50 protein-coding genes (1 of these 50 only partly in view) are annotated in these 57,285 nt (G+C 61.4%); 13 read left to right on the top strand and 37 right to left on the bottom strand.

Going from position 1 to position 57,285, the window contains the following annotated elements; genetic code table 11:
• Both HAV22_RS05505 and HAV22_RS05500 read left to right on the top strand, forming a co-directional pair.
• Positions 1 to 1,303, top strand: the 3' portion of a protein-coding gene (locus tag HAV22_RS05505; RefSeq protein WP_166857408.1) for a T6SS phospholipase effector Tle1-like catalytic domain-containing protein. Its footprint begins 377 nt before the window's first position; 1,303 of the gene's 1,680 nt are visible here — the last part of the coding sequence; its start codon lies beyond the left edge, outside the window; the stop codon is at positions 1,301 to 1,303.
• A 21-nt stretch (positions 1,304 to 1,324) separates the two neighbouring features.
• On the top strand, positions 1,325 to 1,582 hold the full coding sequence (locus HAV22_RS05500; RefSeq protein WP_166857406.1) for a PAAR domain-containing protein: 258 nt from the start codon (positions 1,325 to 1,327) through the stop codon (positions 1,580 to 1,582).
• A gap of 66 nt (positions 1,583 to 1,648) precedes the next feature.
• Here the strand turns inward: HAV22_RS05500 and HAV22_RS05495 are convergent, their stop codons facing one another.
• From HAV22_RS05495 to mnmG, 13 genes are all read right to left on the bottom strand, one after another.
• A complete protein-coding gene (locus tag HAV22_RS05495; RefSeq protein WP_166857405.1) occupies positions 1,649 to 2,074 on the bottom strand; it encodes a F0F1 ATP synthase subunit epsilon in 426 nt (141 codons plus the stop codon).
• 25 nt (positions 2,075 to 2,099) lie between these two features.
• Positions 2,100 to 3,503, bottom strand: coding sequence for a F0F1 ATP synthase subunit beta (gene atpD / locus HAV22_RS05490; protein ID WP_075793967.1), 1,404 nt, complete (start codon positions 3,501 to 3,503; stop codon positions 2,100 to 2,102).
• Between the two features lie 54 nt (positions 3,504 to 3,557).
• Positions 3,558 to 4,439: a F0F1 ATP synthase subunit gamma gene (gene atpG / locus HAV22_RS05485; protein ID WP_166857403.1), complete on the bottom strand. Its 882-nt coding sequence runs from the start codon at positions 4,437 to 4,439 to the stop codon at positions 3,558 to 3,560.
• A gap of 63 nt (positions 4,440 to 4,502) precedes the next feature.
• Positions 4,503 to 6,038 (bottom strand): F0F1 ATP synthase subunit alpha, encoded by a 1,536-nt coding sequence (atpA, locus tag HAV22_RS05480; RefSeq protein WP_166857400.1) that lies wholly within the window; start codon positions 6,036 to 6,038, stop codon positions 4,503 to 4,505.
• A 65-nt stretch (positions 6,039 to 6,103) separates the two neighbouring features.
• Positions 6,104 to 6,637, bottom strand: coding sequence for a F0F1 ATP synthase subunit delta (locus HAV22_RS05475; protein ID WP_166857398.1), 534 nt, complete (start codon positions 6,635 to 6,637; stop codon positions 6,104 to 6,106).
• Between the two features lie 2 nt (positions 6,638 to 6,639).
• Positions 6,640 to 7,110 carry a F0F1 ATP synthase subunit B gene (locus HAV22_RS05470; protein WP_166857395.1) on the bottom strand — a complete coding sequence of 157 codons (471 nt, stop codon included), beginning with the start codon at positions 7,108 to 7,110 and terminating at the stop codon, positions 6,640 to 6,642.
• 73 nt (positions 7,111 to 7,183) lie between these two features.
• Entirely contained in the window at positions 7,184 to 7,426 is a 243-nt protein-coding gene (atpE, locus tag HAV22_RS05465) for a F0F1 ATP synthase subunit C (RefSeq protein WP_056133842.1), read from the bottom strand.
• Positions 7,427 to 7,511: 85 nt separating this feature from the next.
• Positions 7,512 to 8,342, bottom strand: a complete 831-nt coding sequence (gene atpB / locus HAV22_RS05460; RefSeq protein ID WP_166857393.1) for a F0F1 ATP synthase subunit A — start codon at positions 8,340 to 8,342, stop codon at positions 7,512 to 7,514.
• Positions 8,339 to 8,683, bottom strand: a complete 345-nt coding sequence (locus HAV22_RS05455; RefSeq protein WP_166857391.1) for an ATP synthase subunit I — start codon at positions 8,681 to 8,683, stop codon at positions 8,339 to 8,341. Before HAV22_RS05455 ends, atpB begins: the two co-directional genes overlap by 4 nt.
• A gap of 693 nt (positions 8,684 to 9,376) precedes the next feature.
• The gene (locus HAV22_RS05450) at positions 9,377 to 10,261 is read right to left on the bottom strand and encodes a ParB/RepB/Spo0J family partition protein (RefSeq protein ID WP_166857389.1); all 885 of its coding nucleotides are present in this window, start codon (positions 10,259 to 10,261) and stop codon (positions 9,377 to 9,379) included.
• A gap of 15 nt (positions 10,262 to 10,276) precedes the next feature.
• Complete coding sequence (locus tag HAV22_RS05445; protein WP_166857387.1) at positions 10,277 to 11,047, bottom strand: ParA family protein; 771 nt, start codon at positions 11,045 to 11,047, stop codon at positions 10,277 to 10,279.
• A 125-nt stretch (positions 11,048 to 11,172) separates the two neighbouring features.
• Complete coding sequence (gene rsmG, locus HAV22_RS05440) at positions 11,173 to 11,820, bottom strand: 16S rRNA (guanine(527)-N(7))-methyltransferase RsmG (RefSeq protein ID WP_166857385.1); 648 nt, start codon at positions 11,818 to 11,820, stop codon at positions 11,173 to 11,175.
• The gene (mnmG, locus tag HAV22_RS05435) at positions 11,817 to 13,751 is read right to left on the bottom strand and encodes a tRNA uridine-5-carboxymethylaminomethyl(34) synthesis enzyme MnmG (RefSeq protein ID WP_166857368.1); all 1,935 of its coding nucleotides are present in this window, start codon (positions 13,749 to 13,751) and stop codon (positions 11,817 to 11,819) included. Before mnmG ends, rsmG begins: the two co-directional genes overlap by 4 nt.
• Positions 13,752 to 13,929: 178 nt before the next feature.
• Between mnmG and HAV22_RS05430 the strand changes: the two genes are divergently transcribed.
• Positions 13,930 to 14,967 carry a DUF1176 domain-containing protein gene (locus tag HAV22_RS05430; RefSeq protein ID WP_166857365.1) on the top strand — a complete coding sequence of 346 codons (1,038 nt, stop codon included), beginning with the start codon at positions 13,930 to 13,932 and terminating at the stop codon, positions 14,965 to 14,967.
• Positions 14,968 to 14,985: 18 nt separating this feature from the next.
• Here HAV22_RS05430 and HAV22_RS05425 read toward each other — a convergent pair whose 3' ends face one another.
• From HAV22_RS05425 to HAV22_RS05390, 8 genes are all read right to left on the bottom strand, one after another.
• Complete coding sequence (locus tag HAV22_RS05425) at positions 14,986 to 15,756, bottom strand: TSUP family transporter (protein ID WP_166857363.1); 771 nt, start codon at positions 15,754 to 15,756, stop codon at positions 14,986 to 14,988.
• A gap of 104 nt (positions 15,757 to 15,860) precedes the next feature.
• Positions 15,861 to 16,697, bottom strand: a complete 837-nt coding sequence (locus HAV22_RS05420) for an alpha/beta fold hydrolase (protein WP_166857361.1) — start codon at positions 16,695 to 16,697, stop codon at positions 15,861 to 15,863.
• A gap of 32 nt (positions 16,698 to 16,729) precedes the next feature.
• Complete coding sequence (locus HAV22_RS05415; RefSeq protein ID WP_166857359.1) at positions 16,730 to 17,713, bottom strand: branched-chain amino acid ABC transporter permease; 984 nt, start codon at positions 17,711 to 17,713, stop codon at positions 16,730 to 16,732.
• Positions 17,714 to 17,725: 12 nt separating this feature from the next.
• Complete coding sequence (locus tag HAV22_RS05410; RefSeq protein WP_166857357.1) at positions 17,726 to 18,610, bottom strand: branched-chain amino acid ABC transporter permease; 885 nt, start codon at positions 18,608 to 18,610, stop codon at positions 17,726 to 17,728.
• Positions 18,611 to 18,754: 144 nt separating this feature from the next.
• The gene (locus HAV22_RS05405) at positions 18,755 to 19,969 is read right to left on the bottom strand and encodes an ABC transporter substrate-binding protein (RefSeq protein WP_166857354.1); all 1,215 of its coding nucleotides are present in this window, start codon (positions 19,967 to 19,969) and stop codon (positions 18,755 to 18,757) included.
• A 20-nt stretch (positions 19,970 to 19,989) separates the two neighbouring features.
• Complete coding sequence (locus HAV22_RS05400; protein ID WP_166857352.1) at positions 19,990 to 20,697, bottom strand: ABC transporter ATP-binding protein; 708 nt, start codon at positions 20,695 to 20,697, stop codon at positions 19,990 to 19,992.
• Positions 20,694 to 21,470, bottom strand: a complete 777-nt coding sequence (locus HAV22_RS05395) for an ABC transporter ATP-binding protein (RefSeq protein WP_166857350.1) — start codon at positions 21,468 to 21,470, stop codon at positions 20,694 to 20,696. Before HAV22_RS05395 ends, HAV22_RS05400 begins: the two co-directional genes overlap by 4 nt.
• Before the next feature lie 139 nt (positions 21,471 to 21,609).
• Positions 21,610 to 23,235, bottom strand: coding sequence for a GMC family oxidoreductase (locus tag HAV22_RS05390; RefSeq protein ID WP_166857347.1), 1,626 nt, complete (start codon positions 23,233 to 23,235; stop codon positions 21,610 to 21,612).
• A gap of 738 nt (positions 23,236 to 23,973) precedes the next feature.
• Here HAV22_RS05390 and HAV22_RS05385 point away from each other — a divergent pair.
• On the top strand, positions 23,974 to 24,402 hold the full coding sequence (locus tag HAV22_RS05385) for a hypothetical protein (protein WP_166857345.1): 429 nt from the start codon (positions 23,974 to 23,976) through the stop codon (positions 24,400 to 24,402).
• Between the two features lie 165 nt (positions 24,403 to 24,567).
• On the top strand, positions 24,568 to 25,365 hold the full coding sequence (locus HAV22_RS05380; protein ID WP_166857343.1) for a 5'-methylthioadenosine/adenosylhomocysteine nucleosidase: 798 nt from the start codon (positions 24,568 to 24,570) through the stop codon (positions 25,363 to 25,365).
• On the opposite strand, the gene ald is transcribed toward HAV22_RS05380, so the two are convergent.
• On the bottom strand, positions 25,335 to 26,450 hold the full coding sequence (ald, locus tag HAV22_RS05375; RefSeq protein ID WP_166857341.1) for an alanine dehydrogenase: 1,116 nt from the start codon (positions 26,448 to 26,450) through the stop codon (positions 25,335 to 25,337). The genes HAV22_RS05380 and ald overlap by 31 nt on opposite strands.
• Positions 26,451 to 26,552: 102 nt before the next feature.
• On the bottom strand, positions 26,553 to 30,182 hold the full coding sequence (gene putA, locus HAV22_RS05370) for a trifunctional transcriptional regulator/proline dehydrogenase/L-glutamate gamma-semialdehyde dehydrogenase (protein WP_166857339.1): 3,630 nt from the start codon (positions 30,180 to 30,182) through the stop codon (positions 26,553 to 26,555).
• 207 nt (positions 30,183 to 30,389) lie between these two features.
• Between putA and HAV22_RS05365 the strand changes: the two genes are divergently transcribed.
• Complete coding sequence (locus tag HAV22_RS05365) at positions 30,390 to 30,845, top strand: Lrp/AsnC ligand binding domain-containing protein (protein WP_036171419.1); 456 nt, start codon at positions 30,390 to 30,392, stop codon at positions 30,843 to 30,845.
• Between the two features lie 31 nt (positions 30,846 to 30,876).
• On the opposite strand, the gene HAV22_RS05360 is transcribed toward HAV22_RS05365, so the two are convergent.
• Entirely contained in the window at positions 30,877 to 31,857 is a 981-nt protein-coding gene (locus HAV22_RS05360; protein ID WP_166857337.1) for a LysR family transcriptional regulator, read from the bottom strand.
• A gap of 160 nt (positions 31,858 to 32,017) precedes the next feature.
• Between HAV22_RS05360 and HAV22_RS05355 the strand changes: the two genes are divergently transcribed.
• Positions 32,018 to 32,254: a hypothetical protein gene (locus HAV22_RS05355; protein ID WP_166857335.1), complete on the top strand. Its 237-nt coding sequence runs from the start codon at positions 32,018 to 32,020 to the stop codon at positions 32,252 to 32,254.
• 594 nt (positions 32,255 to 32,848) lie between these two features.
• Here HAV22_RS05355 and HAV22_RS05350 read toward each other — a convergent pair.
• From HAV22_RS05350 to HAV22_RS05320, 7 genes are all read right to left on the bottom strand, one after another.
• Positions 32,849 to 33,448, bottom strand: a complete 600-nt coding sequence (locus HAV22_RS05350) for a chalcone isomerase family protein (RefSeq protein ID WP_166857333.1) — start codon at positions 33,446 to 33,448, stop codon at positions 32,849 to 32,851.
• A gap of 50 nt (positions 33,449 to 33,498) precedes the next feature.
• Positions 33,499 to 35,094, bottom strand: a complete 1,596-nt coding sequence (locus HAV22_RS31630; protein WP_166857331.1) for a methyl-accepting chemotaxis protein — start codon at positions 35,092 to 35,094, stop codon at positions 33,499 to 33,501.
• Positions 35,095 to 35,334: 240 nt separating this feature from the next.
• Positions 35,335 to 35,904, bottom strand: a complete 570-nt coding sequence (locus tag HAV22_RS05340) for a DUF1003 domain-containing protein (RefSeq protein WP_166857329.1) — start codon at positions 35,902 to 35,904, stop codon at positions 35,335 to 35,337.
• A gap of 107 nt (positions 35,905 to 36,011) precedes the next feature.
• Complete coding sequence (locus tag HAV22_RS05335; protein WP_166857327.1) at positions 36,012 to 36,275, bottom strand: YfhL family 4Fe-4S dicluster ferredoxin; 264 nt, start codon at positions 36,273 to 36,275, stop codon at positions 36,012 to 36,014.
• Between the two features lie 19 nt (positions 36,276 to 36,294).
• Complete coding sequence (gene coaD / locus HAV22_RS05330; protein WP_166857324.1) at positions 36,295 to 36,795, bottom strand: pantetheine-phosphate adenylyltransferase; 501 nt, start codon at positions 36,793 to 36,795, stop codon at positions 36,295 to 36,297.
• Positions 36,796 to 36,916: 121 nt separating this feature from the next.
• The gene (gene rsmD / locus HAV22_RS05325; protein WP_166857322.1) at positions 36,917 to 37,546 is read right to left on the bottom strand and encodes a 16S rRNA (guanine(966)-N(2))-methyltransferase RsmD; all 630 of its coding nucleotides are present in this window, start codon (positions 37,544 to 37,546) and stop codon (positions 36,917 to 36,919) included.
• A 60-nt stretch (positions 37,547 to 37,606) separates the two neighbouring features.
• Positions 37,607 to 38,437 (bottom strand): DUF6279 family lipoprotein, encoded by an 831-nt coding sequence (locus tag HAV22_RS05320; protein WP_229421102.1) that lies wholly within the window; start codon positions 38,435 to 38,437, stop codon positions 37,607 to 37,609.
• A 95-nt stretch (positions 38,438 to 38,532) separates the two neighbouring features.
• On the opposite strand from HAV22_RS05320, the gene glmU reads away from it, so the two are divergent.
• On the top strand, positions 38,533 to 39,909 hold the full coding sequence (gene glmU, locus HAV22_RS05315; RefSeq protein ID WP_166857319.1) for a bifunctional UDP-N-acetylglucosamine diphosphorylase/glucosamine-1-phosphate N-acetyltransferase GlmU: 1,377 nt from the start codon (positions 38,533 to 38,535) through the stop codon (positions 39,907 to 39,909).
• Positions 39,910 to 40,162: 253 nt separating this feature from the next.
• Here the strand turns inward: glmU and HAV22_RS05310 are convergent, their stop codons facing one another.
• Entirely contained in the window at positions 40,163 to 40,636 is a 474-nt protein-coding gene (locus HAV22_RS05310; protein ID WP_166857317.1) for an Lrp/AsnC family transcriptional regulator, read from the bottom strand.
• Between the two features lie 147 nt (positions 40,637 to 40,783).
• Here HAV22_RS05310 and glmS point away from each other — a divergent pair, with 147 nt between their 5' ends.
• The gene (gene glmS, locus HAV22_RS05305; protein WP_166857315.1) at positions 40,784 to 42,613 is read left to right on the top strand and encodes a glutamine--fructose-6-phosphate transaminase (isomerizing); all 1,830 of its coding nucleotides are present in this window, start codon (positions 40,784 to 40,786) and stop codon (positions 42,611 to 42,613) included.
• 202 nt (positions 42,614 to 42,815) lie between these two features.
• Here the strand turns inward: glmS and HAV22_RS31935 are convergent, their stop codons facing one another.
• From HAV22_RS31935 to HAV22_RS05285, 5 genes are all read right to left on the bottom strand, one after another.
• Positions 42,816 to 43,148 (bottom strand): ubiquitination-like system serine protease family protein, encoded by a 333-nt coding sequence (locus HAV22_RS31935; RefSeq protein ID WP_267874755.1) that lies wholly within the window; start codon positions 43,146 to 43,148, stop codon positions 42,816 to 42,818.
• Positions 43,145 to 44,533, bottom strand: coding sequence for a ThiF family adenylyltransferase (locus HAV22_RS05300; RefSeq protein ID WP_166857313.1), 1,389 nt, complete (start codon positions 44,531 to 44,533; stop codon positions 43,145 to 43,147). The genes HAV22_RS31935 and HAV22_RS05300 overlap by 4 nt, the downstream gene beginning before the upstream one ends.
• Positions 44,530 to 45,696: a multiubiquitin domain-containing protein gene (locus HAV22_RS05295; protein ID WP_166857311.1), complete on the bottom strand. Its 1,167-nt coding sequence runs from the start codon at positions 45,694 to 45,696 to the stop codon at positions 44,530 to 44,532. Before HAV22_RS05295 ends, HAV22_RS05300 begins: the two co-directional genes overlap by 4 nt.
• Before the next feature lie 119 nt (positions 45,697 to 45,815).
• Complete coding sequence (locus tag HAV22_RS05290; RefSeq protein ID WP_229421101.1) at positions 45,816 to 46,352, bottom strand: winged helix-turn-helix transcriptional regulator; 537 nt, start codon at positions 46,350 to 46,352, stop codon at positions 45,816 to 45,818.
• Positions 46,353 to 46,376: 24 nt separating this feature from the next.
• Positions 46,377 to 47,474: an ATP-binding protein gene (locus HAV22_RS05285; protein WP_166857306.1), complete on the bottom strand. Its 1,098-nt coding sequence runs from the start codon at positions 47,472 to 47,474 to the stop codon at positions 46,377 to 46,379.
• Between the two features lie 328 nt (positions 47,475 to 47,802).
• Here HAV22_RS05285 and HAV22_RS05280 point away from each other — a divergent pair, with 328 nt between their 5' ends.
• The 4 genes from HAV22_RS05280 to HAV22_RS05265 all read left to right on the top strand — a co-directional run bounded on the left by HAV22_RS05280 (position 47,803) and on the right by HAV22_RS05265 (position 56,886).
• Positions 47,803 to 50,067, top strand: coding sequence for a P-loop NTPase family protein (locus tag HAV22_RS05280; protein WP_166857304.1), 2,265 nt, complete (start codon positions 47,803 to 47,805; stop codon positions 50,065 to 50,067).
• Positions 50,068 to 50,157: 90 nt separating this feature from the next.
• Positions 50,158 to 52,545: a type I restriction-modification system subunit M gene (locus HAV22_RS05275; RefSeq protein ID WP_166857302.1), complete on the top strand. Its 2,388-nt coding sequence runs from the start codon at positions 50,158 to 50,160 to the stop codon at positions 52,543 to 52,545.
• Positions 52,542 to 53,864 (top strand): restriction endonuclease subunit S, encoded by a 1,323-nt coding sequence (locus HAV22_RS30790; protein ID WP_208296075.1) that lies wholly within the window; start codon positions 52,542 to 52,544, stop codon positions 53,862 to 53,864. The genes HAV22_RS05275 and HAV22_RS30790 overlap by 4 nt, the downstream gene beginning before the upstream one ends.
• On the top strand, positions 53,842 to 56,886 hold the full coding sequence (locus tag HAV22_RS05265) for a type I restriction endonuclease subunit R (protein WP_166857300.1): 3,045 nt from the start codon (positions 53,842 to 53,844) through the stop codon (positions 56,884 to 56,886). Before HAV22_RS30790 ends, HAV22_RS05265 begins: the two co-directional genes overlap by 23 nt.
• Positions 56,887 to 57,285 lie beyond the last annotated feature (399 nt).

The raw sequence follows: 57,285 nt of genomic DNA, 5'->3' as shown, positions 1-57,285 counted from the left end.
TTGCTTTAACGCAGAGTTATTCGATCGAGCCACCATACTCGCATTATGCCGCAACAGCCTGAGTGTAGGCGACAGCACCGATCGCGAAAACCTCGCACGGATCGGGGTCCACAGCGGGTTGTTACAGACGAAAATAGGCAGTAACAACGTCCGGCGCGAATTCCTTACGCAGCAAGCTAGCTATCTAAGAGCAAAACTCAAGGAAGGGAAGCCCCATGTCGTCGAGTGTTTCGTGGACGTGTTCGGCTTTTCCAGGGGCGCCGCTGAAGCGCGGGTATTCTGCAACTGGCTGAATGAATTGCTCGTTGGCGGCAAACTGGCCGGTGTGCCGTTGCGCTTTCGTTTTCTCGGGATTTTCGACACGGTCGCATCCGCGGGCTTTTGGTCCGGCGTGTCGGCATTGGTCACCAATTCGACCGGCGGCCATGGCGCGTGGGCAAGCAACGATGCACTGCGCGTACCGGCCTCTGTCCAGAACTGCGTCCATATGGTCGCGATGCACGAGCTTAGGCGAAACTTCCCTCTGGATGAGATCGGGGTCGGCGGCAAACTGCAGCCCGGATGGGTCCAGCACGCGTATCCCGGTGCGCACAGCGATGTTGGAGGCGGCTATAAGCCTGGCGAACTCGGCATCTCGGTAGGGCACGATTCCATGAAGCTCTCTCAAATACCGCTGAACCACATGCTGGATTGCGCGGTCGCGGCCGGCGTTCCGCTAAAAAAGCCCTCACCCCAGCCCGGCAGCCACGATCCATTCGCCGTTCATCCCGACGTTGCGAAAGCGTTCGCCGATTTCGTTTCGCATGCCACGCTGGCGCCCCGGCCCATCTACGAATGGCTGCAGCCGTATCTCGATTGGCGATGGCAGATACGCGACCGCTTCAACACGAGCAATCAGGTCAAACGCGCGGAACGGACCGACAGAGAGATTCTCCTCGAGTGGAACAACCGCCTGATTAACGACGCCGCCGCAATGATGCGTTCCGCCTCGATGAGCTTGACCCAGCGGACGTTCGCTGCAGTCAAAGACGTCATTTATACCCGCGCAAGGAAAGATGTGCTGACGACCTCCCTGCTGGAACCCGAGGCCCGCGCCGTGTTAGCGCTTGCCCAGCGTTCCAGGCCGACTCCCGCCCCCACTGCCGCGCTATTCGACAGCTATGTCCATGATTCGCTCGCCGGCTTCGATTTGCCGGAATGCGAACTGACCGGCTACTGGAGGTACCGGCGAGTCTTCTTGGGCAACGACGACCACACGATCGCCGCGAACGAGGACAGCGATACGGCACGCAACATCGCGTGACGTATTCGAACGAGGGACGACATGAAAGATCAGCAAGGACGTGGTGTTGTCCGTCTTGGCGACAAAACCACCCATGGTGGAGAGGTCATTTCGGCGGCACAGGATTTCACTGTGCTCGGCAAACGGGTCGCAGTCGAAGGCGACTCGACATACTGCCCTAAATGCAAGGGGAAATACCCGATCCTGCCTGGCAGCGACACGCACAAGCATCATGGGAAACGGGTCGCATATGACCGGGATCCCACGGCCTGCGGCGCCAAGCTGATCTCGTCCATATAGCTGAGATTTTATAAAAAAAGGCAGCCCGCAGGCTGCCTTCTTCGTGGACCGCAAGAACAACCGCGATCAGCGCCCTTTCTGACGCAGCTTGGCGATGGCCGCCAACTGAGCAATCGCCGCCGCCAGTTCGGCTTGCGCCTTGGCATAGTCGATTGCCGATTCCTTGTTGACCATCAGCTCTTCGGCCTTGCGCTTGGCGTCCTGGGCTTTCGCTTCGTCCAGGTCGGCACCGCGGATTGCGGTGTCGGCCAGGACCGTCACGCCTTTCGGCTGGACTTCCAGGATGCCGCCGGCGACGAACACGAACTCTTCGTCGTTGCGGCCTGCCACTTTGATGCGCACGGCACCCGGGCGGATGCGCGTGATCAAGGGGGTGTGCATCGGGTAGATACCCAGCTCACCCGATTCACCCGGCAACGCGACGAATTCCGCTTCGCCCGAAAAGATCTGCTCTTCGGCCGAGACGACGTCAACGTGAATGGTATTTGCCATAAGTGTCCTTTGAAGAGGCTAGCGATCAAGCAGCCAGCTTCTTGGCCTTCTCGATCGCTTCTTCGATGGTGCCGACCATGTAGAACGCCTGCTCCGGCAGGTGGTCCAGCTCGCCCGACGCGATCATCTTGAAGCCCTTGATCGTGTCTTTCAGCGAGACGTACTTGCCCGGTGCGCCCGTGAACACTTCAGCGACGTGGAACGGCTGCGACAGGAAACGCTGCATCTTACGAGCACGTGCGACGACCAGCTTGTCTTCCGGTGCCAGTTCGTCCATGCCCAGAATCGCGATGATGTCGCGCAGTTCCTTGTAGCGCTGCAGCGTGCCCTGCACGGCGCGTGCGGTGCTGTAGTGCTCTTCGCCGACGACCAGCGGGTCCAGCTGGCGCGAGGTCGAGTCGAGCGGGTCGACTGCCGGGTAGATACCCAGCGAGGCGATGTCACGCGACAGAACGACAGTCGAGTCCAGGTGGGCGAACGTGGTGGCAGGCGACGGGTCGGTCAAGTCGTCCGCAGGGACGTACACGGCCTGGATCGACGTGATCGAGCCGGTCTTGGTCGACGTGATGCGCTCTTGCAGGCGGCCCATTTCTTCGGCCAGCGTCGGCTGGTAGCCCACGGCGGACGGCATACGGCCCAGCAGTGCCGACACTTCGGTACCGGCCAGCGTGTAACGGTAGATGTTGTCGACGAAGAACAGGACGTCCTTGCCTTCGTCACGGAACGCTTCGGCCATCGTCAGGCCGGTCAGCGCGACGCGCAGACGGTTGCCCGGCGGTTCGTTCATCTGGCCGTAGACCATCGCGACCTTCGAGTTGCCCAGGTTGTCCAGGTCGACGACCTTCGCATCGGCCATCTCGTGGTAGAAGTCGTTACCTTCACGGGTACGCTCACCCACGCCGGCGAACACGGACAGACCCGAGTGCGCCTTGGCGATGTTGTTGATCAGTTCCATCATGTTCACGGTCTTGCCGACGCCGGCGCCGCCGAACAGGCCGACCTTACCGCCTTTGGCGAACGGGCAGACCAGGTCGATCACCTTGATGCCGGTTTCCAGCAGGTCTTGCGACGGCGACAGCTCGTCGTACTGCGGGGCGGTGCGGTGGATCGATGCGGTGCGCTCCTGGCTCACCGGACCGCGCTCGTCGATCGGGTTGCCCAGCACGTCCATGATACGGCCCAGGGTGGCCGGACCGACCGGCACCATGATCGGGTTGCCGGTGTTCTGGATGGTCATGCCGCGACGCAGGCCTTCCGAGCTGCCCAGCGCGATGGTGCGGACGATGCCGTCACCCAGCTGCTGCTGCACTTCCAGCGTCAGTTCGGAGCCTTCCATTTTCAGTGCGTCATACACCTTCGGCATGGCGTCGCGCGGGAATTCCACGTCAACCACCGCGCCGATACACTGAACGATTTTGCCATCAGCCATGTTCGTTCCTTCAGATATAGTTTTAATGTCGTTTCGTGAGGTCGTTCGCGTCGCTTAGCCGCTGATCGCAGCTGCGCCCGACACGATCTCGGAGAGTTCTTTCGTAATCGCCGCCTGGCGGGTCTTGTTGTAGACCAGCTTCAGCTCGCCGATGACGTTGCCCGCGTTGTCGGTTGCAGCCTTCATTGCCACCATGCGTGCCGATTGCTCGGACGCCAGGTTCTCGGCCACCGCCTGGTAGATCAGCGCTTCCACGTACCGGATCAGCAACTCGTCGATCACCACCTGCGCTTCCGGCTCGTAGATGTAGTCCCACGAGTGGGCGCCGCTTTCCGCCTCCAGGTGACCGGCCGGCAGCGGGAGCAGCTGCTCGATGACCGGTTCCTGGCGCATGGTGTTGATGAACTTGGTGTAGCACAGGTACACCGCGTCCAACTGGCCATCCTGGTAAGCGTCGAGCATGACCTTGATCGGCCCGATCAGCTTTTCCAGGTGCGGCGTGTCGCCGATCTGGGTGACGCTCGACACGACTTTCACGCCGATGCGGTTCAGGAACCCCAGACCTTTATTGCCGATTGCAACGGCTTCAATGCGATTGCCCGCGGCTTCCAGCTCGCGGGACTTCTGCGTCACCTGGCGCAGCACGTTGGTGTTCATGCCGCCGCACAGACCCTTGTCGGTCGTGACGACGATGAAGCCGACGGCTTTCGCCTCGACATCCTTGGCTTGCGCCATGAACGCGTGCGTGTACTCCGGGTTCGCAGTGGCGAGGTTGGCCGTGATGCTGCGGACCTTCTCGCTGTAGGGACGGGCGGCGCGCATCCGGTCCTGCGCCTTGCGCATCTTGGACGCGGCGACCATTTCCATCGCCTTGGTGATCTTCTTCGTATTTTCTACGCTCTTGATCTTGCCACGTATCTCTTTGCCTGCTGCCATGAGCCCTTACTCCTAGTGGGGACGGGGTCCAACCCCGTCCCGAGATCCATCAATAAGCCGGTCTTAGAACGACTTCTTGAAATCGGCGACGGCGGCGGCCAGCGCTGCTTCGCTGTCCTTGTCCAGTGCCTTGGTCTCTTCGATCTTGGCCAGCAGCGCGCCGTGGCTCGACTTCAGGAAGCCGTGCAGGCCCGCTTCGAAGTCCAGCACGCGCTTGACGTCGATGCTGTCGAAGTAACCCTTGTTCACTGCGAACAGCGAGGCGGCCATCAGCGAGATCGGCAGCGGCGAGTACTGCTTCTGCTTCAGCAGTTCCGTCACGCGCGCACCGCGGTCCAGCTGTTTGCGGGTCGACTCGTCCAGGTCCGATGCGAACTGCGCGAACGCGGCCAGTTCACGGTACTGTGCCAGGTCGGTACGGATACCGCCGGACAGGCCCTTGATGACCTTGGTCTGGGCTGCGCCACCGACGCGCGACACCGAGATACCGGCGTTGATCGCAGGACGGATACCGGCGTTGAACAGCGAGGTCTCCAGGAAGATCTGGCCGTCGGTAATCGAGATCACGTTGGTCGGCACGAATGCCGAGACGTCGCCCGCTTGCGTTTCGATGATCGGCAGTGCGGTCAGCGAACCGGTCTTGCCGGTGACGGCACCGTTCGTGAACTTCTCGACGTAGTCGGCGTTGACGCGTGCGGCACGCTCCAGCAGACGCGAGTGCAGGTAGAACACGTCGCCAGGATATGCTTCGCGGCCCGGCGGGCGACGCAGCAGCAGCGAAATTTGACGATAAGCGACGGCCTGCTTCGACAGGTCATCATAGACGATCAGCGCGTCTTCGCCGCGGTCGCGGAAGTATTCGCCCATCGCGCAGCCCGAGTAGGCCGAGATGTATTGCATTGCAGCCGATTCCGAAGCGGACGCGGCGACGACGATCGTGTACTCCATCGCGCCGTGCTCTTCCAGCGAGCGGACGATGTTCTTGATGGTCGAGGCCTTCTGGCCGATCGCCACGTACACGCAGGTCACGTTCTGACCCTTCTGGTTGATGATCGCGTCGACTGCGACAGCCGATTTACCGGTCTGGCGGTCGCCGATGATCAGCTCGCGCTGGCCACGGCCGATCGGCACCATCGCGTCGATCGACTTGATACCGGTCTGCAGCGGCTGCGACACGGATTCACGCGCGATCACGCCCGGGGCGATCTTTTCGATCGGGGCGGTCAGCTTGGCGTCGACCGGACCCTTGCCGTCGATCGGCTGGCCCAGTGCGTTGACGACGCGGCCGCGCAGTTCCGGACCGATCGGCACTTCCAGGATGCGGCCGGTGGTCTTGACGATGTTGCCTTCCGAGATGCCTTCGTAGGCGCCCAGGATCACGGCGCCGACGGAGTCGCGCTCGAGGTTCATGGCGAGGCCGAAGGTGTTGCCCGGGAATTCCAGCATCTCGCCCTGCATCACGTCCGACAGACCATGGATGCGGCAGATACCGTCGGCGACGGAGATCACCGTGCCTTGGTTACGAACATCAGCGGAACCTTCGAGGCCCTGAATGCGGCTCTTGATCAGTTCGCTGATTTCAGACGAATTAAGTTGCATGAGTGCTAACTCCTAATAGTTTCTTGATGCGTAGGGCAAGTCTGGACGCGGAGACGGTGCGATTCTCAGGCAACCAGCGCGTTGTGCATCTGTTGCAGCTTCGCGCGGACGGAGGTATCGAGCACTTCATCGCCGACGACCACGCGCACGCCACCGATCAGCGACGGGTCCACAGTGACCGTGGGGTTCAGCTTGCGGCCAAATTTCTTTTCCAGCGTGGCGACCAGCGGGTTGAGCTGGTCGGCCGAAAGATCGAACGCGCTGTAGATCGACGCGTCGGCGGCACCTTCCTGCGCATTCTTGAGCACAGCAAACTGGGCACCGATTTCCGGCAGCAGGGCGACGCGGCCGTTCTCGGCGAGCATCGCAATAAAGTTCTTCGCTTCGGCGCTCAGAGGCGACTTGACCATCGACGCGATCGCATCGGCAAGCTGTGCGTGCGTGACGAGCGGATTGGCAGCAAAAGCCTGCACATCCGCATTGGCACCGATCTGCGCCAGTTCCGCGACGGCGGCCGACCAGGCGGCCAGGTCGCCCTGTTGGGCGACGCGGAACAGGGCTTCGGCGTAAGGGCGGGCGACGGTTGCGAGTTCAGCCATGATCAGAGCTCGGTCGCCAGGCGGTTCAGCAGGTCGGCGTGAGCCGCTGCGTTGACTTCGCGCTTCAGGATCTGCTCGGCACCGGCGACGGCCAGGGCAGCCACCTGGGCACGCAGTTCTTCGCGCGCGCGGGTGATCTGCTGCTCGGCATCGGCCTTCGCACCTTCGATGATGCGGGCAGCTTCGACGTTTGCCTGCTGCTTGGCGTCTTCCACGATCGCTGCGGCACGCTTTTCGGCGTCGGCGATGCGCTTGGCGCTTTCGTCGCGCGTCGCGGCCAGTTCGGCGGCGATACGCTTTTCGGCGGCGGCCAGTTCCACCTTACCGCGGTCTGCTGCGGCCAAACCGTTCGCGATCCTCTCGGCGCGCTCGTCGAGCGCTTTCATCACTGGTGGCCACACGAATTTCATCGTGACGAACACCAGGATGAAGAAGACCACGAACTGAACAAATAAAGTTGCGTTCAAGTTCACGGTAAATTCCTTCTCACAAAAACGGATGCCGAACCTGGGGGGTTCGGCTGTTCAGAACCGAATATTGATTCGATTAGGCGTGGAACGGATTTGCGAAGGCGAACAGCATGGCGATACCAACACCGATCAGGAATGCCGCGTCGATCAGGCCGGCCAGCAGGAACATCTTGGTCTGCAGGGTGTTCATCAGTTCAGGCTGACGTGCCGAAGCTTCCAGGTATTTGCCGCCCATCAGAGCGATACCGATACAGGCACCGATTGCACCCAGGCCGATGATCAGACCGCAAGCCAGCGCAACGTAAGAATAGTCAGTCATTAGATTTACTCCAAAAGTTATTTAAAAATTAAAAATTTACAACTCTTTACTACCACTATCTTGTTCGTTCTTGCGATCGCGTCGGTCAGTGGCTCTCGTGGGCCTGACCGATATACACCAGCGTCAGCATCATGAAGATGAATGCCTGGAGAAGCACGATCAGGATGTGGAAGATTGCCCAGATCGAGCCAGCGATGATGTGGCCGACGATGCCGAACACGGTCAGCGTGGAACCGAGCAGAGCAATCAACAGGAACAGCAGCTCACCGGCATACATGTTGCCGAACAGTCGCATGCCGAGCGACACGGTGCGTGCTGCGTATTCAATGATGTTCAGGAGCAGGTTGGCCGGCGCCAGGTAGATGCCGAACGGCGCGGCGAACAGTTCGTGGATCCAGCCGCCGATGCCTTTGATCTTGACGTTGTAGTACAGGACCACGGCCAGCACGCCCAGCGAAATGCCCATGGTGCCGTTCAGGTCGGCGGTCGGGACGATACGGAAATGCGGCTCGCCCATGCCCAGCAGGCGGAACAGGCCGGAGAACAGGTCGACCGGCAGGAAGTCCATCGAGTTCATCAGGAACACCCAGACGAACACGGTCAATGCCAGCGGGGCGATGAAGCTGCGGTCGCCGTGGACGATCGATTTCGACTGGTCTTCCACCATTTCGACGATGGCTTCGAACATGCCCTGGAAACGGCCCGGCACGCCCGACGTCGCGCGACGTGCGGCGAAAATCATGATCGTCAGTGCGAGGACGCCCATCGCGATCGACCAGAAGACCGTGTCGAGGTTAATCACGTGGAAATTAACCACGAAGCCTTGCTTGGCCGAGGTCAGGTGGCCAAGGTGATGCTGGATATATTCGCCTGCGGTTGGCGCATGCTCGGCCGCGGTTTCTACCGTGTTCGTCATTGTTTATGCCCAAATAATAAAATGATGTAACTTTTCAGCGCCACGATGAACCCGCCCAGCAGGGCCAGCCAGTTCAGGCCGTGGTACAGCCGCGCCGTTGCGTACAGCAGCGCGAGCGTTAAAGCAATCTTTACAAATTCCCAGATGAAAAATGTGGCAGGACTTGCACCGCCCATTTTTTGTGAACTGGCGAACAGGCGAAACGCCATGATGCCATTGGGCACGACACAACACATCCCGCCGAGTACCGCCGAAAACATCGCAGCCCACCCTCCCAGCAGTCCGGCGATCACGCCGGCCACGAGTGTTGCCGTGATTTGCAGGGAGACCAAGCGCAGCATTTTTCTGTTCTTTTCGCGCCAGCCGTGGTGGAACCGAGTAACGGTGTGGTAATTACATGAATCAGCGGGATTATAAGGTGTTATCGAAGCCATAGTCAAACTCTTCCGTCCTTGCGCTCGCTTATATCGGCTGTAAAAACGACAAACTATTTCGGCGGTAAACTGTGAATTTTCCTACAGAATATTGTGTCTTTACGTCTGATGAGCGCGGTAAACCGATAGTTTCTGCCATGCATATACCGATCGGAAAAGGTTGGCGAGTCGGCCACGGCGGCTCACGCCGCGGACATAATCTTGCACCGAGGCAGTGAACGTTGTGAGCAGTGGGAGTGCGCGCTGCGTCGTCCTGGTGCACCCGGGATGGGTAGCGACGCGACGCGGGTTGTGGATAACGGCCGGCTTATCGACAGGCGGCGACGAGTGCCGCGGACAAAAAAGTGCCGGGCACACGCCCCGGCGGCGGCATCAAATTCGGGGTCAGCAAATTCGGGGTCAGAGCATTTTTTTGCGTGATTCGGGGTCAGAGCACTTGTCGGGGAAATTGCTCAAGGGAGCGTGGGGTGCCCAAAAGGGGGCGGCTTTGGCGCGAGAACGACCCGGCAGCGGAGGTTGCGCCATCCTTCGCTGCGGTGCGGGAAATTGTTCAGGACAGTGCTCTGACCCCGGGTTTGTGCTCTGACCCCGAACGTGGCGTCACGCGCGCAGGCGCGCGAGCACGGTGTCGAGGATGTCGAGGTCGGCGAAGTCGATGATCAGCTGTCCCCTGCCCTTCGGGCCCATCTTGAACGCGACGGGGGTCGCGAGACGGTCCGACAATTCTTCCTCCAGGCGCACGATGTCGCCCGGCTTGTCCTTCTGGCGCGGCGCGGCGGGCGGCGCGTTGTGCTCTTCCAAAGTACGCGCCACCATCTTTTCCGTCTCGCGCACCGACAGGCGCTTGGCGATCACCTGGTTCGCCAGCGCGATCTGGCTCGCCGCATCGACGGCCAGCAGCGCGCGCGCATGGCCCATGTCGATGTCGCCCGCCATCAGCATCGTCTGCACGGGCTGCGCGAGGTTCACGAGGCGCAGCAGGTTCGACACGGCGCTGCGCGAGCGGCCGACGGCCTGTGCCGCCTGTTCGTGCGTGAAACTGAATTCCGAGATCAGGCGTGCGATGCCCTGCGCTTCTTCCAGCGGATTCAAGTCTTCGCGCTGGATGTTCTCGATCAGCGCCATCGCAGCGGCGTTCTGGTCGTCGACCTCGCGCACGAGCACGGGGATCTCGTCCAGGCCGGCCAGTTGCGCCGCGCGGAAGCGCCGCTCGCCGGCGATGATCTCGTAGCGCACGCCGTTCGATGCGCCGTCGATCGGGCGCACGAGCACGGGCTGCATGATGCCCTGCGATTTGATGGATGAGGCCAGCTCGGCCAGCGAGCCGTCGTCCATGCGCGTGCGCGGCTGGTATTTGCCGGCCTGGATCTGCGTGACGGGCAGTTGGGACGGCGCGCCGGACGGTGCGGCGGGCGTATTGGAAGCGTCTCCGCCCAGCAGCGCGTCGAGACCGCGGCCGAGGCCTTTGAGTTTTTTGGTTGCCATAGCTGTTTGAACTGATTACATGGATTTGATGCGCTCGACCATCTCGGCGCCGAACGCGATGTACGCCTGCGCGCCTTTCGAGGCCGGATCGAATGTGACACCCGGGATGCCGTACGACGGCGCTTCCGCCAGGCGCACGTTGCGCGGGATGATCGTCTTGAACACCTTGTCGCCGAAATGCTGTTCGAGCTGGCTCGACACCTGCTGCGACAGCGTCATGCGCGGATCGAACATCACACGCAACAGGCCGATGATGCGCAGATCCTGGTTCAGATTCGCATGCACCTTCTTGATCGTGTTCACGAGGTCGGACAGGCCTTCCAGCGCGTAGTACTCGCACTGCATCGGGATGATGACGCCATGGGCGGACACGAGGCCGTTCAACGTGAGCATCGACAGCGCCGGCGGGCAGTCGATGAGGATGAAATCGTAGTCGGCGTCGACCTTGGCCAGCGCTTCCTTGAGGCGGCGCTCGCGGTTTTCCAGCTCGACCATCTCCACTTCGGCGCCGGCCAGTTCGCGGTTGGCGGGCAGCACGTCGAAGCGCCCCGCTTCGCTGCGCAGCCGTGCCGAGGCGACGTCGGCCTCGCCCAGCAGCACTTCGTAGATCGACGATGTCAGCCCCGCCTTGTTGATGCCAGCGCCCATCGTGGCGTTGCCCTGCGGGTCGAGGTCGACCAGCAGCACGCGCTGGTCGAGCTTCGCGAGGCCGGCGGACAGGTTCACGCTGGTGGTCGTCTTGCCGACCCCGCCCTTCTGGTTTGCTACGCAAAAAATTTTCGCCATGTATTCCTTTTCCAGACATACGGTTAATACCATTAAAACGGTTTATACGATTTACATGGTAATAACCGTAATAACTGTTTATACGGTTTATTTGTTTGTGCGTTGCTATGGATGGTTTGGATGTTTCACGTGGAACGTTCGATGAATACGAGGTGACGTTCCGCGCCCAGCCTGGGAACCTGCAGCGGCTCCAGCCCCGTGACCGTCCAGTCTGCCGGAAGCCTCTCCTGCTCGTCTTTCGGTGCCACGCCCTTTAGAGCGATGTAGCGGCCGCCGTCGGCCAGCAAATGACAGGACCAGTTGACGAAATCCGAGAGGTCCGCAAAAGCGCGCGAGGTAATGACGTCAAATTTGCCGCTCACCTGCAGTTGCTCGACGCGGGCCGTGTACACCGTGACGTTGGTCAGCTCGAGCTCAGCCTTCACTTGCGTCAAAAAGGCCGTCTTCTTATGCACCGTGTCGATCATCGACACTTTCATGTCCGGGCGCACGATCGCGAGCACAATGCCCGGCAGCCCACCGCCCGAACCCACGTCAAGCACGTTGCGCGCGTGCGCGAACGCGGGCACGGCAGCCAGCGAATCCAGCAAGTGGTGTGTGACCATTTGCATGGGGTCGCGCAGCGATGTAAGGTTGTAGACAGCGTTCCACTTGAACATCAACGCCAGATAATCCATCAGCTTCTGTTGCTGCGCCGGGTTCACGTCCAGTTGCATCGCGGCGATTCCCTCGGCCAGCACGGCCGACAAGGCGGGTCGGTCGAAATGCTTCATGCGGCCGATTCCTCATTCGGCACGCTCGTAAAACCCTTCGCGCCGCGCTTTTTCAGGTGCACGAGCAGCAGAGAAATTGCCGCCGGCGTCACGCCGGAAATGCGCGATGCCTGGCCCAGTGTCTCGGGACGCTGCTTGTCGAGCTTCTGGCGCACCTCGATCGACAGCGCCGTGATCTCCAGATAATTCAGGTTTTCCGGCAGTTTGAGGTTTTCGTAGTAATCGTGGCGCTCGACTTCGCGCGCCTGACGATCGATATAGCCCGAATACTTCAGCTGGATTTCGACCTGCTCCTTCACGGCCGAATCTTCCACGCCGGGGCCGCCCAGCGATTGCCCATCGACGCCCTGCAAGCTCACCAGCTTGTCGTACTCGACGCCCGGGCGGCGCAGCAGGTCCGCCAGGTTGTACTCGCGCTCGATGGCCTGGCCGATCACACGCTCCGATTCCGCAGCCGCAAGGATGCGCGGATTCACCCACGTGGCACGCAGCCGTTCCAGCTCGCGCGCGACGGCTTCCCGCTTGCGTTCGAACGCTTCCCACTGCGCATCGCCGACGACGCCCAGCTTGCGGCCGATTTCCGTCAGGCGCATGTCGGCATTGTCTTCGCGCAGCGACAGGCGATATTCCGCCCGGCTCGTGAACATGCGGTACGGCTCCGCGACGCCCTGCGTCGTGAGGTCGTCGACGAGCACGCCGAGGTAAGCTTCCGAGCGGGACGGCGTCCACGCCTCCTTGCCCTGGGTCTGCAGCGCCGCGTTGATGCCCGCAAGCATGCCCTGCGCCGCCGCTTCCTCGTAACCCGTCGTGCCGTTGATCTGGCCGGCGAAGAACAGGCCCTGGATCGCCTTCGTTTCCAGCGACGCCTTCAGCCCGCGCGGGTCGAAATAATCGTATTCGATCGCATAGCCAGGACGCAGGATGAACGCGTTTTCCAGGCCGCGCATCGAGCGCACCAGGGCCAGCTGGACGTCGAACGGCAGGCTCGTCGAGATACCGTTCGGGTAGAACTCGTTCGTGGTAAGACCTTCCGGCTCGAGGAAGATCTGGTGCGATTCCTTCGCGGCGAAGCGGTGGATCTTGTCTTCGATCGACGGGCAGTAACGCGGGCCGACGCCTTCGATCACGCCCGTGTACATCGGGCTGCGGTCGAGGCCGTTACGGATGATGTCGTGCGTCTGCGCATTCGTATGCGTGACCCAGCACGGCAGCTGTTTCGGGTGCATGGCGACGTTGCCCATGTACGAAAACACGGGCACCGGGTCCAGGTCGCCCGGCTGTTCCGTCATGACGGAGAAGTCGATGCTGCGGCCGTCGATGCGGGGCGGCGTGCCCGTTTTCAGGCGGCCTTGCGGCAGTTTCAGCTCTTTCAAACGCGCCGACAGCGACACGGCCGGCGGGTCACCCGCGCGACCGGCCGAATAATTCTGCAGGCCCACGTGGATCTTCCCGTCGAGGAAAGTACCGGCCGTCAGCACGACGGCGCGTGCACGGAAGCGCAAGCCGATCTGCGTGACGGCCCCGACGACGCGGTCGCCTTCAACCATCAAGTCATCGACGGCTTGCTGGAACAGCCACAGATTCGGTTGATTTTCCAGGCGCGAACGGATCGCCTGTTTGTACAGCATGCGGTCGGCCTGGGCGCGCGTCGCACGCACGGCCGGGCCTTTCGACGAGTTCAGGATGCGGAACTGGATGCCGGCTTCGTCGGTGGCGATCGCCATCGCGCCGCCCATGGCGTCGACTTCCTTCACGAGGTGGCCCTTGCCGATGCCGCCGATGGACGGGTTGCACGACATGGCGCCGAGGGTTTCGATATTGTGAGTGAGCAACAGGGTCTTCTGCCCCGTGCGTGCAGACGCGAGTGCTGCTTCGGTACCGGCATGGCCGCCGCCGACGACGATCACGTCGAATTCTGTCGGAAATAACATGATGGAATGTGTTGCGAGGAGGATTAAGAAAGGATTATAGATTCTTTTTTCCGTCAGGCTTCTGCGCAGGCCCTAAAACGACAGATTTTGTTTCACGTGAAACACTGGTTGACCAAGCTGCGAGCCACATCGACGGGCACGTGTTACGCTTTTACCACGAAAACAAGACCGGACCGCCATGCCTACATCACGCCAGCTGATCTACCTTGCTCTCGCTGCGAGCACAACCGCGGCAGCCGCTGACTTGCCGTCGATATCGTTCAGTCACAAGGACTGGGAACTTGCATGCGACAACACCCGAACCTGTCGGGCCGCCGGATACCACGCGGAAGACGACGCCCCGAACGCCACCATCCTGCTGACGCGCGCCGCCGGGCCGAACCAGCCCACCACCGTCCAACTCCAACTCGCCGACGACGAGCAACGTCCAGCGCCCCGCCAACTGGCAATGACGGTCGACGGTCGCCAGACAGGTGTCGTGGGTATCGACGCGAAGTCGAATATCGGCAACCTGTCGCCTGCGCAAGTCCAGGCACTGCTTCCCGCCCTGCTCAAGGACGGCCGCATCGCGTGGCAAGCGAAGGGCACCACCTGGACGATCTCGACGGCAGGCGCCAATGCCGTGCTGCTGAAAATGGACGAGTTCCAGGGCCGGCTCGACACGCCAGGCGCCCTCGTACGCAAGGGCACTAAACCAGAGTCAAGTGTCCTGCCGCCACTTCCCGCGCCCGAGATCAAGGCGGCACCCGTCATCCAACACAGCAAGCCCGTCACACTGACGGCGGCACAGATGCGCGACCTGTTCGCCGCGTTGCGCAAGACCGTCAAGGATGGCAGTTGCGAATTGGTCGACAACAAATCCGACGGGTCCGATCCACTCAACGTCCGCCGGCTCACGAAGGACACGCTGCTCGTCTCGCACGCCTGCTGGATGGCCGCGTACAACTCGGGCGATGGCTACTGGGTCGTCAACGCCCAGCCTCCCTACTCGGCCGTGCTCGTCACGACTTCCGCCACCGAGTACGAGGATGGCGTCATTTCGTCGACGCAGAAAGGCCGCGGCATTGGCGATTGCATGGGCACGGCTACCTGGACGTGGGACGGCAAGTCATTCGTCCAGACATCGGCCGCTACGACTGGGATGTGTCGCGAGATCTCGGCAGGTGGAACGTGGGACCTGCCGACGCTCGTCACCCGCCTACGCAAGGCGTACTGACTGTTCCACGTGAAACAATCACCAACCCAGGCGCTTGAACGTATCGAACGCTGTCTTTACAATCAACAACCCCACGACCACCAGGAACAGCTTGCGCACGAACCCGCTGCCATGCTTCAGCGCCAGCCGCGTCCCGACAAGCGACCCTGCGATCTGGCACGCGGCCATCAGCAAGCCGAGCTGCCAGATCAGGTGGCCGCTGTAGCCGAACCAGATCAGCGCCGAGATATTGCACGCAACGTTGACGATCTTCGCCGCCGCCGACGCGCCGAGGAAATCGAAGCCGAAGAAGCGAACGAACAGGAAGATCAGGAAGCTGCCGGTGCCCGGACCGAAGAAGCCGTCATAGAAACCGATCGCCGCACCGGCCCCCGTCGCCAGCAACCGTTCAGTCGTCCCGCTGTGCAAAGGAGCGTGCACGGCGCCGAGATTCTTTTCCTTGAACGTGTACACGGCCACCGCCAGCAGGATTAGCGGCAACAGGCTGCGCACGAAGTCGCCCGGCACACGGGTCACGGTCCAGGCACCGACGAAGGACAGGGCGAACGCGGCGACTGCCGCCGGCGCCGCCGTGCTCCACGCGACCGTCACCCGGCGCGTGTAGCGCACGGCCGCCACCGCCGTGCCGAACATCGCCGCAAGCTTGTTCGTACCCAGCAAGGTCGCCGGCACCTCTTTCGGGAACATCGCGAACATCGCGGGAATCTGGATCAATCCTCCCCCGCCGACGACGGCATCCACAAGACCGGCAACGAAGGCCGCAACGGCCAGCAGGGCAAAATCGAACATGGTGACCAAGAGCGTAAAGGCCCTATTGTACGGCAGAGCATGACTCGTCCCGGGCGGACGCGTCGGTCGCCCAAGCTTGTTGCGATGCAACAAACTCGTGAAAATCAGACGGCGGCCGCGCGGCCTTCTTCGAGGAACTGCAGCAGCAGGCGATTGACTTCGTCCGCCGCCGTCAGCTGCAGCCAGTGATCGGCGCCGCGGATGCGCTCGAAGCGGAATTCGCCGTCGACGTAGTGGGCCGAATCGCGCATCTGCTTTTCGCCCAGTGCCGGGTCGCGGTCGCTCCACAACCCCATCACCGGCACTCTGACGCGCCGGTGCGTGTGCGGCAGCGCGAGGTTCAGGTTGGCGCGGTAATAGTTCAGCGCGGCCGTCAGGCGGCCCGGTGGCGACAGGTCGCGCTTCCAGTGGTCCGCCTGGCCGGGCTCGTCGGTGAATTGGCGCATGAGGAACCAGTCGGCCGCGCGCAGCGTGTGCTCGGCGACGACCGGAAGGATGAAGCCGAGGATATAGGTCATACGCAGGCGCTGTTCGATGCCGGCGCGCGCGATGGCGTCCGGGTGGCCCGTCGACAGCGCCACGTAGCGGTGCACGCGTTCCGGCGCCAGCGCCGCGATCTGCCAGCCGATGATGCCGCCCCAATCATGGCCGACGAGGAAGACCTTGTCGATGTGCAGCGCGTCCAGCAAGCCGAGCACGTCGCCGCGAAGCTTGTCCATCGTGTAGTCGAACACGCCGCCCGGCGCATCCGTGCGGCCGTAGCCGCGCAGATCGGGCGCCAGCACGCGAAAGCCCGCTGCGGCCAGGACGGGAACCTGCTTGCGCCAGACGATGTGCGTGTCCGGAAAGCCGTGCAACAGGAGCACGGCCGGTCCCTGCCCTGTCATCGTCGTATGGATGTGGATGCCGTTCACGTCCAGCATGAGGGATTCGTCGATCACGTGCGCCTCCTTGATGACTCGGCCGGCAACCGCTACGCGGCCTCGCGCCGGCGGCCTCCACGGTCCAGTGCCGCCGCGATCTCGCCCACGATGCCCCGCCGGAACAGCAGCACGCAGGTGATGAAGATGAGGCCGGTGACGATGCCGACGGATTCTCCGAGTGATGCGAACCATTCTACATGCGTCGTCTCGGCGAGGAAGTTCCCCAGGTCGCCCAGCTTGTTTTCCAGCGCGACGATGAGGAAGGCGCCCAGGATCGGCCCCGCCAGCGTGCCCATGCCGCCCACGAGGGTCATCAGGATGACGAGGCCGGACATGGTCCAGTGCACGTCCGTCAGCGTCTCAAAGCCCAGTACGACGGTCTTGGTCGCGCCCGCGAGGCCCGCCAGCGCGGCCGACAGCACGAACGCGACGAGCTTGTACTGGTCCACGTCGTAGCCGAGAGAGACGGCGCGCGCCTCGTTTTCCTTGATCGCCTTCAGCACCTGGCCGAACGGCGAGTGTACCGTGCGCACGATCAGGGCGAACCCGGCGGCGCAGATTGCCAGCACGACGTAGTACAGCGTCAGGTCGTTGCCGAGGTCCAGCACGCCGAGCAGCTTGCCGCGCGGGACGCCCTGCAAACCGTCCTCGCCGTGCGTGAACGGCGCGCGCAGGGCCGCGAAATACACCATCTGCGCGAGGGCCAGCGTGATCATCGCAAAATAAATGCCCTGGCGGCGGATGGCCAGCAGGCCCATCACGAGGCCCAGCGCCGCGGCCGCCAGCACGCCCAGCACGATCCCGGCCTCGAACGGCAGCCCCAGCACCGTCAGCACGTGTCCGGCGACATAGCCCGCGCCGCCGAAGAACGCCGCGTGCCCGAACGACAGCAGGCCCGCGTAGCCGATCAGGAGGTTGAATGCGCAGGCGAACAGGCCGAAGCACAGCAGCTTCATCAGGAAAACGGGATAGCCGACAAACGGCGCGGCCAGCGCCACCAGCAATGCGAGGCCATAGCCGAGCTTTCGGTTCATGGTCACGGGTCCTTATTTTTCTTTGCCGAACAGGCCGGCGGGACGCAGCAGCAGCACGATCACCATCACGACGAACACGACGACTTCCGACGCCTCCGGGTAATAGACCCGCGTCAAGCCTTCGATCACACCAAGCGCCAGCCCCGTGACGATGGAGCCGAGGATGGAACCCATGCCGCCGATGACGACGACGGCGAACACGACGATGATGAGGTTCGAGCCCATCAGCGGCGTGACGTTGATGACGGGCGCCGCCAGCACGCCCGCGAAACCAGCCAGCGCGACGCCGAAGCCATAGGTCAGCGTGACCATCAGGGGCACGTTGACGCCGAACGCTTCGACGAGCTTCGGGTTTTCCGTGCCCGCGCGCAAATAGGCGCCCAGGCGCGTCTTTTCGATCGTGAACCACGTCGCCAGGCACACGACGAGCGACGCCAGCACGACCCAGGCCCGGTAGTTCGGCAGCATCATGAAACCGAGGTCGGTGGCGCCGGACAGCGCTTCCGGCACGTCCAGGGTCTGGCCGGACACGCCGAAGAATGAGCGGAACACGCCTTCCAGCAGCAAGGTGATGCCGAAGGTCAGCAGCAGGCCGTACAAATGATCGAACCGGTAGAGCCAGCGCAACATCGTCTTTTCGATCAGGATGCCGAACGCCCCGACGATCAAGGGCGCCAGCACGAGCATCGTCCAGTAGTTCATGCCGAACGACGTGACGCCGATGTAGGCCGCGAACGCGCCCATCATGTACAGCGCGCCGTGCGAGAAATTGATCACGTTGAGCAGGCCGAAGATCACGGCCAGGCCAAGCGACAGCATCGCGTAGAACGAACCGTTGACGAGGCCCAGCAGCAACTGGCTCATCATCGCCTGCAGGGGGACGCCGAATATTTCCATGAGATTCAGTCAGCAACTACGATTAACGACGGCGCTCGATTGCAGCAGGGTGGGCATTTGAGGCCGGGGGCCTCAAATGAGAGCCCACGCGGACGCCGACAGAACGCAAACGCACGCGTGGGCACGGGGTGCCCACCCTACTTCCTACTTCCACGCCGCGCACTTGGTCTCGGCCTTGGTCGTGTACGCCTGGGCGCCGGGAATCGTGGCGACGACCTTGTAGTAGTCCCAAGGCGCCTTCGACTCGGCCGGTGTCTTGACCTGCATCAGATACATATCGTGCACCATGCGGCCATCCGGACGGATCTCGCCATCCTTCGTGAACATGTCGTTGATCTTGGTCTTTTTCAGCTGAGCCATGACCTTGTCGCCGTCATCCGTGCCGATCGCCTTGACGGCGTTCAAATAGGTCATCGCGGCGGAATAATCGGCCGCCTGCAGCGACGACGGCTCCTTCTTCATCTTGGCAAAGTATTTCTTGGCCCACGCGCGCGTGTCGTTGTTCAGGTCCCAGTACCAGGAATCCGTCAGGTACAAACCCTGCGTCGTCGGCAGGCCCAACGTGTGGATATCGTTGATGAAGACGAGCAGGCCCGCTATCTTCATCTTGCTCGTCAGGCCGAATTCCTTGGCGGCCTTCACGGAGTTGATGAAGTCGCCGCCGGCATTCGCCAGCCCCAGCACCTGGGCTTTCGAGCTTTGCGCCTGCAGCAGGAACGACGAAAAGTCGGACGCGCCCAGCGGGTGCTTCACGCTGCCCAGCACGCTGCCGCCGTTCGCCTTGATGACGTCGGTCGTGTCCTTTTCCAGCGACTGGCCGAACGCGTAGTCGGCCGTCAGGAAATACCACGTCTTGCCGCCCTGCTTCACCATCGTGCCGCCCGTCCCGCGCGCGAGCGCGACCGTGTCGTAGGCGTAGTGCACGGTGTACGGCGTGCACTGTTCATTGGTCAATTGCGCACTACCGGAACCGATGGCGATGAACACTTTTTTCTTTTCCGCCGCCACCTTGGCCATTGCCAGCGCCGCGCCGGAGTTCGTGCCGCCGATCAGCATGTCGACACCTTCCCGGTCGAACCATTCGCGCGCCTTGCTGGCGGCGATGTCCGGCTTGTTCTGGTGGTCAGCGACGACGAACTGGATTTTCTTGCCATTGATCGCGCCGCCCATGTCCGCGATCGCCATGCGCACCGCTTCGGCGCCGCCGTTGCCGTCGATGTCGGAATACACGCCGGACAGGTCGGTGAGGAAGCCGATCTTGATGGTGTCGCCCGAGATCTGCGCGTGGGCGGACGTGGACAAACCGGCGGCGAAAGTGGCGGCCGTCAAGGCAATCGCTGTGCGTGTCGTGCGTTTCATGTGGTCTCCGTTGTCGTTGATCAAACGCCCAGCAGCTCGGTCAATGCCGGCATGCTGGCCTGCAGTTCCGCAGCCGCGATCGTCTTGACGATACGGCCGTGTTCCATGACGTAAAACCGGTCCGCCAGCGGCGCCGCGAACCGGAAATTCTGTTCCACCATCACGATCGTGTAATCCTTCGCCCGCAAGGTCGTGATCATCTTCGCCAGCGCCTGCACGATGACGGGCGCCAGGCCTTCCGAGATCTCGTCCAGCAGCAACAGGCGCGCGCCCGTGCGCAGGATGCGCGCGACGGCCAGCATCTGCTGTTCGCCGCCGGACAGGCGCGTGCCCTGGCTGTGGCGCCGTTCGTACAGGTTCGGAAACATCTCGTAGATCTCATCGACGGACATGCCGACGTCCCGCCCGACCAGCCGCGGCGGCAACATGAGGTTTTCCTCCGTCGACAGCGACGCGAAAATGCCCCGCTCTTCCGGGCAATAGCCGATGCCGAGGTGGGCGATACGGTGCGTGGGCAGGCGGATCGCCTCGACGCCCTTGACCTTGATCGACCCCGTGCGTGCGCCCGTCAAGCCCATGATCGCGCGCAAGGTGGTCGTGCGGCCGGCACCGTTGCGGCCCAGCAGGGTCACGACCTCGCCCGGCTGCACGGCCAGGCTGACGCCGTGCAGGATGTGCGATTCGCCGTACCACGCTTGCAGGTTCTCGATCTCCAGTGCGGGCGTCATCCGTGCGCCCCCGCCAGGTTGCCGTCCGTGCTGCTACCCATGTACGCCTCCACGACCTGCGGATTGCGCGACACGTCCGCATAACTGCCTTCCGCCAGCACGGCGCCCCGCTGCAGCACGGAAATGCGGTCGCAGATGCCGGCAACGACGTTCATGTTGTGCTCGACCATCAGGATCGTGCGGCCGGCGGAGACTTTCTTGATCAATGCCGTCACGCGGTGCACGTCTTCGTGGCCCATGCCCTGCGTCGGCTCGTCCAGCAGCATGAGTTCCGGTTCCATGGCCAACGTGGTGGCAATCTCGAGCGCGCGCTTGCGGCCGTACGGCAAGTCGGCCGTGACGGTGTCGGCAAAGCCTTCCAGGTCGACTTCGGCCAGCAGCTGCATGGCCCGGTCGTTGAGTTGCGTCAAGGTGCGTTCGCTGCGCCAGAAGTGGAAACTGGTGCCGAGGGTGCGCTGCAGGCCGATGCGCACGTTTTCCAGCACGGTCAGGTGCGGAAACACGGCCGATATCTGGAACGAGCGGATGATGCCCATGCGGGCGATCTGGGCCGGCTTCAGCGCCGAGATATCCTTGCCGTTGAACAGGATGCGCCCGGCGGACGGTGCGAGGAATTTCGTCAGCAGGTTGAAACACGTCGTCTTGCCGGCGCCATTGGGTCCGATCAGCGCGTGGATGTGGCCGCGCTGCACCCGCAGATTCACCTGATTGACCGCCGTAAAGCCCTTGAATTCCTTCGTCAGCTCACGTGTTTCCAGAATGACGTCCGACATTGCGTCTCCCTCACTGTCGTGATGCAAGCTTTACAAATCATACACACTTTTGGAACTCGTCAAGATACAGCACGCTACCGGTAAATCGTCCTGCGTTATGTCATAACGGCACGCAAACCCGTTGTGCAAATCTGCGCAGCTAGCGCCAGTCGCGGGCAATCAACTGGGCCGTCTTCTCGGCAATCATCAAGGTGGGCGAATTCGTGTTGCCCGACGTGATCGTGGGCATGATCGATGCGTCGACGACGCGTAACCCCGCCACGCCTTTCACGCGCAACGCGCTGTCGACGACGGCAAGCAGGTCGTCCATCTTGCCCATGCGGCACGTGCCGACGGGATGGAAGATCGTCGTGCCGATGAGGCCGGCCGCTTCCGCCAGCTCGTCTTCCGTCCGGTAGTGCTGGCCCGGCTTGAATTCCTCCGGCCGGTACTTCGCCAGCGCGGGCGCGGCCACGATGCGCCGGGTCAGCGTCAATGCGTCGGCCGCGACCTTGCGGTCTTCCGGTGTGCTGAGGTAGTTCGGCACGATCTTCGGAGGCGCGTAGCTGTCGTTCGCGGCAAGCCGGACGTGGCCGCGCGCCGTCGGCCGCAGATTGCACACGCTGGCCGTGAACGCTGGAAAACCGTGCAGCGGATCGCCGAATTTTTCCAGCGACAGCGGCTGCACGTGGTATTCCAGGTTCGGCGTCGCCTGGCCGGGATCGGAACGGGCGAACGCGCCCAGCTGCGACGGCGCCATCGACATCGGCCCGCTCTGGAACAGCGCATATTGCAGCGCGATCTTCGTCTTGCCGTACCACGATGCGGCGCTCGTGTTGAGCGACGGCGCACCCGTAATGCGATACACCATGCGCAACTGCAAATGATCCTGCAAATTCTCCCCGACACCGGGCGCATCGACGATGGGCGCGATCCCGTGGGCGTGCAGCAAGCCGGCCGGGCCGACGCCGGACAATTGCAGGATGTGAGGAGAACCGATCGCGCCGGCGGCCAGCAGGGTTTCGCGCCGTGCCGTGGCCGTGAACGCGCGGCCGCCGCCCGTGAATTGGACGCCGCGGCAGACGGCGCCCTGCCCGGTTTGCTCGATCACGAGCTTCTCGACGTGGCAGCCCGTCATGATCGTCAGGTTCGGCCGCGCCGCCGCCGGCCGCAGGAAGGCTTTCGCCGTGTTCAGCCGGATGCCCCTGCGCTGATTGACTTCGAAATAGGCACAGCCGGAATTATCGCCGCCATTGAAATCGTCGATCTTCGGGATGCCGATCTCGCTGGCCGCTGCCCGGAACGCATCCAGGATTTCCCAGGACAGCCGCTGGCGCTCGACTCTCCACTCGCCGCCGCTGCCGTGGCTCGCATTGGCGCCGCCGTGGTGGTCTTCGCTTGCCTTGAAAATGGGCAGCACATTGTCCCAGCGCCACGAGGAATCGCCGGTGACGGCGGCCCAACGATCGTAATCCTCGGCCTGGCCGCGCATATAGATCATGCCGTTGATCGACGAGCTGCCGCCGAGCACCTTCCCCCGCGGGTAAATCAGCGCGCGTCCGGCCAGCCCTGGGTCCGCTTCCGTCTTGAACAGCCAGTCCGTGCGCGGATTGCCGATGCAATACAGGTAGCCGACGGGGATGTGGATCCACAAATAATCGTCCTTGCCGCCCGCTTCGATCAACAGCACGTGCACGTCGGACCGGCGCGTCAGGCGGTTGGCCAGCACGCAGCCGGCCGTGCCTGCGCCCACGATGATGTAGTCGAATGCTCCGGCGGACTCCATGGATCCTCACTCGTGATTCGGTTGAGCAAGCTTACCAGATGATCAACGTTAACAGGCCTGTCCAGACTGTGGATAAGCGTATGAATATCCACAGGTACGAAATGTGGGGAAACGCGACTTTTCGCACAAGGAGATTTTTTATCCAGTTTTGCCACAAGGCACATACAAGACCAGCCCACCGCCTTATGCGGATCGTAAACGTTTGATGTTGTGGACAAAACCTGGCTTATCCACAGAAGAGTGCCACCGTTAACTATTACCATTATTCTGTATACAAGCTTTTGGTTGTAAACCCGGCGATGCTCGTACAAGTCGCTGGCCTGCCAAAAAACCCCGGCTTCGGCCAATGTCAGTGACCAGGGCTTCGACCTGGCAAAAAAATCGTCCGACTCCGGTGATGCCAACGACCGGACATCGTCGCGACGTCGACCTGGGCGCCATTTTTCCTCAGCAACACGGCCTGACGACCCGAAAGCACGCGATATTTGCCCCGCTTTGTGGATAAGCTGCTGAATATCCACAGGATCGAATGTGCGGAACTGCCTCATTGTTCGACGGCCGATTTTTTGTCCAGTTTTGGTCCCGGCTCCGCACAAGGTTTGTTCAACGGTTTAAAACGCACGTAAACCCTTGAGCTTGTGGAAAAAATCCTGTTTATCCACAGTTCGGTCGACGTTTACTATCATCACTATCCTTTCTTTCTATCCAAGTTAACTAAAGAGGGAAAAGTGTCGAAACGTGGACAAAGCCCGCTCGCGGCAAGGCCAACACGACGCGAACGCGCTTTGGTCTACAAAAAAAAGCGAAGCACACCGCTTTGGCAAGCACGACGGCAACGATGACGCCAACGCTCGTCGATCTGGACTGCAGACATCTGTTCAAGTTCAAACGCAGGCACTGCTCGACTTCAGCCTGGTCTACAGGAAGGACGAGACGTGGATGACGCATCCGAAACGACGAACGTGCCCTGCACGCATTGAAAACATGAGCCTGGTCAGCTGTCCTGGACACCAGAACCACCCTGAAACAGGATCTGCTGTGGAAAACGTCCTGCATATCCACAGCAGCAAATGTGCAGAACAGCCGATTTTTTGTCGAACGTCTTTTTTGTCCAACATCGGTTCAGCATCGATACAATGCTTGTCCAGCCAATCCGGACGCACGTAAACCGTTGACGCTGTAGATAAATTCGACCTTATCCACAGCTGAAGACGCGTTTACTATCACTACCATTTTTTATATACATCTTTGTTTTATTAAGACAAAAACAGCGGGAAGACCGTGCACAAGCCGTCCAGCCGGCTCCGCATCCACTCAAAAACAGGCCAAAACATGCGATTAGGGATCATCAGTGCGTTGCACGAAGAACAGCTGGGGCTCGTGGAGGCCATGGAGAGCCCCTACAAGCTCATGCATGGCATGCGCGAGTACTTTGTCGGACGACTGTGGGAAATCGACGCTGTGTGCGTTTTATCGCGTATTGGCAAGGTTGCTGCGGCATTGACGACGGCAACCCTTGTGGAGAAGTTCGGTGTTACCCACATCCTCTTCACGGGTGTGGCCGGTGCCGGGGATGCGTCGATCAAGGTCGGCGACATCGTCGTGGCCGAATCGCTCGTCCAGCACGACATGGATGCGAGCCCTTTGTTCCCACGCTATGAAGTGCCGTTGACGGGGTTGACGCACTTCCTGTCCGACCACCACATGGCGCTGCAGCTGGCGAATGCGGCGCGTCGTTTCCTCGAAGACGACTTCGCGTCGGCCGTCGATCCCCAGGAACGGGCCGTATTCGCGCTCAGCGGGCCGCGGCTGCATCGAGGCCTCATCGCCAGCGCCGACGAGTTCGTGAGCGAGAAGGGCCGTCTGAACGCGTTGAATGAGGCGTTACCCGGTTTGCTGGCCGTCGAGATGGAAGGTGCCGCGGTGGCACAAGCGTGTTTCGAGCTGGGCATCCCGTTCGGCGTGATCCGGACGATTTCCGACAACGCCAATGAAAACGCGGCCACGGATTTCATGCGTTTCGTGAAATCCGTGGCCGCGCGGTATGCGTTCCACATCGTCAGGCAGTTCTGCCTGGGCTGGCAGCACCCGGAGGCGGGTCAGGCCAGCAAGGTATCGGCCGGCACGTAGTCGTAGCCGAGATCCCGCGCGACGGCCGCATAGGTGATCTTGCCTTCGCAGACGTTCAAGCCGTTCTTCAGGTGAGGATCGTCGCGCAGCGCCTGCCGCCAGCCCTTCGTCGCCAGCGCCACCGCGTGGCCGATCGTCGCGTTGTTCAGCGCGAACGTCGACGTGCGTGCCACGGCGCCCGGCATGTTTGCCACGCAGTAATGCACGACGCCATCGACGACGAACGTCGGATCCGCGTGCGTCGTCGGATGCGACGTCTCGAAGCAGCCGCCCTGGTCGATCGCCACGTCGACAACGACGGCCCCCTTTTTCATCCGTGACACCATTGCCCGCGTCACGAGTTTCGGCGCCGCGGCGCCGGGCACGAGCACGCCGCCGATGACGAGGTCGGCCGACAGCACCGCTTCCTCGATCGCGTGCGCGTTCGAGTACAACGTGGTGATCCGGTTGCCGTAGATCAGGTCGAGCTGGCGCAGGCGGTCGACGTTCTTGTCGAGGACGGTGACGCGCGCGCCGATGCCGACGGCCATCTGCAACGCATTCGTGCCCACGACGCCGGCACCGATGACGACGATGTGACCCGCCGCCACGCCCGGCACGCCGCCCAGCAGGATGCCGGCCCCGCCCTTCGATTTCTCCAGGTGGCTGGCGCCGGCCTGGATGGCCATCCGCCCCGCCACCTCGCTCATCGGTGCCAGCAACGGCAAGCCGCCGCCCGGGCCCGTGATCGTCTCGTACGCGATGCAGACGGCGCCCGATTTCACGAGGGACGCCGTCTGTTCCGGATCGGGCGCGAGGTGGAGATACGTGTACAGGATCTGTCCAGGACGCAGCAGCGCGCATTCCTGCGGCTGCGGTTCCTTCACTTTGACGACCATCTCGGCCTGCGCAAAGATCTCTTGCGCGGACGGGACGATCGTCGCGCCGGCGGCCGTGTACTGCTCGTCCGTCAGGCCGATACCGGCACCGGCGCCGGTTTGCACGATCACACGATGGCCGCGCGCGACCAGTTCGTGCACGCTGGGGGGCGTGAGGCCCACCCGGAATTCGTTGTTTTTGATTTCTTTTAGGACGCCAACTAACATGTCTTCCTCCAAGTTGAGCAGCTGAACTCCAAGAACTTCCAAAACAAAACGCCGCGGCAGGCCCAGCCTAGTCCGCGGCGTGTGCAGCCATCTGGACGCGGATTACAAACCGAGCGTCATCAGGCTTGCGTTACCTCCTGCCGCGGTCGTGTTGACGCACAACGCGCGCTCCGCCACCAGGCGCCACAGGGCGATCGGGGCGTCCGCGCGGGTATCGACGATGCCGACGATCGCATCGGGACGGCCCGCCAGCTTCGTCCGCACCTCGCCAGCCAGGCCTTGCTCGACGAGGGCGATGGCGACGTCGCTGCCGTCCAGGTCGCGCGCGTCGATGAACCGCACGCGCTCCATCACGGCCGCCGGCAGCGACGGCGGCGCGTCCATCAGCACGAGGGCGCGGTTGCCCGTCGCCAGCACGGCCGCCAATTGGTTCAGCAGGCTCGCCGTGCCGTTCGGCGCGCACAGGACGGTGCCGCGCGGGACGAAATCGAGCTGGTTGCGTTCGCCGGTCGGGCCCGGCAAGTTAATGTGCACGCCGTCCAGGGTCGTCGTCATGTAGTGTTCCGCCAGCGTGGCGAACTCGCCGTTGTTGCTCGCCCAGCCCAGCAGCGCGTCGAGCGCGCCGTTGCTGCGGCGGTCGTGCGTGAGCAGCGGTGCCGCATCTTTTTGCAGGCGCTTCAGGTACAGCGGGCCGCCGGCCTTGGGACCGGTGCCGGACTTGCCTTCGCCGCCGAACGGCTGCACGCCGACGACGGCGCCCACGATGTTCCGGTTCACGTAGATGTTGCCGACGTGGGCGCGCGTCGTGATGAAGTCGATCGTCTCGTCGATGCGCGAATGCACGCCCAGGGTGAGGCCGTAGCCCGTCGCGTTGATCGTGTCGACGACCTGGGCCAGGCCGGAACGGCGCCAGCGCACGACGTGCAGCACGGGGCCGAAGACTTCGCGTTTCAGCTCGCTCAGCGAACCGATCTCGAGTACCGTCGGCGGCACGAACGTGCCCTGTGCCAGCAAGGCTTCCGGCAGCGCGAGCGAGAAATGCTGCTTCGCCGTCGCCTTCATGCGCTCGATGTGGCCGAGCAGGTTCTGCTGGGCTTCCTTGTCGATGACGGGACCGATGTCCGTCGCGAGGCGGTCCGGCACGCCCACGCGCAGTTCGCGCATCGCGCCCTTGAGCATCCTGATCGTCTTGTCGGCGATGTCTTCCTGCAGGAACAGCACGCGCAGCGCGGAACAGCGCTGGCCCGCACTGTCGAACGCGGACGTCAGCACGTCCTGCACGACTTGCTCCGGCAGCGCGGACGAATCGACGATCAGCGCGTTCTGCCCGCCCGTCTCGGCGATCAGCGGAATGTCGGCGCCCTCTTGCCGCGCCCGTGCGGCCAGCGTGCGGTTGATCAGCTGGGCGACTTCCGTCGACCCCGTAAAAATCACGGCTTTTACGCGCGCGTCGCGCGTCAGCGCCGCGCCGACGGTCTCGCCACGGCCCGGCAGCAACTGCAGCGCGCCCGCCGGCACGCCGGCTTCGTGGAACAGCTGCACGGCGCGGTGGGCGATCAGCGGCGTCTGCTCGGCCGGTTTTGCCAGCACGACGTTGCCCGCGGCCAGCGCCGCGGCGACCTGGCCCGTGAAGATGGCCAATGGGAAATTCCACGGGCTGATGCACGTCACCGGTCCCAACGCGCGCGCTTCCGGTACCGTGCGGATCTCGGCCGCGTAATAGCGCAGGAAGTCGACGGCTTCCCGCACTTCCGCGATCGCGTTCGGCAGCGACTTGCCCGCCTCGCGCACGGCCAGGGCCATCAATTCTCCGCGGTGCTGCTCGAACAGATCGCCGACGCGGGCGATGATGTCGGCGCGGGCCGCGTTGCCGGCGCCTTCCCACACCGGCGCGGCGTGGACGGCCGCGTGCAGCGCCGTGTCGACGTCGCCCGTCGTCGCTTCCGTCACCTGGCCGACGATGTCCGCCGACTGGGCCGGGTTCACGACGTTCAGCGCGCCCCTCGCTTCCACCGGACCGTCGACGAGCGGTGCGGCCAGGAAGCGGCGCGGCGTCGCGAGGTCGGCGGCCAGTTCGGCGAGCACGTATTCGTTCGTCAGGTCGAGCCCGGCGGCATTCTTGCGCCCGTCCGGGAACAGCGCGAGTGGCAGCGGAATGCGCGGATGCGGCAGGCAGCGCGCGGCGCGTGCCGCGTCGAACGGATCGGTCAGGAGGGTGTCGATGGGGACGGTCTCGTCGACGATCTGGTTCACGAACGACGAGTTGGCGCCGTTTTCCAGCAGGCGGCGCACGAGGTAGGCCAGCAGCGTCTCGTGCGAGCCGACCGGGGCGTAGATGCGGCAGGGCTTGTCGAGGTTCTCCTTGCCGACGACCTGGTCGTACAAGGTCTCGCCCATGCCGTGCAGGCATTGGAATTCGTAGTTCGACACGCCGTCCGCTTTGGCCCATGTGTAGATCACGGACAGCGAGTGCGCGTTGTGCGTGGCGAACTGCGGATACACGACGTCGGTGGCGGCAAGCAGCTTGCGCGCGCACGTGAGGTACGACACGTCCGTGTACACCTTGCGCGTGTAGACCGGATAGCCCGGCAGGCCGTCGACCTGGGCGCGCTTGATTTCCGCGTCCCAGTACGCGCCTTTTACCAGGCGCACCATGAACTTGCGGCCGCTGCGGCGGGCGAGGTCCACGACGAAGTCGATCACGAACGGGCAGCGCTTCTGGTACGCCTGCACGACGAGGCCGATGCCATCGAAGCCGGCGAAAGATGGATCGAAAGCAAGTGCTTCCAGCATGTCCAGCGAGATTTCCAGGCGGTCCGCTTCCTCGGCGTCGATGTTGATGCCGATGTCGTACTGTTTTGCGAGCAGGATGAGGTTGCGCACGCGCGGCAGCAGTTCGCCCATCACGCGGGCGTATTGCGCGCGGCTGTAGCGCGGATGCAGCGCGGACAGCTTGATCGAGATGCCCGGACCGTCCTTGATGCCGCGGCCGTTCGACGCCTTGCCGATCGCGTGGATGGCCGCTTCGTACGACGCGTAGTAATTGTCGGCGTCGGATTCCGTGAGCGCCGCTTCGCCCAGCATGTCGTAGGAATAGCGGTAGCCGCGCGCTTCGTTGTCGCGGCTGTTCTTCAGCGCCTCGGCGATGGTTTGCCCGGTGACGAACTGGTTGCCCAGCATGCGCATCGCGAGGTCGACGCCCTTGCGGATCAGCGGTTCGCCACCCTTCGCGATGAGGCGCGTGAGCGCGGCGCCGAGGCCCGTCTCGCTGCTGGACGACACGAGCTTGCCCGTGACGAGCAGGCCCCACGTGGCCGCGTTCACGAACAGCGACGGCGATTCGCCCAGGTGCTTCTTCCAGTCGCCCTTGCTGATCTTGTCGGCGATCAGGCGGTCGGCCGTATCCGAGTCGGGGATGCGCAGCAGCGCTTCCGCGAGGCACATCAATGCGACGCCTTCCTCGGACGACAACGAGAATTCGTGCATCAGTGCATCGACGCCGGACGAACGCGTGCGTTTGTCGCGCACGGCCGACACGAGGCGGTGCGCCAGCATGTAGGCGTCGCCGTCGGCGCTGGCGCCCTGGGCCAGCAGCCATTCGACCGCGGCCGTCTCGTCACGGCGGTAGGCGGCGGTGATCGCGGCGCGCAGCGGCGCCTGGTCGCGGCGGGTTTCGGCCTGCAAGGCGTCGAAGGGGACGTAGGCGGAGGCCGGGAAGGCGGCAATGTTCATGGACGTTCTGCGAAAAATGGATGAGGGCGCCGCCAGCAAAACGCGCCGTACCGTGGCCACGGCCGGCGCGCTGGAATACTGCGGATCATTGATTCGATTGTAGAAGGAAATCTTCTGGATTAATTCTGTTTTTACAGAAGACTAGCAATAGATAGTTTTTGGTGAGAGAATTTCACCAAATAATATTTATAGTGGAGAGAGAACAATATGCTGGACAAGATCAGCAAGAAAATCCTGGCCGAACTACAAAGCGACGGGCGTATCAGCAACGTCGAGCTGGCCGCACGCGTCAACTTGTCGCCCGCCGCCTGCCTCGAGCGTGTGCGCAAGCTGCACGAGTCCGGCTACATCATGGGCTACACGGCCCAGTTGAACCCGCAGCTGCTGGACGTGTCGCTGCTCGTGTTCATCGAAGTCGTGCTGGACCGCACGACGCCGGAAGTCTTCGACGCTTTCAAGCAAAGCGTCCAGCTGATTCCCGAAGTGCTCGAATGCCATATGGTGGCCGGCGGATTCGACTACCTCGTCAAGGCGCGCGTGAAGGATATGGCAGCTTACCGCGAATTCCTCGGCAAGACACTCCTGCAGAAAGGCGTGCGCGAGACGCACACCTATGCCGTGATGGAAGAGGTCAAGAACACGACCAAGCTTCCGATCAAATAAAACAACGCCCCGGCATGCGGGGCGGTTGTTTTCAAGCGATTTTTTCCATCTTTTCCGACGCTTCCGACTTCTGCGGCAGCATCTTCTGTGCCGAGGCGGACAGGCTTTCCAGGTTCTTGCGCAGCCAGCGGTGGGCCGGGCTGCGGCCGTCGCGTTCGTGCCACAGCATGTCCAGGTGGACGGCCGGCAGCTGGAATGGCAGTTCGCGCCAGATCAGTTGTTCGGCGGCACCGGTGGACGCGATCAAGTGCTTCGGCAGCACCGTCACGAGGTCGGAGTTCGCCACGACGCGGCCGGCCGTGAAGAACTGGTTCACGGTGAGCAGAATGCGGCGTTCGCGGCCGAGCTGTGCCAGCGCCTCGTCGACGAGGCCGTGGGCGCGGCCGGAGAAGCTCACGAGCAGGTGATTGGCCTTGCAATACTGGTCGAGGTCGAGCGTGTCTTGCGCCAGCGGGTGGTTCTTGCGCATCACGACCACGTATTCACCCGAATACAGGCGCTCGTGGCGGATCGGCGAGCCCGTCTCGTACGACAGCTGGGCCGCGACGCCAGGGAAGAAGCCGACGGCCAGGTCGATGTCGCCGCGCAGCAGCATCGGGCGTGGTTCGCGCGTCGTCAGCGGCACCATGCGGATATTGACGCCAGGCGCCTCTTTTTCGATCGACCGCACCAGCGAGGGCAGCCACAGGGCGGCAGTGGCGTCGGCCATCGCCATGCGGAACGTCGCCTGGGCCTTGGAGACGTCGAAGGTTTCCGGCATCACGGCCGCTTCCAGCGCGGCCAACGCCTGGCGCACGGCGGGCCACAGCGCTTCCGCGCGCGGGGTCGGCTTGACGCCGTAGGCGGTGCGGATCAGCAGCTCGTCGCCGAGACTTTCGCGCAAGCGTTTGATGGCGTTCGAGACGGCGGGCTGGGTCATCGCGAGGTGACCGGCGGCGCGCGTCAGGTTTTGCTCGGTCATGACGGCATCGAAGACGCGGAGCAGGTTCAGATCAAGCGTGAGGAAGCTCATGGGACTCCGTTCAGGACTGGCAAATGGTTATTGGTACGGTAAGTGTACCCGATTTCCATTCACAATCAATATAAGAGCTATCAGTAAGCGTAATTAGATTTATATGTTGCGTTGCACTATAGTTACATCGAACGAATAGATCAGATCATCACCTCCCGCCATGTCCTTCTCCGCCACCCTCTTCCAGACCCCGGTCATGGCGCTGCCTTTTGCCCACCTGCTCGTCTGCATGGTCCAGCTGACTTTGCTGGGCGGCGTCGTGATGTTCTTCCGTCCGCTGCTGATCGGCATCGCCCGTGCGTTGATGCTCGTCGTGCGTCCCCGCCCGACGAAGGACGAGCTGGCGGCGCGCCGCCAGCGCGCGGCCGCCGATGCCGGCGTCGTGGCAACGCACTGATCCTTACGGTTAGTTTACACAGCTTCTCTCCGCGAAAGCGGCGTCCCGATGACCGGGCGCCGCTTTTTTTTCGTCCGGATTTCCCGTCTCTTCTCCTGAAACGTAAGCCAGTCTTACCCGTCGCGGGTAACTCGAGGTTGCTCGGGTTGTCAGGTGGTTTTTCGCCGATTTGATTTAACAATTAGTAGATGCAGAATATTTGTATAAAAAATCGATGCTTCAATAAATGATGAGTTGACGTCAGGTTGCGCGAAAATGAAATAAATTTAGCGAAGGATCGCCGGATTCATGATGATGCGCCGATTGCATCATGCGATGCCGTATATGCGCGTGAAATCGACGGGATGAGGGAATATTGATGAGATTTGTGCAAATATAAAATACTAATGAGAGAAGTTCATGTTTGGTTACGCTATACGGATGAGTTATCGTAAGTGTCGATAATATCGAACGAATGAGCCGCCAGAGGCGTTCACACGCCGCCTGGCCTCCGCCTCCATCCAAAAAATCGGCACGCACGCAGTCAAAAAACGAGGACGAAAAAAAACGCGGCTGCCGGTTGCCCGGGGCCGCGTTTTTCAGAAGACATGGCGCTTACTTGGCTTCACCCAGCAGTGCCGGCTTCAGCGAGCGGTCGACGGGCTTGTCGCCCAGCCAGATGCGCAGGATGGCGTTATAAAAATTGATGTCGGGGATCGGGCCGCCCAGCTTCTGGCCGTTCAGTTCGGCCTGGGTGCCGGTGCCCGGGATCCAGTCCAGGTGCAGCACGTCGCCCTTCTTGAGACCGTCGACGGAGGCGAACAATTCACCCATCTTGCTGATCTGGGCCACGATGCGCTGTTTCTCGGCCTTGTCGATGTTCTCGTTCAAGCCATCCATGAAGGCCTTGCCGAAATCTTCCGACGAGATGTCGCGCGCCATCTGCAAGGTCACGCGGCGCGGGCCGTCTTCCTTCAGGATCTCGGCCGTGTTGTTCTTCTTTTCCGGCAGGTACAGGCCGGCCGCATAGACCTTGACGATGAACTTCGTGCGCATGCCGGCGCCGTTCAGTTTGAGGTCCTTGCCGGCGACCTTGGTCGTGTCGTCGAACTTGTAGCCGCTGATGTCGACGGCGGCGACGGCGGGCAGGCTGGCGGCCAAGGTGAGGATGGCGCCGGCGAGCATGGCTTTGATGGCGGATTTACGTGTAGTCATGTCTGTCTCCTTTGTGGGAAGGCTATCGTTGTGAAAATCGTGGCCGCGGTTCAGGCCGCGGCCAGGGCCTGGCGTGAACGTGCCGGCCGGGGCGCCGCTTGCGCCTCCGCGCCTGCATTCTGCAGCTTGAACACGCTGACGGCGCGCGACAGGCGCTGCGCCTGTTCCTGCATCGACGCGGCGGCGGCGGCAGCCTGTTCGACGAGGGCCGCGTTCTGCTGCGTCGTTTCATCCATCTCGACGATGGTCTGGCTGACCTGGGCGATGCCGGCGCTTTGTTCGAGGCTGGCAGCCGTAATTTCGCCCATGATGTCGGTGACGCGGCGCACGCTTTCGACGACCTCCTCCATCGTCACGCCGGCCTGCTCGACGAGCGTGCTGCCTTCTTGCACCTTATCCACGGAATCGCCGATCAGCAGCTTGATTTCCTTGGCCGCCGCGGCCGAGCGCTGCGCCAGGCTGCGCACTTCGGACGCCACGACGGCAAAGCCGCGGCCCTGCTCGCCCGCGCGCGCGGCCTCGACCGCCGCGTTCAGCGCGAGGATATTCGTCTGGAAGGCGATGCCGTCGATCACGCCGATGATGTCGACGATCTTTTTCGACGACGCCGTGATCGACCCCATCGTGTCGATCACGTGCGCGACGACGGAACCGCCGCGCGCCGCCACCTCGGACGCCTGGGCTGCCAGCTTGTTGGCCTGCCGGGCATTGTCCGCGTTCTGCTGCACGGTGCCCGTCAGCGCGCGCATCGAGTTGGACGTCTGCGCCAGCGAGGCCGCTTGCGATTCCGTGCGCGTCGACAGGTCCTGGTTGCCGCTGGCAATTTCCCCGGACGCGGAGGACATCGATTCGGTACTCGTGCGCACTTCGCCGACGATGCGGATCAGGCTGTCGTTCATGTGGCGCAGCGCATCCATCATCTGCCCTGCCTCGTCGCGGCTGTCGACGGCGATATTGCTCGTGAGATCGCCGTCGGCGACGCGGCGCGCAATCTCCACCACCTGGCCCAGCGGACGCGTGATGCTGCGCGTCGCGAGCCAGGCGACGCCCAGCGACAGCCCTGCCGCGACCGTCGCCAGCGCCAGGATCAGCATCTGCGTGCGCTGCGTGACGGCGGCCGTGTCGGCGCCGGCCTGGTGCATTGCGGTATTTTGCCAGGCGGCGAATTTGTCCAGCTGCTCGAAGTAGCGCGTCTGCTGGGGACGCAGCGAGAACATGAATTTCATCATCGCCTCGTCCTTCTTGTCCTCGTTGACGAGTTTGATGAACGCCGTCTGCGCCGGCAGGAACTTGTTCTGGATGGCGGCCAGTGCCTTCAGGATCTCGGTGGCCTCGGCATCGTTCGTGCTCTTCGCCAATGCCGCGACCTCGGCGGTGGCGCTGGCGCTGCGCGCTTCCGTGTTCGCCAGTTCTTTCTTGATCTGGTCCGGGTCGGTCATGATGAGGACGTTCAGCATGCTTCTCGTCGCCTCGCTCACGTCTTCCTTGATGTGGTTCGCCGTCACCGTGCTGGCGTAGCGCACATTGACGAGCGTATCCATCTCCTTGGTCAGGCTGGCAATCCTGACATACGACAATCCGGCCAACAGCACCAGCAGGGCAATCACGACCCCGAATCCGATGGCAAGGCGCTGACCGATACTCATGTTTCTAATCATTATTTTGAGTCTCCCCGTCCGAAAAAAGAATGGGCGTGCTAATTTGGCAAGATAAATATAGCACCGATCAATTTGATGAAATTAGAGACTCGAAACTATTTCAATGCTGCGAACGCACAATCCGGAGCGCGTACAGGAGAGTACGCGAGTGAGAACAAGGGTTTGTTGTGCACCAAAGCAGGGCATCAAAGTGTTGTGTTTTGGAACAACTTTGATGCATTATGTGCATCATCCTTGTGACTTGCGGATGCCTGCTTGGCCATACGGTTCGTCCTGCGCCCGTTCGATCGCCGTCAACACGGCTTTCGGATCGGCCGGCTTGGCCAGTTCAGCGGTCTCGTCATCGTCCTTGTTGCGCACGCCCGGCATGTCGCGCCGCAACTCTTCCAGCAACTGGATGATCTTGCTGGTCTTTTCCTCGGTCAGCAGATTGACCTGCAGGTCGACGTGGGCATGGTGGTCGGCCAGCCTGGACATGCGGTTCTGGCGGATCAGCACGGTGGTCGAGATGATGAAGGCGTTCAGGCCGACGATGCCCTGCAGCCAGAAGAACGGCGGTTCGTCGACCTGGCGCCAGCCGAAGTCGTGCGCCAGCAGATTGGCCGCGATCCACCCGACGATGAACAGTGCGTTCGCCGCGACATAGCCGGGACTGCCGAGGAATAGCGCGACCTTTTCGACGACGCGCTGGGTCGTCGACACCTGCTCCTCGTGCCGGGCATAGAACTCGGCGACCGTGTCGATGTTGTCGCTCACCGACGAGGGCAAGGCGGCACGGGAGTCGGGATCGTCGCTCATGAAACGAGCATAGCATGCACGTCCGACGGGCCGCGGACGATACCGGCGCGACGCATGATCGTGCGACGGCGCCAAAAGAAAAGCCGGCGCGGGGCCGGCTCGTGCGTTCAGGCCGCCTTGGCCTTGTCCGCGGTCAGGCGTTCGTATTTCGCCTGGAGTTCTTCGCGCGTTTCGCGCCACTCCGGATTGAACGGGATGCACGCGACGGGGCACACCTGCTGGCATTGCGGCTCATCGAAGTGGCCGACGCATTCCGTGCATTTGTGCGGATCGATCTGGTAGAACTCCGCGCCCATCGAGATCGCCTCGTTCGGGCACTCGGGCTCGCACACGTCGCAATTGATGCAGTCGTCGGTAATCAGTAATGCCATGACTTTAGCCTTGCGAATCTTACGCTTTCGGCGCGGTCGCCATCTCGGCGATTTTCTTTTGCAGCCAGCGGTCGACCGAGGGGAACACGAATTTCGATACGTCGCCGCCCAGCATCGCGATCTCGCGCACGATGGTGCCGGAAATGAACTGGTACTGGTCGGACGGCGTCAGGAACAGGGTTTCGACGTCGGGCAGCAGGTAGCGGTTCATGCCCGCCATCTGGAACTCGTACTCGAAGTCGGACACGGCGCGCAGGCCGCGCACGATCACCCGTGCGTCGTGCTGGCGGACGAAATCCTTCAACAGGCCGGAGAAGCTTTCCACCTTCACGTTCGGATAATGGCCCAGCACTTCGTTGGCGATTTCCAGGCGCTCGGCGAGCGAGAAGAACGGCCGCTTGTTCTTGCTGTCGGCGACCCCGACCACCAGCGTGTCGAACAGACCCGATGCACGACGCACCAAATCCTCGTGGCCGCGCGTGAGCGGATCGAAAGTTCCTGGATAAACGGCTACAACCATTGCGGCTCCCTGGAGAATGCACCTGAATAGACGCGCATTATGCCTGAAATTTTGGCACCCGCCCCGGTGTGGGGCACCCAATGCTTATTGTTTAAGCAGTTTTGCCCAGAAAAGCGGTGTTTTAACGCAACTTTAACAGGTGGTAATGCACCATGCCTGCCTTGTCGGCACGCACCAGCTGCCACGGCTGCAGCCATTCGGGGACGTCGCCTTCCACATCGATCGGCAGGTGCTCGCCCGATTCGGCATACACGAGGCCGCCATCGTTCAACAGTTGCGCACACAGCGGCAGCGACTGGGTCAGGAAATCCTGCTGGTACGGCGGATCGAGGAAGATCACGTCGAAGCGTTGGCCGCGCTGGATGAGGTCGCGCGCGACGGCCAGCGCGTCTGCGCGCAGCACGCGCACGTTGTCCGCTTTCAGCTTGTCCTTGATCAGTTCGAGCTGGCGCACGACGGGACCGACGGTGTCGACCATCGTGACCGACCGCGCGCCGCGGCTGGCCGCCTCGAAGCCGAGGGCGCCGCTGCCGGCGAACAGGTCGAGGCAGTCGGCTCGGTCCCAGTCGCCCGTCATCTGGTGGTTGATCCAGTTGAAGACGGTTTCGCGCACGCGGTCGGGCGTCGGGCGCAGGCCGAAGGCATCGAGGACGGGCAGCGGGGTGCGTTTCCAGGCGCCGCCGATGATGCGGACTTGTTGTGGCGGGCCGAGGCGGCGGGCGTACGTGGGGGCGGACTTCTTCTTTTGCATGGGCGGGACTATAGCATGCGGCGCAACAGGCTTTTGCCCGCCGCGCCGCGTCATCAACCGTTATTTCCCGACCGCGAGCGCATTGAAATCGTTGATCCACCCCTGCATGCGTTTTTGCGCATGGGCTTTCTGTTCCGGCGTCGTGAGGCGAATGACCGTCAGGACGAATTTCGACGTGGTGTCGATATACGCATCGAAGAAGGCCTTGCGGTCCGGCGCGTCCATGCGGTCGAAGAAATCGCGCAGCAGGTCGTGGATCGCGGCCATCGTCTGTTCCTTGTTCAACTTGTCTCTGTGGACGTGCTGCAGCAGCGCGACGATTTTCTTCTGGCGCAGCATGCGTTCCTGCAGCCAGACGTCGTTGTCGAGCGGGCGCGCGTCGGATGCCTTGCGCAGCGCCGCTTCCTGGTCGCGGCTGAAGTTGCCGAACCACAGGTCGAACTGCTCCATCGATTTTTTATAGCGTGCCTTCTGCTGGTCCTCGACGCTGCCGCTCATGAATTTCTTGCGGAAGTCGTCGTTGTTCTTGGCGAACTTCTTTTCCATTTGCGCGATCTGTTCCGGCTTGATCGACATCGCGAGATCGGCTAGCTGCGGCAGCGCCTTGAACGCGAGCAGCTCCGTACGCGCCTTGATGTCGCGGTAGTCGGACAGCAGCTCGTCCTGGGTGACGGTGCCGTCGCCGAGCTGGCGCTGCATCTTGCTCATCAGGCCGGCGTAATCGCGCAGCTGGGTCGTGCGGTGCCACTGCAGCAGACTGTCGATGTCTTTCTTGACCCAGTCGGACTGATCGCTGTCGAGATCGAGATAGGCGTTCAACCACCAGTACAGCAACGTGTCGCCGTGGTTGTACGTAAAGCGGATGGCGCTGCAGGCGCTCAGCAGGGCCATGAGGGCGACCAGGAATAACAGACGAACCCGCAGGAATGCGGTAGGGGGCGTGTTAAACTTTTTCATCTTTTTTAACTCATTTTTGAGAACGGCTTATGAACGTAGTCATCCTCGCCGCCGGCATGGGAAAGCGCATGCAATCCGCACTGCCAAAAGTTTTGCATCCACTCGCCGGCAAGCCGCTGTTGCAGCATGTGATCGACACGGCGCGCGGCCTGAACCCGAGCAAATTATGCGTGATTTATGGACACGGCGGCGCAGCGGTGCCGAGTGCGGTTCAAGCCTGGTCGGCTGAAGGTGGCGTCGCGATCGATACCGCCCTGCAAGAACCGCAGCTGGGGACCGGCCACGCCGTCATGCAAGCGCTGCCGCAAATCGACGAACAGGCGTCGACGCTCGTCCTGTACGGCGACGTACCGCTGACGACGGCGGCATCGCTGCGTCGCCTCGTCGAGGCCGCCGGTAACGACAAGCTCGCGATCTTGACGGTCGAACAAGCCAATCCGTTCGGGCTGGGCCGCATCGTACGCGAAAATGGCCATATCGTGCGTATCGTCGAAGAAAAAGATGCGAACGAAGCCGAACGCGCGATCCGCGAAATCAACAGCGGCATCATGGTCATCCCGACCCGCTTCCTGACGGGCTGGCTGGGCGCGCTGAAGAACAATAACGCACAGGGCGAGTACTACCTGACCGACATCGTCGCCCAGGCCGTCGCGGCCGGCGTGCCCGTCGTGTCGGCGCAGCCGTCGGCCGAATGGGAAGTGGCGGGCGTGAACAGCAAGGTGCAGCTGGCCGAGCTCGAGCGCCGTCACCAGCTGAACATCGCCACCGCCCTGCTCGAGAAGGGCGTGACGTTGATGGATCCGGCGCGCATCGACGTGCGCGGCGAACTCGTCTGCGGACGCGACGTCACCATCGACGTCGGCTGCGTGTTCGAAGGCCGCGTCGTCATCGGCGACGGCGTGACGATCGGCGCGCACAGCGTCCTCGTGGACGCGACCGTCGGAGCGGGCACGCAGATCAAGCCGTTCTGCCACGTGGAAGGCGCCGTCGTCGGCGACAAGTCCATCATCGGCCCCTACGCGCGCCTGCGCCCGGGCACGACGCTCGGCGAAGACGTTCACGTCGGCAACTTCGTCGAGATCAAGAACAGCAACGTCGCCGCCCACAGCAAGGCGAACCACCTGGCCTATGTGGGCGACGCCGACGTCGGCTCGCGCGTGAACATCGGTGCCGGCACGATCACGTGCAACTACGACGGCGCGAATAAATTCCGCACGACCATCGAGGACGACGCGTTCATCGGCAGCGACAGCCAGCTGGTGGCGCCCGTCACCGTCGGCAAGGGCGCGACGATCGGCGCCGGCACCACACTGACGAAGGATGCGCCTGCCGGCAAGCTGACGATTTCCCGTCCGAAGCAGTTGACGATCGAGGGCTGGAAGCGCCCGGTAAAAGTCAAAAAATAAGATCTGTCCGCCAGGTACACACAGGTAAGCCACAGGCTGATCACAGGGTAATCACAGCCTGATCCACTGCCTGTGCACAGGGTGTTCCACCCACTGTGCACAACGTCTTCCACAGAGTCATCCACAGGTCCGCTGTGTGTTCCCGGCGGGCCTGTTCGTTTCAGAAAGCCGCTGAAATGCGTGGGTCGCAGGAGATGGCGGGGCGTTCAATCCGATGCACCGGACATATCTGCACAGAGTTATCCACAGGCTATTACACCGCGATACGCGTTTCGAACTTGCTGCGGAACGTCGAGAAATACGCTTTCACGTTACGCACATTGCTGTGCGTGGTGAACAGGCGGTGGGCCAGCGCGTGGTAGGCGGGCATGTCGGCGACCTGCACGACGAGCACGAAATCCGGACCGGGCGACACGCGGTAGCACTGCAGCACGGCAGCCTCGTCCGCGACCACGCGCTCGAATTCCTCCATGCGGTCGGCGGCTTGCACGTCCAGCGTGATCTCGACGATGGCGGATAGGCGCGACCCGACCTTGTCCGGGGCGACGATCGCAACTTGCCGCTCGATAACACCGTTTTCCCTGAGCTGTTTGACGCGGCGTAGGCAAGTGGGCGGCGAGACGTGTACCAATTCTGCCAATTCGGCATTGGTCTGCGATGCGTCAACCTGCAGGATGTTCAGGATGCGACGATCCACATCGTCGAGTATCGGGTCTTCTATCGACATCTTGGAAAATTTATGCCGTAACTATGAAATAATATTTCGTGAAAAATGGTGCGTGAAATAATCTACCAAAATATGCCGCACTTAGAAAGCATATTTCGTTGACACTGCTCTAGAGTGCATGCATCAAATCAATACTGGAGGTTTTCCATGTGTGGCATCGTCGGCGCAGTCGCTCAGCGCAATATCACCCCTGTCCTGATCGAAGGCCTGAAGCGCCTTGAGTATCGTGGCTACGACTCCTGTGGCGTGGCGCTGCACGTGGATGGCCACCTGGCGCGCTCGCGCAGCACGTCGCGCGTGGCCGACCTGGAAACGCAGATCCAGGAAACTGGCCTGCAAGGTTTCACTGGTATCGCCCACACTCGCTGGGCGACGCACGGCGCCCCGGCCACGAAGAATGCCCACCCGCACTTCTCGCCGAGCAGCGAGGATGCGCGCATCGCCCTCGTCCACAACGGCATCATCGAAAACCACGACGAGCTGCGCGCCGAGCTGACGGGCCTGGGCTATGTGTTCCAGAGCCAGACCGACACCGAGGTCATCGCGCACCTGATCGACCACATGTACACCGGCGACCTGTTCGACACCGTGCAACAGGCCGTGAAACGCCTGCACGGCGCGTACGCAATCGCCGTCTTCTGCCGCGAAGAACCGCACCGCGTCGTGGCCGCGCGCCAGGGCTCGCCGCTGATCGTCGGCCTGGGCAAAGGCGAAAACTTCGTCGCGTCCGACGCGATGGCGCTGGCCGGCACCACCGACCAGATCATCTACCTGGAAGAAGGCGACGTCGTCGACCTGCAACTGGCGCGCTACTGGATCGTCGACGTGGAAGGCCGTCCGGCCGAGCGCGAAGTCAAGACGGTGCACGCGCACACGGGCGCGGCCGAGCTTGGCCCGTACCGCCACTACATGCAGAAAGAAATCTTCGAACAGCCGCGCGTCGTCGGCGACACGCTGGAAGGCGTGACGGGCATCATGCCGGAACTGTTCGGCGACCAGGCGTTCCGCGTGTTCAAGGAAATCGACCGCGTGCTGATCCTGGCCTGCGGCACCAGCTATTACGCGGGCCTGACGGCCAAGTACTGGATCGAGTCCGTTGCGAAGCTGCCGGTGAACGTCGAGATCGCCAGCGAATACCGCTACCGCGACAGCGTCCCGCACCCGAGCACGCTCGTCGTGACGATCTCGCAATCGGGCGAGACGGCCGACACGCTGGCCGCGCTGAAGCACGCGCGCAGTCTGGGCATGACGAACACGCTGACGATCTGCAACGTCTCCACGAGCGCGATGGTGCGCGAGTGCAAGCTGGCCTACATCACTCGCGCCGGCGTCGAAGTGGGCGTCGCCTCGACGAAGGCATTCACCACGCAGCTGGCCGCATTGTTCCTGCTGACCCTGACCCTGGCGCAAGTCAACGGCCGCCTGACCGACGAGCAGGAAGCGCACTACCTGAAGCAGATGCGTCACCTGCCGGTCGCGCTGTCGTCCGTGTTGGCGCTGGAGCCGCAGGTGATCGCATGGGCGGAAGAATTCGCACGCAAGGAAAATGCCCTGTTCCTGGGCCGCGGCATCCACTACCCGATCGCCCTGGAAGGCGCGCTGAAGCTGAAGGAAATCTCGTACATCCACGCCGAAGCCTACCCGGCAGGCGAGCTGAAGCACGGCCCGCTGGCGCTCGTGACGGAAGAGATGCCGGTGGTAACGATCGCCCCGAACGACGCGCTGCTGGAAAAGCTGAAGTCGAACATGCAGGAAGTGCGCGCGCGCGGTGGTCAGCTGTACGTCTTTGCCGACGTCGACACGCATATCACGTCGGGTGAGGGATTGCATGTGATTCGTTTGCCGGAGCACTACGGTCTGCTGTCGCCGATTTTGCACGTGGCGGCGTTGCAGTTGTTGGCGTATCACACGGCGCTAGCGCGGGGGACGGATGTGGATAAGCCGCGGAATTTGGCGAAGTCGGTGACGGTTGAGTAAAGGGCGGGACGCGAACCGTAGATGTGACAAGGTCAAATTATGTCTGTCAAAGTCAGATTATGTTTGTCAAAGATGGTCTAAGTTTGTCAAATTTCGACAGATCAGTATTCATGTTTGGTAACTAACTAGTGTTCTCATCGGTATTATTTTGGGAACACGGCAAAGGTTAGGAGGGCGCTTGTCCATATGCGGCAGCCCCAAGTCAGACCCAGACGACTTTGCCACCTCTCACAAAGTAGTGTGCGCGACACCCCTCCCGGCGCCAGATGGAAGGCGCTAGGGTGGGGTGTCCTTCTTTGTCGATTTGGAGCGACCAGCGGGGACGAGCCTCACGAATCAACGGAAGCTCCACTGGTTGGCCGCACCCGCACGGGCAACGCATCAAAATTGACCATGCTTCCCCGCCCTCTCGCAACAACAGCAGGTCTCTAGAAGGCAGCTTGCTAGGCAGCAACTCGCCATCTACCTCAATCACTTTTCGAGGAGAGGTCCACCACTCTGTCAGCCTGAGCCATATGATCTTCAGTGTGCTCATATATGCTCCTGCGGCCCGAGTACTGGCAATCCGAGCAAAGGTTCAACACCACCTGCACCTAGCGACTGAATTGGCTTTGGGGTGAACGCAGATTCAGCCTCGTGCTCTTCGAATACCTCTGCGAGCATGAAGCGAGTGCGCGCGAAATTGCAATTGGATTGCTGCCGAAACGGGTAGGCCCTGGCGATGAACTCCATGACGCACTCACTAGAGGCACGCATGTTGAGGCTAATTACCGACGGCGCTTGTTCAGGCATGCCGTCAATGTAGCCTGCTCTGACTTGATCCGCATGTGCGACTGGGTCGGCCTCGGCAAGCGCTTCAGCATGCAGAGACGCAGAGGTGTAGACGCCCCGATCAGCCAGGCTACTTCCCCCTGGGTACACATAATCTACTCGTCCGGTGACTTCTGCGATGGCCAGTCCGTTAGGAGTCATGCGCGTGGGAATAGCGACACCGACGTCGATCAAAGGCAGCAGGAACGTTGCAGCCAGCCGATCTGCAATCATCCTAGCGCGAAGCTTGTCAACGCAGCAAAAAATGACATCTGCTTGCGACGCCGCAAGTACCGCACGTCTGGTCATCACATCAGCGTCAACTGCTGTGAAGAAGGGCGCCGGCCGTAATTGGTTGATTCGATCAGCAAACACGTGGACCTTGGCCTTCGCCTCTTTTGCATCAGTCAAAGTGGTATTCAGTATTCGGTTGAGATTCTTCTCCTCGACATGGTCATGGTCGATTCCGATCACTCGGCCGAAGCCCAAGCGACAAACCTGCTCAGCCGTCACGGAGCCGGTACCAGAAACACCGATGACGCAAGCCGTCAAGCGCCCAAGCTCCTGACTCATGTCTGGGGTGAACGCCATCGGGCGCAACGCCGGGTAAGGAATTCTGTCACGCCACCAAAAGTGCAGATCCTGACCTGCAACCGACACTAGATCAACAGGTATCACATCACCGTTCAGCCTGTACATGCGAGCCAGGATCCGGCCATCTGGCAGCATCACTGCTGAGCCATGATCTGCTGCAATTGCCTCCTGAAGACAGGGGATCACATCGCCATCACTCCGATCATCAACAAGGGAGAAATCTGGGTAACCCGTTGGATGGGAGTGCAGCAGGATGACGCTCAGCGCAGCCGGCTCGGCCAGATCAATTGCAGCCTCTATGAACTCGCCTGGCCAAGTCAGCGAGTTTTCTGTTCGACGACGGCAGGCGTGATGCGGCACCATGACAAAGTCTTTCACCAGCAGCCGCATACGCGGTTCCGGTACGCGTGTGCAGATCAGCACAGCGGCTGCTTCCTTGCCGTCACCCGGGAAAAGATGCGCTAACAACTGTGCATGTGCAGCCTGCGTCAGGCTCAGCGTCGTGGCGGGCATCATTCGCTCAGCTCCTTGACCAAGCAGGATTCAACCAGTGCGAGTTGAGTCTGCACACTGTCGCAGCTCGGATCCCATGCACTCGATCCACTGCGATGGCGCGACCATCCCTGAAAGGTTGCCCCCTTGATCGTTGCCCGCACTTGCGTGCTGGGTACCTCCTGACCATTGGCCAGTGAAACAAAGGGCAGAAAGTAGAACATGTCGATCTGGGCTGCCGGATATTCCATGACGATCTCCAAGGCCAACAGAACCTTGGTTTGCGAGAAGCCGCCCGGCAGTGAGTAGTCATGGATGAGCAACCAGCGTCGCGTAGCGCCGGCAGCTGCATCGTGCTCGATCACGGTTTCCCAGTTGAGCCCCAGAGTATCCAGGTACTGATGATCCTTCGGCAGCAGCTGGAAGGCACGAGCTGGTGCAAGCGGATCACATTCCCCATTGTTAACATCTCGCAGCATGAGCCGGATCTTCTCGATTCCAGGCTGGCGCAGGTCCACCACAAACTCGCTCGTGATTTCTTGCTTCTGCTGGCCATGTACGATGAGATAGATGTGCCACGACTTGTTCGGGTCATAGCCCGCGCGCACCATAGCTTCAGCCACCTTGACTTCCGGCTGGGTGTACTCAAGCAAGACACCTTGGATAGACAGCGTCCAGGTCTGCGGCTTGATCCGCGACACGAACGTCTCAACGCCACGAAGGGCCAGATCAACACGCTCATTGAATGCAACTACCACGGCACCGTCCGGATCGATCAACTCGATCTCGGTCTGAGGATGGTTTCCCGCGAGCGTTCGCAGCAGTTCCCCCGAGATGAAGCGGTGCGGCCATTCGTACGGTTTCCCGTCAATGGTAAAGCGGTACATCCGGTCACCCGAAGACACCACGAACTTGTTTCCCTGCGTCAAGTTGATACGCTCATCAAGCCGGATGCTCTCCATCCCTCCACTGTGCAGCAACTGCAGCACTACCTGCTCAGGTGTGGCAGGGCGCCCTGCCAAAGAGAGGATGTCTTCACCAGTCGGCTCAAGCGCGGTGGGCAGAGCACAGACACGCAAAGTGCACTGCTCATCGCTGATCAGGTGAAGTTCATGCACGAAGGAAGGCGCAGTGTGGATGCCGATCTCGTGTTGGCTATTTGCTGCGGGCTGGCTGTGTGTGTTCATTTCAAGATTCCTTAATTCTGATTAAATGAAACTGTTTAACATAGCCCGCAACAACATTGCTGAGGACTTGATATGAATCCTAACAGCAATTTCTGCTTAAAGCAACCAGTTTATCCAGATTATTTGATGGCGAGATACTTGAACTCGATTCCCCCCGTCTCAGCCACTTCTTCAACACGCAAGAAGTAGCCTTGCTGGACGAGGTTCTTCAGCCTTGTGCTGGCGTTCTGGACAGACAAACCCAGATCGGCGGCGACCTGAGAGGTCGTGACTTGGCTCTGCTGCAATACATAAGTGACGAGCGTTTTCGTCGCCTGATTCATCTCGGGACCGATTATTTCGAACTCGTGCCTGGTCCATATGACCAGCGGCTGAGCTTTTGCCAAAGCCGCATAGCTCCAGTTGTCGATCAGGTCCCTGTTGTGCAGGTCGGTGAGATAGATCCCCTTCTCCCCGCGTAACTGCTTAGCTAGGGATATCACGCTCTCACGAGGAAACGATGCGTCAGTAGCCTCGATGCCGGAGAGGGAGATTCCGAACACCCGAACCGCTGGGTGGGCTTCCACAAAGTCGGCCAGGCCACGGAAAACAGCCTTTCCTTGGCTGTTGCCGAACGGACGATCACTGTCGGTGAAGTCGCGAAGCTTCACGACCATAGAATTCTGGTTCATTTTAGCAGTTTAAAGAGCGCCATCTGGAGAGTCAAGCATGAAGTCGAAACAAATGTGTGTGCCCTCTATGCGCACCAAGTTAGTGTCGTGTGTGAAGGTTACCTCATCATTTGAATGGTGAATCCGCAGCTCGAAGTCACGTTGCCGAACAGAGATCCGAGCCCGAAACTTCTTGGCAAATTCGCGGGATCGCTTTAGCCCCAACCCTCGGCCGTCCGCATCCACTTGGCTGATTCGACCGGCCGAAAATACCTCTTTAAGCAGCGCAACTCCTGAGTGGTCTTTCGAGTCAGCAATCTTCTGCGCCACTTTGGGATATCGCTGCTGAAGGACTGGCTCCAGAGTCCCAACAATGCCTCGACCATTGTCCGAGATCACAGCTTGAATGCGGCGGCCTGCCTTATAGGACTGGAGACCAGCAAAACCAAGTGTGCTTGCAGCTGAATGTTCTAAGACGTTGCTGTACAGCTCAGACAAGATGGTCATCACGGCAACTGAATAACTCTTGCCCGCGCAGCTGACAAAGCTACGCTCAAGCAGGCGGGGAATTTCGCCTTCTTCTCGCGCTGGGTCGATCGCCCGGAACTCAACGACACTATCATTGTTCCCTCTGTACTGTTTGGAAAGACCACGTTTGGGCCGCTTAGGTAATACTTGAATCGCGACATTCAGATGGTCGAAGAAGCCCAACCGGTCAAGGTAAGTTGCCGTGCTCCGTGACTCAGTGAAGTCCAGAACCACCGTCTTGCCTGTATGAGCAAGCTGGTTACTGAGCGCCAGCAATCGCGCCAGCGACTCCAGCATCATACGAGAGTCCTCTTTCAAGCTGAACACCACTAGCTGACACGGGGAGTCCAGCGGAGAACCGGCCTTACTCAACAACTTCTCGACATCTTTGGCGGTCAACCAGGCCTTGCCCGAAAATTCAACCCGCAATTCCGCTGGTGGCACCAAAGACCAGCAGGAGGATTCGTCCTGCTGAAATATGTCTTTGTGCGCATGGAGCAAAGCGCTGACGGGGGAGCGCTCGAAGCCAAGACGAGAAGCAATCGTCCTCGCCTTCAACCCTGGGTTTTGACTGACAAAGTCTCGGATCTTTTCTAGCATTTCCTGGATGAAATTTAAATCGCCACGACAATTGTAAACATTCCCGAGCCATAATTCTGGCTGTTATCGAGACTACCCTTTAGAGTCCATTGCAGCAGCAGGGCAGGCTGAACACACGGCTCAGCTTTGCGCCGGCGCCCACGCCAAGAGCGTTGGCATTCAACTGCAGTTGAACGGCATATCGCCGGCGATCTGTCCTTACCGACGAGTGCGTCGACAGATATAAGAAAAAGCCTCAACGACGTTGTTCCACGTTGTTCCGAAAGTTCTTGACAGTAATTTAAGCACACGGTAGAGTTTGGTACATCGTGGAACAACAGGAGGGCAAATGCCATATACCGCATCAAAATCCCCCACTAAGGATCGTCCAGGCTTCAGCATCAGCTTCCGGCATCCTTGCCGGAACGACTCTAAGGGCAAACCCGGCCTGAAGGTTCGGCGCGGTCTTGGCACTGCTATCGCCGAGGAGGCGGATGCGCTCGTTGCCCAGATGAACAAGCTGCTAGCCGATGAGTCGTGGTGGAACGCCAGTCGGTACAACGACGCCCTTCTGGCCTTTAGCCCGATCGTCGTCGATGCCTTCTTCGACGGACTGCAGGCCAGCGTGCCGAACCCCGTGGCGCTACGCGACAGCGTCATCCCCTTGCCTAGTCGCGCGGATGGCTATGCCCGTGTGCTGTTCGTCGGCACGACCGGCGCAGGCAAGACCTCGCTTCTTCGACACCTGATCGGCTCCAACCCCGACAAGGATCGCTTCCCCTCGACCTCGACCGCGAAGACCACGGTATCTGACATTGAGGTGATCCCGGACGATGGCCCGTACCGTGCAGCCGTTACCTTCTTCTCGGAGCATGCCATCCGGGCAAACGTTGAAGACTGCGTGGTGGCAGCCTGCTCGGCAGTGTGGGACTCGATGGGTGACGAAAAGGTGGCAGACAGGTTGCTGCACCACGCTGACCAACGCTTCCGCCTGAGCTACCTGCTGGGCGCTTGGAAGACGGCTAGCGATGACGTCGCGGACGATGACTGGGACTTCGGTAGCGGCGATGAGCCGTCTGCGGCCCCAGTGGCCGACGACCGGGAAGCCGTGCCGCCCGCGGATGCCGCCGCTCTGCAGGTCAAGCTGGCCGGCTACGTAGATCGGGTCAAGACTATTGCCACAGTGATGGCGGCTGCAATCAAAGCAGAACTGCTGCCCGAGCCGTCTACTGCGCAGCCTGAAGACCTGCAAGCCGCGCTTGAAATCTTTCAAAGCGAGCTGCTGGATGACGAGGCCTTCCGGGACCTGGTGTTGGATATCATGGACGACATCCAGCTGCGGTTTGACCGCCTGGACGTGGGCACACTCACCAAGCGCGGCAAGGCTGCCCGCTGGCCTGAACTGTGGACCTACGAAACCGCCGACCGGGACGATTTTTTGCGTCAGGTGCGCTGGTTTTCCAGCAACTACGCGCCGGCCTTCGGACGCCTATTGACGCCCTTGGTTGACGGCATCCGCGTGCGCGGTCCTCTGCATCCTGTTTTCACGAATCGCCGCGACAAGGTGGTCTACCTCGACGGCCAAGGTCTCGGCCACACGCCTGACTCTTCCAGTAGCGTGACCACGCACGTGACCCAGCGGTTCGCGGACGTGGACACAATCCTGTTAGTGGACAACGCTGAGCAGCCTGTTCAGGCTGCTGCGCAGGCGGTGCTGCGTGCGGTGGCTGCTAGTGGTAACTACGGCAAGCTCGCCATCGCTTTCACGCACTTCGATCAAGTGAAGGGACTCAACCTGCCCGGGTTCGCCGCCAAGCGGGCCCATGTGCTGGCCTCGGTGCATAACTATCTGGCCCGCCTCAGAGATGTGCTGAACGGCCCGATCGTGACCGCCATTGAGCGGACAATCGACGCCCAATGTTTCATGCTCGGTGGTCTGGATGCTGCATCCGAGAAGCTGCCCGGTGGCGTTCGGGCGCAGCTGGAGCAGTTGCTGGAGCAGTTCGAGCGCTCCATCACGCCGCCGCCGCTGCCAGATGCTAAGCCCTCCTATGACCCGTCCGGCCTGGGCTTCGCCGTGCAACGTGCGGCAGACAGCTTCCAGCGCGCATGGAAATTCCGTCTGGGATTTGCCTCCAGCGCGGAGGTTAGCAAAGAACACTGGACGCGCGTGAAAGCGCTGAACCGTCGCATCGCCAACGAGCTGGACGTGGAGTATGACTCCCTTCGACCGGTGGCTGACTTCGTGGGCCGAATCACCGAAGAGGTCTCCAACTTTCTGGATCACCCGGTGCGCTGGTCTCGGATCCCAAAGGACGACACTGAAGCGCAGGAGGCTATCGCACCTATTCGGCAGGCTGTCTTCCGCGAGCTGCATTCGCTGGCCGTCGCTCGGCTGGTGGATCAACACCTAACCGATTGGCGGCGCGGCAACGACCACAAGGGCAAGGGGTCTGCCGATCGCCGTGCTGTGGACATCCGTGGCATCTACGAGCTGGCGGCGCCTGTGCCAGGCACTGTCAACTCTGAGCCGGCACTCGACTTCATGAAGGCTGTGCGCCACATCGTGCGCGTGGCGATCGAGGATCAGGGTGGAGAAATGAAGACGCTCTAATGGTACAGACCATACTCTGGAACTGCCGATGTTCAAGTCGGCGTAGAGCTGTACCCCTTGACGACAACAACAGACAACATAAAAACTTTGATGGATCAATCTCAACTTAAGTGGATCGCTGACTTCATTTGGAACATCGCCGACGACCGGTTGCGCGACGTTTACGTCCGCGGCAAGTACCGCGATGTCATCCTGCCCTTTATCGTGCTGCGCCGGCTGGACGCACTGCTTGAGCCGACGAAGAAGGATGTGCTGTCGATGAAGACGCAGCTCGACGCCGCCAAGGTCGCCAACCAAGATGGCGCACTTCGGAGCGCCGCAGGCCAAGCGTTCTACAACACCGCAGCCACCACGCTGGCCGACCTGAAAGCGATTGCCGGCGGCCAGCGCCTGCGCGACAGCTTCATCGCCTACTTAGATGGCTTCTCGCCGAACGTGCAGGAGATCTTGACCAAGTTCAAGTTTCGCGACCAGATTCAAACACTGGTCGAAGCGGACATCCTGGGCCACCTGATCAGCGACTTCCTGAACCCCGACGTTAACCTATCGCCCAAGAATGTGCTGGACGAAGATGGGCGCGTGCGCCTGCCCGGGCTGGACAACCACGGCATGGGTACGGTGTTCGAAGAACTGATCCGCCGCTTCAATGAAGAGAACAACGAAGAAGCCGGTGAGCACTTCACCCCGCGTGACGTGGTCAGCCTGATGGCCAAGCTGTTGTTCCTGCCAGTGGCGGACAAGATTCAGTCCAGCACCTACAAGCTGTACGACGGCTGCTGCGGCACCGGCGGCATGCTGACGGTGGCCGAAGAGGAATTGCTGGAGCTGGCACAGGACCACGGCAAGGAAGTGTCCATCCACCTCTTCGGGCAAGAGATCAACCCCGAGACCTACGCCATCTGCAAGGCCGACCTGCTGCTGAAGGGCGAAGGAGCCGAGGCCGACAACATTTTCGGCGGCGCGGACAAGTCCACCCTGTCGGCGGACCAATTCCCCTCGCAAGACTTCGACTTCATGTTGTCGAACCCACCGTATGGCAAGAGCTGGAAGACCGACCTGTCCCGCCTAGGCGGCAAGAAGGAGTTCAACGACTCGCGCTTCATCGTCAAGCATGGCGACGACCCGGAGTTCAAGCTGATCACGCGCTCCAGCGATGGTCAACTGATGTTCCTAGTCAACAAGGTGCAGAAGATGGTGCACAACACCGAGTTGGGCAGCCGCATTGCGCTGGTTCACAATGGCTCGGCACTGTTCACCGGCGATGCCGGCCAGGGTGAGAGCAACATCCGCCGCTGGGTGATCGAGAACGACTGGCTCGAAGCCATCATCGCCTTGCCGCTGAACATCTTCTATAACACCGGCATCGCCACCTACATCTGGGTGCTCACTAACCGCAAGGCTGAGCATCGCCGCGGCAAAGTGCAGCTCATCGACGCCAGCCGCTGGTTCCAGCCGCTGCGGCGCAACCTGGGTAAGAAGAACTGCGAGATGTCGAAGGACGACATCCAGCGCGTGATGGATTACTACCTGGCCCAGCCGCCGGCAGATGCGCAGGCCGCAGCGTTTATGCCGGAATGCAAGTGGTTCAATAACGCCGACTTCGGCTACTGGAAGATCACGGTCGAGCGCCCACAGCGCCTGAAGAGCCAGCTCAGCCACCGCGCCATTGAAGCCCTGCGCTTCGCGTCGGGTGACGAGGCGCTGCGCACAGAGGCCTACGGCCGTTGGGGCGAGAAGCTATACACCGAGTTCCACAAAGTCCGGCCCGAAATGGAAGCCTGGCTCAAAGGCGACGACGGCACGTCGGACGACGATGAAGATGAGGCTGACGACGACGGCGACGCCAAGCCTGCGCGCAAGGCTGTGCCCGAGAAGCGCCGCAAAAAGCTGCTGGACCCAACCACCTGGGCTCGCGACAAGCAGTTGGTCGACTTGGCACGGCTCGCGCAGAAGTCGCTTGGCGAAGGTGTGTTCGACGACCACAACGACTTCCGTGCCCGGTTTGAGGCCGCAATTAAGACGGCGGGCCAGAAGATCAGCAACCCTGACAAGAAGCTGATCTACCGTGCCGTGAGTTGGCGCGACGAGACGGCGCCGCCGGTCATCGCCAAGCGCACCAAACTGAAGGCCAGCGACTACTTTGACCCCGGCTTCGACGGCGCTTACCTGGAGCACGACGGCAAGGACCGCTACATGGTCGAGTACGAACCCGACACCGACCTGCGCGACACCGAGCAGGTACCGCTGAGCGAAGCCGGCGGCATCGAGGCCTTCTTCCAGCGAGAGGTGCTGCCTCATGCGCCCGATGCCTGGATCGACATGACAGCAACCAAGATCGGCTATGAAATTTCGTTCGCTCGCTACTTCTACAAGCCAGCTCCCTTGAGGACGCTTGCGCAGATTCGTGAGGACGTCCTGAAGTTGGAAAAACAGACTGATGGCTTACTACACAAGATCATCGGGGAGGCAAGATCTTGAAACTGCACCGTTACCCCGAATACAAAGACTCTGGGCTGCCATGGGTCGGTGAGATCCCTGCTCACTGGGAAACCATGCGGGCACGCTACCTTTTTAGAGAAGTCGATCGTCGCTCGGTAAAGGGTGAAGAAACTCACCTATCAATGAGCCAAGTTCACGGCCTGGTTCCCAGCAAAGGACTTAATCGGAAAAGCCTTCAGTCGGAGAGCTATGCCGGGGGAAAGCTTGTAGCCGAGGATGATCTTGTACTCAACAGGTTAAAAGCTCATCTTGGGGTGTTCGCCAGGGCAAGCCAGAGCGGAGTCGTCAGCCCGGATTACTCGGTGTTTCAGCCCTCTGGAGGAGCGTCCGTAGGCTATTGCGAGAGATTGTTCAAGACGCCGCTGTATGTCGCCGAATTCCGGCGAAGGACGAAGGGGATCGTCGAGGGCTTCTGGCGTCTCTACACGGATGACTTCTACAGCGTCCGGGCGCTGCTGCCCCCGAAGGTCGAGCAAGACAAGATCATCACGTACTTGCGCGCGCAGGATGCCCACATCGCACGCTTCATCAAGGTAAAGCATTCCGCACTCAGCTTGCTCGCCGAGGCACGCGCTGTTCTGGCAGACCAGGCAATTAGGTCCGACAGGACGCAACAAATTCGCCTCGATCGCGTGCTGCGTCTGGTCTCAAAGCCAATTCAAAGGATGCCCAATGAGGCCTACACCGCGATTGGGCTGAAGAACCGCGGGCGCGGCATCTTCCACAAGCCCTCAAGCCTCGGCAGGGATCTGGGTGACTCCATCTTCTTCCCGGTTGAAGAGGGTGACTTCGTGTTCAGCGGTCAATTTGCCTGGGAAGGCGCTGTCGCCGTCGCGGCGGAGGCAGACCACGGCTGCATCGCGTCCCATCGCTATCCCATCGCCAAGTGCGACCGAGACTTGGTGTTGCCGGAGTACCTGTACACGTTCTTCCTGAGCGGTAAAGGTGATCTCATCCTCAACCATCACTCGCGGGGGGCTGCAGGCAGAAATCGCCCGCTGAATCCCCGAACTCTGCTTAAGGAGGCGATTCCAGTTCCGCCGATTGATTTGCAGTACGAAGTGCTGGCTTTGTACAAGGAAGAGCTGAAAGTAAAGCGCGACGTTGAAAAAGAACTGGCCCTGATTCGGGAGTTTCGCGATCGACAAATTGTGGACGTCGTCACTGGCCAAGTCGACGTGCGAAGCTGGCAACCTGGGCACGAAGACCAGATCACCGAAGAAGACCTAACGGCGCTCGGCGATGTTGATGACGACACTACGGAGGAGGAAACCGATGGCGACGACGGACACGAGTGAAAAGGGGTTGGAAAGCCTGATCGTGCGGCACCTGACCGGGCAGCCCCCGGCGCAGGCCGTACCCGCCAATACGGTGCAGGCCGGTGCTGGTCACTATGGGGTGGGCACCTATGTGCAAGGCGCCCCCGCCGACTACAACCGCGACCTTGCGCTGGATGTGCCCAAGCTGCTGGCCTTTCTGCAGGAGACGCAGCCTAAGTCCTTCGCGGCCTTGGGTCTCGCAGACGAGGGCACCAAGCGGACCCAGTTCCTGCACCGCCTGCAGGGCGAGATCGCCAAGCGGGGCGTGGTGGACGTGCTGCGCAAGGGCGTGAGCCACGGGCCGGCCCATGTGGACCTGTACAAGGTGCTGCCCACGCCCACCGATCCGACATCGGTGGAGAACTTTGAGAAGAACGTCTTCAGCGTCACGCGCCAGCTGCGTTACAGCAACGACGAGACCCAGCGCTCGCTGGACATGGTGATCTTCCTGAACGGCCTGCCGTTGATCACCTTCGAGCTAAAGAACTCGCTGACCAAGCAGACCGTGCAGGACGCCGTGGTGCAGTACCAGACCACGCGGCCGCCACATGAGCTGCTTTTCCAGCTGGGCCGGTGCATGGTGCACTTCGCGGTGGACGACGCCGAGGTGCGCTTCTGCACTCACCTGACGGGCAAGAGCTCGTGGTTCCTGCCCTTCAACAAGGGCCACAACGACGGCGCTGGCAACCCGCCCAACCCGCAGGGCCTGAAGACCGACTACCTGTGGAAGCAGGTGCTGGCCAAGGAGTCGTTGGCCAACATCATCGAGAACTTCGCCCAGATCGTTGAGGAAGAGGACGAGAAGGGCAAGAAGAAGCGCAAGCAGGTATTCCCGCGGTACCACCAGCTGCGCTCGGTTCGGGCGCTGCTGCAGGCGGCGCGCAGCGAGGGGGTAGGCCACCGCTACCTGATCCAGCACTCGGCAGGCAGCGGCAAGAGCAACACCATTGCCTGGCTGGCGCACCAACTGGTAGAGCTGAAGGCGCCGGCTGACCCGCTGAAGCCGCTGTTCGACACGGTGGTGGTGATTACTGACCGCCGTGCGCTGGACACGGCCATCGCCCGCACCATCAAAGGCTTCGACCATGTGTCATCGATCTTTGGCCACTCCGACAGCGCCGACGAGCTGCGTGGCTACCTGAGCCAGGGCAAGAAGATCATCGTTACCACGGTACAGAAGTTCCCCTGGGTGCTGGACGAGCTGGGCGGCATGGCGGCTAAGCGCTTTGCGCTGCTGATCGATGAGGCTCACTCCAGCCAAGGCGGCAAGACGACGGCCAAGATGCACCTGGCCTTGTCTGGCAGCGATGGCGATGCGGAAGGCGACGAAGAGTCGGTGGAAGACAAGGTCAACCACCTGATCGAGTCGCGCAAGATGCTGGGAAATGCCAGCTACTTCGCCTTCACTGCCACGCCAAAGAACAAGACACTAGAGCTGTTCGGCGAGCGCTATGAGGAAGGCGACAAGGTCCACTTCCGCACGCGGCCGGAGCTGACCTACACCACCAAGCAAGCCATCGCCGAGGGCTTCATCCTCGACGTGATCAAGAACTACACGCCGGTGGTCAGTTACTACCGCGTGGCCAAGACGGTCGAAGACGATCCGGATTTCGACAAAAAGAAGGCGCTGAAGAAGATCCGCACCTATGTCGAGTCGCACGAGAAGGCGATCCGCAAGAAGGCCGAGATCATGGTGGACCACTTCACGGTGCAGGTGGCAGGCAAGCGTAAGATCGGCGGCCAGGCGCGGGCCATGATCGTGTGCAGTGGCATCGCACGCGCGGTGGACTACTACTTCGCTGTCTCCGACTACCTGAAGGAGATCAAGAGCCCGTTCAAGGCCATCGTGGCGTACTCAGGCGAGCACGAGGTCAACGGCCAGAAGCGCACCGAGGCGGACCTGAACGACTTCCCCGGCAAGGACATTCCCGCCAAGCTCAAGCAGGATCCGTATCGCTTCCTTATCGTGGCCAACAAGTACGTCACCGGCTTCGACGAGCCGTTGCTGCACACGATGTACGTGGACAAGCCGCTGGCCGGCGTGCTGGCCGTGCAGACGCTTTCCAGGCTGAACCGCGCCCATCCGCAGAAGCACGACACTTTCGTGATGGACTTCGCCGACAACGAAGAGGCGGTGAAAGCCGCGTTCCAAGACTACTACCGTGCCACGGTGCAACTGGGCGAGACCGACCCGAACAAGCTGCACGACCTGAAGGCCGATCTGGATGGCCACCAAGTCTACGCTTGGGCGCAAGTCGAGCAGTTGGTGGCGTTGTTCGTGAACGGCGCTGAGCGGGACACCCTCGACCCAATCTTGGATGCCTGCGTGGCGGTCTACACCGAGCAGCTCAACGAAGAGCAGCAGGTCGAGTTCAAGGGCAAGGCCAAGGGTTTCGTGCGCAGCTACGGCTTCCTTGGCGCCATCCTGCCCTACGGGCACCCGGCATGGGAGAAGTTGTCGATCTTCTTGAACTTCCTGATCCCGAAGTTGCCGGCGCCTAAGGAGGAAGACCTGTCCAAGGGCGTGCTGGAAGCGATCGACATGGACAGCTACCGCCCCGAGGTGAATGCTTCACTGGCGATGGCCATGGACGAGGCCGACGGCACGCTCGAGCCGGCACCGATGGGTGCCGGTGGGGGCCTACCCGAGCCCGAGGTGGACAAGCTCTCCAACATCATCAAGACCTTCAATGACCTCTTCGGCAACATCGACTGGAAGGACGCTGACAAGATCCGTAAGGTGATCGCTGAGGAGATCCCGGCGAAGGTGGCGCAGGACACGGCTTACCAAAACGCTCAGAAGAACTCCAGCAAGCAGAATGCCAAGCTGGAGCACGACAAGGCGCTGGGGCGCGTGGTCTTGGCCCTGCTGACAGACCACACCGAGCTCTTCAAGCAGTTCAGCGACAATCCGAGCTTCAAGCGGTGGCTGACGGACTCGGTGTTTGATGCAACGTATAGAAAGCCCCCGGCAAGCGGTGGGGCGCAGGTTTCAATTTGAACACTGTGGTACCGAAGCTTGGTTCGTTCGCGCAGCCAGTCGAGTCCGCGCTTCTTTTCTCAGTCCACTTGATTGCACCGTATCGCGGTATAGACTGATCGAAGAGTGCGGGCTGTGTGCCCTGCCAATGCTGTAATCGCTTTGGTAAGAACGATGAGACGTGTGCCAATTACTGATGACGACGTCGCTAGATGGAAGGCGCAAGGACTCGGCCTTGGTGAAGGCGCACACTACAAACCTTGGATCGATGTTCGATGTTTTTCGTCGAGAGGGGCTTTGTTGCACAAATCCGTCCCTGCGGCGGCCAAGCTGGGCCACGGGTAAACTGACGGGATGAGTGCACCAGCCAAACCGAAATACCGAACGACCAACTGGAAGGAATACAACGAAGCGTTGAGA

Source organism: Telluria antibiotica, assembly GCF_011682055.1.
Lineage (GTDB): Bacteria > Pseudomonadota > Gammaproteobacteria > Burkholderiales > Burkholderiaceae_D > Telluria > Telluria antibiotica.
Note: the sequence above shows the minus strand (reverse complement) of the source record. Positions and strands in the feature narration are given on the sequence as shown.

Excerpts from the sequence above, each read along its gene's own strand:
- HAV22_RS05500 (WP_166857406.1), top strand. The coding sequence starts at position 1,325 with ATGAAAGATCAGCAAGGACGTGGTGTTGTCCGTCTTGGCGACAAAACC.
- HAV22_RS05495 (WP_166857405.1), bottom strand. The coding sequence starts at position 2,074 with ATGGCAAATACCATTCACGTTGACGTCGTCTCGGCCGAAGAGCAGATC.
- atpD (WP_075793967.1), bottom strand. The coding sequence starts at position 3,503 with ATGGCTGATGGCAAAATCGTTCAGTGTATCGGCGCGGTGGTTGACGTG.
- atpG (WP_166857403.1), bottom strand. The coding sequence starts at position 4,439 with ATGGCAGCAGGCAAAGAGATACGTGGCAAGATCAAGAGCGTAGAAAAT.
- atpA (WP_166857400.1), bottom strand. The coding sequence starts at position 6,038 with ATGCAACTTAATTCGTCTGAAATCAGCGAACTGATCAAGAGCCGCATT.
- HAV22_RS05475 (WP_166857398.1), bottom strand. The coding sequence starts at position 6,637 with ATGGCTGAACTCGCAACCGTCGCCCGCCCTTACGCCGAAGCCCTGTTC.
- atpE (WP_056133842.1), bottom strand. The coding sequence starts at position 7,426 with ATGACTGACTATTCTTACGTTGCGCTGGCTTGCGGTCTGATCATCGGC.
- atpB (WP_166857393.1), bottom strand. The coding sequence starts at position 8,342 with ATGACGAACACGGTAGAAACCGCGGCCGAGCATGCGCCAACCGCAGGC.
- HAV22_RS05455 (WP_166857391.1), bottom strand. The coding sequence starts at position 8,683 with ATGCTGCGCTTGGTCTCCCTGCAAATCACGGCAACACTCGTGGCCGGC.
- HAV22_RS05450 (WP_166857389.1), bottom strand. The coding sequence starts at position 10,261 with ATGGCAACCAAAAAACTCAAAGGCCTCGGCCGCGGTCTCGACGCGCTG.
- HAV22_RS05445 (WP_166857387.1), bottom strand. The coding sequence starts at position 11,047 with ATGGCGAAAATTTTTTGCGTAGCAAACCAGAAGGGCGGGGTCGGCAAG.
- rsmG (WP_166857385.1), bottom strand. The coding sequence starts at position 11,820 with ATGAAGCATTTCGACCGACCCGCCTTGTCGGCCGTGCTGGCCGAGGGA.
- mnmG (WP_166857368.1), bottom strand. The coding sequence starts at position 13,751 with ATGTTATTTCCGACAGAATTCGACGTGATCGTCGTCGGCGGCGGCCAT.
- HAV22_RS05430 (WP_166857365.1), top strand. The coding sequence starts at position 13,930 with ATGCCTACATCACGCCAGCTGATCTACCTTGCTCTCGCTGCGAGCACA.
- HAV22_RS05425 (WP_166857363.1), bottom strand. The coding sequence starts at position 15,756 with ATGTTCGATTTTGCCCTGCTGGCCGTTGCGGCCTTCGTTGCCGGTCTT.
- HAV22_RS05415 (WP_166857359.1), bottom strand. The coding sequence starts at position 17,713 with ATGAACCGAAAGCTCGGCTATGGCCTCGCATTGCTGGTGGCGCTGGCC.
- HAV22_RS05410 (WP_166857357.1), bottom strand. The coding sequence starts at position 18,610 with ATGGAAATATTCGGCGTCCCCCTGCAGGCGATGATGAGCCAGTTGCTG.
- HAV22_RS05405 (WP_166857354.1), bottom strand. The coding sequence starts at position 19,969 with ATGAAACGCACGACACGCACAGCGATTGCCTTGACGGCCGCCACTTTC.
- HAV22_RS05400 (WP_166857352.1), bottom strand. The coding sequence starts at position 20,697 with ATGACGCCCGCACTGGAGATCGAGAACCTGCAAGCGTGGTACGGCGAA.
- HAV22_RS05395 (WP_166857350.1), bottom strand. The coding sequence starts at position 21,470 with ATGTCGGACGTCATTCTGGAAACACGTGAGCTGACGAAGGAATTCAAG.
- HAV22_RS05390 (WP_166857347.1), bottom strand. The coding sequence starts at position 23,235 with ATGGAGTCCGCCGGAGCATTCGACTACATCATCGTGGGCGCAGGCACG.
- HAV22_RS05380 (WP_166857343.1), top strand. The coding sequence starts at position 24,568 with ATGCGATTAGGGATCATCAGTGCGTTGCACGAAGAACAGCTGGGGCTC.
- ald (WP_166857341.1), bottom strand. The coding sequence starts at position 26,450 with ATGTTAGTTGGCGTCCTAAAAGAAATCAAAAACAACGAATTCCGGGTG.
- putA (WP_166857339.1), bottom strand. The coding sequence starts at position 30,182 with ATGAACATTGCCGCCTTCCCGGCCTCCGCCTACGTCCCCTTCGACGCC.
- HAV22_RS05365 (WP_036171419.1), top strand. The coding sequence starts at position 30,390 with ATGCTGGACAAGATCAGCAAGAAAATCCTGGCCGAACTACAAAGCGAC.
- HAV22_RS05360 (WP_166857337.1), bottom strand. The coding sequence starts at position 31,857 with ATGAGCTTCCTCACGCTTGATCTGAACCTGCTCCGCGTCTTCGATGCC.
- HAV22_RS05355 (WP_166857335.1), top strand. The coding sequence starts at position 32,018 with ATGTCCTTCTCCGCCACCCTCTTCCAGACCCCGGTCATGGCGCTGCCT.
- HAV22_RS05350 (WP_166857333.1), bottom strand. The coding sequence starts at position 33,448 with ATGACTACACGTAAATCCGCCATCAAAGCCATGCTCGCCGGCGCCATC.
- HAV22_RS31630 (WP_166857331.1), bottom strand. The coding sequence starts at position 35,094 with ATGAGTATCGGTCAGCGCCTTGCCATCGGATTCGGGGTCGTGATTGCC.
- HAV22_RS05340 (WP_166857329.1), bottom strand. The coding sequence starts at position 35,904 with ATGAGCGACGATCCCGACTCCCGTGCCGCCTTGCCCTCGTCGGTGAGC.
- HAV22_RS05335 (WP_166857327.1), bottom strand. The coding sequence starts at position 36,275 with ATGGCATTACTGATTACCGACGACTGCATCAATTGCGACGTGTGCGAG.
- coaD (WP_166857324.1), bottom strand. The coding sequence starts at position 36,795 with ATGGTTGTAGCCGTTTATCCAGGAACTTTCGATCCGCTCACGCGCGGC.
- rsmD (WP_166857322.1), bottom strand. The coding sequence starts at position 37,546 with ATGCAAAAGAAGAAGTCCGCCCCCACGTACGCCCGCCGCCTCGGCCCG.
- HAV22_RS05320 (WP_229421102.1), bottom strand. The coding sequence starts at position 38,437 with ATGGCCCTGCTGAGCGCCTGCAGCGCCATCCGCTTTACGTACAACCAC.
- glmU (WP_166857319.1), top strand. The coding sequence starts at position 38,533 with ATGAACGTAGTCATCCTCGCCGCCGGCATGGGAAAGCGCATGCAATCC.
- HAV22_RS05310 (WP_166857317.1), bottom strand. The coding sequence starts at position 40,636 with ATGTCGATAGAAGACCCGATACTCGACGATGTGGATCGTCGCATCCTG.
- glmS (WP_166857315.1), top strand. The coding sequence starts at position 40,784 with ATGTGTGGCATCGTCGGCGCAGTCGCTCAGCGCAATATCACCCCTGTC.
- HAV22_RS31935 (WP_267874755.1), bottom strand. The coding sequence starts at position 43,148 with ATGAGCACACTGAAGATCATATGGCTCAGGCTGACAGAGTGGTGGACC.
- HAV22_RS05300 (WP_166857313.1), bottom strand. The coding sequence starts at position 44,533 with ATGATGCCCGCCACGACGCTGAGCCTGACGCAGGCTGCACATGCACAG.
- HAV22_RS05295 (WP_166857311.1), bottom strand. The coding sequence starts at position 45,696 with ATGAACACACACAGCCAGCCCGCAGCAAATAGCCAACACGAGATCGGC.
- HAV22_RS05290 (WP_229421101.1), bottom strand. The coding sequence starts at position 46,352 with ATGGTCGTGAAGCTTCGCGACTTCACCGACAGTGATCGTCCGTTCGGC.
- HAV22_RS05285 (WP_166857306.1), bottom strand. The coding sequence starts at position 47,474 with ATGCTAGAAAAGATCCGAGACTTTGTCAGTCAAAACCCAGGGTTGAAG.
- HAV22_RS05280 (WP_166857304.1), top strand. The coding sequence starts at position 47,803 with ATGCCATATACCGCATCAAAATCCCCCACTAAGGATCGTCCAGGCTTC.
- HAV22_RS05275 (WP_166857302.1), top strand. The coding sequence starts at position 50,158 with ATGGATCAATCTCAACTTAAGTGGATCGCTGACTTCATTTGGAACATC.
- HAV22_RS05265 (WP_166857300.1), top strand. The coding sequence starts at position 53,842 with ATGGCGACGACGGACACGAGTGAAAAGGGGTTGGAAAGCCTGATCGTG.